The sequence below is a fragment of the Paracoccus nototheniae genome, from assembly GCF_004335005.1.
In the GTDB taxonomy this organism is placed as follows: domain Bacteria; phylum Pseudomonadota; class Alphaproteobacteria; order Rhodobacterales; family Rhodobacteraceae; genus Paracoccus; species Paracoccus nototheniae.
Genome location: NZ_RQRT01000027.1, coordinates 1 through 49,216, shown reverse-complemented (window position 1 = coordinate 49,216; position 49,216 = coordinate 1). Strand labels below are relative to the sequence as shown.

50 protein-coding genes are annotated in these 49,216 nt (G+C 66.8%); 17 read left to right on the top strand and 33 right to left on the bottom strand.

Annotated elements, in window-relative coordinates:
• From EG885_RS11585 to argH, 4 genes are all read right to left on the bottom strand, one after another.
• On the bottom strand, positions 1 to 574 hold a 574-nt coding region (locus EG885_RS11585), incomplete at its 3' end, for a DUF4175 family protein (RefSeq protein ID WP_165571116.1).
• 65 nt (positions 575 to 639) lie between these two features.
• Positions 640 to 1,905 carry a diaminopimelate decarboxylase gene (gene lysA, locus EG885_RS11580; RefSeq protein WP_131574636.1) on the bottom strand — a complete coding sequence of 422 codons (1,266 nt, stop codon included), beginning with the start codon at positions 1,903 to 1,905 and terminating at the stop codon, positions 640 to 642.
• 1 nt (position 1,906) lies between these two features.
• Complete coding sequence (locus EG885_RS22715) at positions 1,907 to 2,068, bottom strand: hypothetical protein (protein ID WP_165571115.1); 162 nt, start codon at positions 2,066 to 2,068, stop codon at positions 1,907 to 1,909.
• Complete coding sequence (gene argH, locus EG885_RS11575) at positions 2,065 to 3,465, bottom strand: argininosuccinate lyase (protein WP_131574635.1); 1,401 nt, start codon at positions 3,463 to 3,465, stop codon at positions 2,065 to 2,067. The genes EG885_RS22715 and argH overlap by 4 nt, the downstream gene beginning before the upstream one ends.
• A 22-nt stretch (positions 3,466 to 3,487) precedes the next feature.
• On the opposite strand from argH, the gene EG885_RS11570 reads away from it, so the two are divergent.
• Complete coding sequence (locus EG885_RS11570) at positions 3,488 to 4,036, top strand: TlpA disulfide reductase family protein (RefSeq protein ID WP_242679622.1); 549 nt, start codon at positions 3,488 to 3,490, stop codon at positions 4,034 to 4,036.
• Here EG885_RS11570 and EG885_RS11565 read toward each other — a convergent pair.
• Complete coding sequence (locus tag EG885_RS11565; protein ID WP_131574633.1) at positions 4,014 to 4,589, bottom strand: DNA-3-methyladenine glycosylase I; 576 nt, start codon at positions 4,587 to 4,589, stop codon at positions 4,014 to 4,016. The genes EG885_RS11570 and EG885_RS11565 overlap by 23 nt on opposite strands.
• A gap of 104 nt (positions 4,590 to 4,693) precedes the next feature.
• Between EG885_RS11565 and EG885_RS11560 the strand changes: the two genes are divergently transcribed.
• From EG885_RS11560 to phbB, 3 genes are all read left to right on the top strand, one after another.
• Positions 4,694 to 5,500, top strand: coding sequence for an EAL domain-containing protein (locus tag EG885_RS11560; protein WP_242679623.1), 807 nt, complete (start codon positions 4,694 to 4,696; stop codon positions 5,498 to 5,500).
• 132 nt (positions 5,501 to 5,632) lie between these two features.
• Entirely contained in the window at positions 5,633 to 6,805 is a 1,173-nt protein-coding gene (locus EG885_RS11555; protein WP_131574631.1) for an acetyl-CoA C-acetyltransferase, read from the top strand.
• An 81-nt stretch (positions 6,806 to 6,886) separates the two neighbouring features.
• Positions 6,887 to 7,609, top strand: a complete 723-nt coding sequence (gene phbB / locus EG885_RS11550; protein ID WP_131574630.1) for an acetoacetyl-CoA reductase — start codon at positions 6,887 to 6,889, stop codon at positions 7,607 to 7,609.
• A gap of 79 nt (positions 7,610 to 7,688) precedes the next feature.
• Here phbB and EG885_RS11545 read toward each other — a convergent pair whose 3' ends face one another.
• The 3 genes from EG885_RS11545 to EG885_RS11535 are packed head-to-tail and all read right to left on the bottom strand — an operon-like array spanning position 7,689 to position 8,873.
• Entirely contained in the window at positions 7,689 to 7,853 is a 165-nt protein-coding gene (locus tag EG885_RS11545; RefSeq protein WP_131574641.1) for a YdcH family protein, read from the bottom strand.
• A 59-nt stretch (positions 7,854 to 7,912) separates the two neighbouring features.
• The gene (locus EG885_RS11540; RefSeq protein ID WP_131574629.1) at positions 7,913 to 8,671 is read right to left on the bottom strand and encodes a tRNA1(Val) (adenine(37)-N6)-methyltransferase; all 759 of its coding nucleotides are present in this window, start codon (positions 8,669 to 8,671) and stop codon (positions 7,913 to 7,915) included.
• Positions 8,664 to 8,873, bottom strand: coding sequence for a putative signal transducing protein (locus tag EG885_RS11535; protein ID WP_131574627.1), 210 nt, complete (start codon positions 8,871 to 8,873; stop codon positions 8,664 to 8,666). Before EG885_RS11535 ends, EG885_RS11540 begins: the two co-directional genes overlap by 8 nt.
• 74 nt (positions 8,874 to 8,947) lie before the next feature.
• On the opposite strand from EG885_RS11535, the gene EG885_RS11530 reads away from it, so the two are divergent.
• The gene (locus EG885_RS11530) at positions 8,948 to 9,949 is read left to right on the top strand and encodes a polyprenyl synthetase family protein (RefSeq protein ID WP_131574626.1); all 1,002 of its coding nucleotides are present in this window, start codon (positions 8,948 to 8,950) and stop codon (positions 9,947 to 9,949) included.
• Positions 9,950 to 10,095: 146 nt separating this feature from the next.
• Here EG885_RS11530 and EG885_RS11525 read toward each other — a convergent pair whose 3' ends face one another.
• Positions 10,096 to 11,430 (bottom strand): ammonium transporter, encoded by a 1,335-nt coding sequence (locus tag EG885_RS11525; RefSeq protein ID WP_131574625.1) that lies wholly within the window; start codon positions 11,428 to 11,430, stop codon positions 10,096 to 10,098.
• Between the two features lie 379 nt (positions 11,431 to 11,809).
• On the opposite strand from EG885_RS11525, the gene EG885_RS11520 reads away from it, so the two are divergent.
• Positions 11,810 to 14,098: a transglycosylase domain-containing protein gene (locus EG885_RS11520; RefSeq protein WP_131574624.1), complete on the top strand. Its 2,289-nt coding sequence runs from the start codon at positions 11,810 to 11,812 to the stop codon at positions 14,096 to 14,098.
• 74 nt (positions 14,099 to 14,172) lie between these two features.
• Here EG885_RS11520 and EG885_RS11515 read toward each other — a convergent pair whose 3' ends face one another.
• Together EG885_RS11515 and EG885_RS11510 are read right to left on the bottom strand one after the other, a co-directional pair.
• Complete coding sequence (locus EG885_RS11515) at positions 14,173 to 14,796, bottom strand: MlaC/ttg2D family ABC transporter substrate-binding protein (protein ID WP_131574640.1); 624 nt, start codon at positions 14,794 to 14,796, stop codon at positions 14,173 to 14,175.
• Positions 14,765 to 15,583 carry an MlaA family lipoprotein gene (locus EG885_RS11510; protein ID WP_242679620.1) on the bottom strand — a complete coding sequence of 273 codons (819 nt, stop codon included), beginning with the start codon at positions 15,581 to 15,583 and terminating at the stop codon, positions 14,765 to 14,767. Before EG885_RS11510 ends, EG885_RS11515 begins: the two co-directional genes overlap by 32 nt.
• Before the next feature lie 120 nt (positions 15,584 to 15,703).
• On the opposite strand from EG885_RS11510, the gene EG885_RS11505 reads away from it, so the two are divergent.
• The 3 genes from EG885_RS11505 to EG885_RS11495 all read left to right on the top strand — a co-directional run bounded on the left by EG885_RS11505 (position 15,704) and on the right by EG885_RS11495 (position 20,214).
• The gene (locus EG885_RS11505) at positions 15,704 to 17,455 is read left to right on the top strand and encodes a type I secretion system permease/ATPase (protein WP_131574622.1); all 1,752 of its coding nucleotides are present in this window, start codon (positions 15,704 to 15,706) and stop codon (positions 17,453 to 17,455) included.
• Complete coding sequence (locus EG885_RS11500) at positions 17,452 to 18,783, top strand: HlyD family type I secretion periplasmic adaptor subunit (RefSeq protein ID WP_131574621.1); 1,332 nt, start codon at positions 17,452 to 17,454, stop codon at positions 18,781 to 18,783. The genes EG885_RS11505 and EG885_RS11500 overlap by 4 nt, the downstream gene beginning before the upstream one ends.
• 120 nt (positions 18,784 to 18,903) lie before the next feature.
• The gene (locus tag EG885_RS11495) at positions 18,904 to 20,214 is read left to right on the top strand and encodes a short-chain fatty acid transporter (protein WP_131574619.1); all 1,311 of its coding nucleotides are present in this window, start codon (positions 18,904 to 18,906) and stop codon (positions 20,212 to 20,214) included.
• A 60-nt stretch (positions 20,215 to 20,274) separates the two neighbouring features.
• Here the strand turns inward: EG885_RS11495 and rnr are convergent, their stop codons facing one another.
• The 4 genes from rnr to EG885_RS11475 are packed head-to-tail and all read right to left on the bottom strand — an operon-like array spanning position 20,275 to position 24,857.
• On the bottom strand, positions 20,275 to 22,530 hold the full coding sequence (gene rnr / locus EG885_RS11490; protein ID WP_131574618.1) for a ribonuclease R: 2,256 nt from the start codon (positions 22,528 to 22,530) through the stop codon (positions 20,275 to 20,277).
• Positions 22,527 to 22,952 carry a GNAT family N-acetyltransferase gene (locus EG885_RS11485; protein ID WP_131574617.1) on the bottom strand — a complete coding sequence of 142 codons (426 nt, stop codon included), beginning with the start codon at positions 22,950 to 22,952 and terminating at the stop codon, positions 22,527 to 22,529. Before EG885_RS11485 ends, rnr begins: the two co-directional genes overlap by 4 nt.
• A complete protein-coding gene (dapE, locus tag EG885_RS11480; RefSeq protein WP_131574616.1) occupies positions 22,949 to 24,088 on the bottom strand; it encodes a succinyl-diaminopimelate desuccinylase in 1,140 nt (379 codons plus the stop codon). Before dapE ends, EG885_RS11485 begins: the two co-directional genes overlap by 4 nt.
• Before the next feature lies 1 nt (position 24,089).
• Entirely contained in the window at positions 24,090 to 24,857 is a 768-nt protein-coding gene (locus tag EG885_RS11475; RefSeq protein ID WP_131574615.1) for a sulfite exporter TauE/SafE family protein, read from the bottom strand.
• A 183-nt stretch (positions 24,858 to 25,040) separates the two neighbouring features.
• On the opposite strand from EG885_RS11475, the gene EG885_RS11470 reads away from it, so the two are divergent.
• Positions 25,041 to 26,648 (top strand): acyl-CoA dehydrogenase family protein, encoded by a 1,608-nt coding sequence (locus tag EG885_RS11470; RefSeq protein ID WP_242679619.1) that lies wholly within the window; start codon positions 25,041 to 25,043, stop codon positions 26,646 to 26,648.
• A 105-nt stretch (positions 26,649 to 26,753) separates the two neighbouring features.
• Positions 26,754 to 27,209 carry an META domain-containing protein gene (locus tag EG885_RS11465; RefSeq protein WP_242679618.1) on the top strand — a complete coding sequence of 152 codons (456 nt, stop codon included), beginning with the start codon at positions 26,754 to 26,756 and terminating at the stop codon, positions 27,207 to 27,209.
• 155 nt (positions 27,210 to 27,364) lie between these two features.
• On the opposite strand, the gene recO is transcribed toward EG885_RS11465, so the two are convergent.
• The 12 genes from recO to EG885_RS11405 form a co-directional block, all read right to left on the bottom strand.
• Complete coding sequence (gene recO / locus EG885_RS11460; RefSeq protein WP_131574613.1) at positions 27,365 to 28,093, bottom strand: DNA repair protein RecO; 729 nt, start codon at positions 28,091 to 28,093, stop codon at positions 27,365 to 27,367.
• A gap of 13 nt (positions 28,094 to 28,106) precedes the next feature.
• Positions 28,107 to 28,547: a VOC family protein gene (locus EG885_RS11455; protein WP_131574612.1), complete on the bottom strand. Its 441-nt coding sequence runs from the start codon at positions 28,545 to 28,547 to the stop codon at positions 28,107 to 28,109.
• Between the two features lie 89 nt (positions 28,548 to 28,636).
• Positions 28,637 to 29,572 carry an EamA family transporter RarD gene (rarD, locus tag EG885_RS11450; protein WP_131574611.1) on the bottom strand — a complete coding sequence of 312 codons (936 nt, stop codon included), beginning with the start codon at positions 29,570 to 29,572 and terminating at the stop codon, positions 28,637 to 28,639.
• A 39-nt stretch (positions 29,573 to 29,611) separates the two neighbouring features.
• Positions 29,612 to 29,962, bottom strand: a complete 351-nt coding sequence (locus tag EG885_RS11445; RefSeq protein ID WP_131574610.1) for a DUF1491 family protein — start codon at positions 29,960 to 29,962, stop codon at positions 29,612 to 29,614.
• Positions 29,959 to 31,017 (bottom strand): GTPase Era, encoded by a 1,059-nt coding sequence (gene era / locus EG885_RS11440; RefSeq protein WP_131574609.1) that lies wholly within the window; start codon positions 31,015 to 31,017, stop codon positions 29,959 to 29,961. Before era ends, EG885_RS11445 begins: the two co-directional genes overlap by 4 nt.
• The gene (gene rnc, locus EG885_RS11435; protein ID WP_379106288.1) at positions 31,014 to 31,676 is read right to left on the bottom strand and encodes a ribonuclease III; all 663 of its coding nucleotides are present in this window, start codon (positions 31,674 to 31,676) and stop codon (positions 31,014 to 31,016) included. Before rnc ends, era begins: the two co-directional genes overlap by 4 nt.
• Positions 31,677 to 31,702: 26 nt before the next feature.
• Positions 31,703 to 32,494: a signal peptidase I gene (lepB, locus tag EG885_RS11430; RefSeq protein WP_131574607.1), complete on the bottom strand. Its 792-nt coding sequence runs from the start codon at positions 32,492 to 32,494 to the stop codon at positions 31,703 to 31,705.
• Positions 32,495 to 32,592: 98 nt separating this feature from the next.
• Positions 32,593 to 33,003: a holo-ACP synthase gene (gene acpS / locus EG885_RS11425; protein WP_131574606.1), complete on the bottom strand. Its 411-nt coding sequence runs from the start codon at positions 33,001 to 33,003 to the stop codon at positions 32,593 to 32,595.
• A gap of 49 nt (positions 33,004 to 33,052) precedes the next feature.
• Positions 33,053 to 33,787: a pyridoxine 5'-phosphate synthase gene (locus EG885_RS11420; RefSeq protein WP_131574605.1), complete on the bottom strand. Its 735-nt coding sequence runs from the start codon at positions 33,785 to 33,787 to the stop codon at positions 33,053 to 33,055.
• A 30-nt stretch (positions 33,788 to 33,817) separates the two neighbouring features.
• Positions 33,818 to 34,657, bottom strand: coding sequence for a 4-(cytidine 5'-diphospho)-2-C-methyl-D-erythritol kinase (locus tag EG885_RS11415; RefSeq protein ID WP_131574604.1), 840 nt, complete (start codon positions 34,655 to 34,657; stop codon positions 33,818 to 33,820).
• 11 nt (positions 34,658 to 34,668) lie between these two features.
• On the bottom strand, positions 34,669 to 36,576 hold the full coding sequence (locus EG885_RS11410) for a tetratricopeptide repeat protein (protein WP_131574603.1): 1,908 nt from the start codon (positions 36,574 to 36,576) through the stop codon (positions 34,669 to 34,671).
• 89 nt (positions 36,577 to 36,665) lie between these two features.
• The gene (locus EG885_RS11405; RefSeq protein ID WP_131574602.1) at positions 36,666 to 38,336 is read right to left on the bottom strand and encodes an electron transfer flavoprotein-ubiquinone oxidoreductase; all 1,671 of its coding nucleotides are present in this window, start codon (positions 38,334 to 38,336) and stop codon (positions 36,666 to 36,668) included.
• Between the two features lie 243 nt (positions 38,337 to 38,579).
• On the opposite strand from EG885_RS11405, the gene greA reads away from it, so the two are divergent.
• The gene (gene greA / locus EG885_RS11400; protein WP_131574601.1) at positions 38,580 to 39,050 is read left to right on the top strand and encodes a transcription elongation factor GreA; all 471 of its coding nucleotides are present in this window, start codon (positions 38,580 to 38,582) and stop codon (positions 39,048 to 39,050) included.
• Positions 39,051 to 39,073: 23 nt separating this feature from the next.
• Positions 39,074 to 40,090 carry a hypothetical protein gene (locus tag EG885_RS11395; RefSeq protein WP_131574600.1) on the top strand — a complete coding sequence of 339 codons (1,017 nt, stop codon included), beginning with the start codon at positions 39,074 to 39,076 and terminating at the stop codon, positions 40,088 to 40,090.
• Here the strand turns inward: EG885_RS11395 and EG885_RS11390 are convergent.
• The gene (locus EG885_RS11390) at positions 40,087 to 40,611 is read right to left on the bottom strand and encodes a GNAT family N-acetyltransferase (protein ID WP_165571114.1); all 525 of its coding nucleotides are present in this window, start codon (positions 40,609 to 40,611) and stop codon (positions 40,087 to 40,089) included. The two genes, EG885_RS11395 and EG885_RS11390, sit on opposite strands and share 4 nt — an antisense overlap.
• Positions 40,612 to 40,759: 148 nt before the next feature.
• Between EG885_RS11390 and EG885_RS11385 the strand changes: the two genes are divergently transcribed.
• Entirely contained in the window at positions 40,760 to 41,431 is a 672-nt protein-coding gene (locus EG885_RS11385) for an AzlC family ABC transporter permease (RefSeq protein ID WP_165571117.1), read from the top strand.
• 1 nt (position 41,432) lies between these two features.
• Entirely contained in the window at positions 41,433 to 41,762 is a 330-nt protein-coding gene (locus EG885_RS11380) for an AzlD domain-containing protein (RefSeq protein WP_131574597.1), read from the top strand.
• On the opposite strand, the gene EG885_RS11375 is transcribed toward EG885_RS11380, so the two are convergent.
• Genes EG885_RS11375 through EG885_RS11360 form a run of 4 tightly spaced genes read right to left on the bottom strand, consistent with a single transcriptional unit; the run spans position 41,747 to position 45,311 of the window.
• Positions 41,747 to 42,373 (bottom strand): hypothetical protein, encoded by a 627-nt coding sequence (locus EG885_RS11375; RefSeq protein WP_131574596.1) that lies wholly within the window; start codon positions 42,371 to 42,373, stop codon positions 41,747 to 41,749. The two genes, EG885_RS11380 and EG885_RS11375, sit on opposite strands and share 16 nt — an antisense overlap.
• Positions 42,374 to 42,389: 16 nt before the next feature.
• Positions 42,390 to 42,542, bottom strand: a complete 153-nt coding sequence (locus EG885_RS11370) for an aa3-type cytochrome c oxidase subunit IV (protein WP_131574595.1) — start codon at positions 42,540 to 42,542, stop codon at positions 42,390 to 42,392.
• 55 nt (positions 42,543 to 42,597) lie between these two features.
• Entirely contained in the window at positions 42,598 to 43,617 is a 1,020-nt protein-coding gene (locus tag EG885_RS11365; RefSeq protein WP_242679617.1) for an MBL fold metallo-hydrolase, read from the bottom strand.
• Positions 43,614 to 45,311 (bottom strand): acyl-CoA dehydrogenase family protein, encoded by a 1,698-nt coding sequence (locus EG885_RS11360; protein ID WP_131574594.1) that lies wholly within the window; start codon positions 45,309 to 45,311, stop codon positions 43,614 to 43,616. The genes EG885_RS11365 and EG885_RS11360 overlap by 4 nt, the downstream gene beginning before the upstream one ends.
• A gap of 112 nt (positions 45,312 to 45,423) precedes the next feature.
• Between EG885_RS11360 and EG885_RS11355 the strand changes: the two genes are divergently transcribed.
• Positions 45,424 to 46,368 carry an L-threonylcarbamoyladenylate synthase gene (locus tag EG885_RS11355; protein WP_131574593.1) on the top strand — a complete coding sequence of 315 codons (945 nt, stop codon included), beginning with the start codon at positions 45,424 to 45,426 and terminating at the stop codon, positions 46,366 to 46,368.
• Between the two features lie 104 nt (positions 46,369 to 46,472).
• Here the strand turns inward: EG885_RS11355 and EG885_RS11350 are convergent, their stop codons facing one another.
• Complete coding sequence (locus EG885_RS11350) at positions 46,473 to 47,900, bottom strand: Glu/Leu/Phe/Val family dehydrogenase (protein WP_131574592.1); 1,428 nt, start codon at positions 47,898 to 47,900, stop codon at positions 46,473 to 46,475.
• Between the two features lie 257 nt (positions 47,901 to 48,157).
• Here EG885_RS11350 and EG885_RS11345 point away from each other — a divergent pair, with 257 nt between their 5' ends.
• On the top strand, positions 48,158 to 48,766 hold the full coding sequence (locus tag EG885_RS11345) for a TetR/AcrR family transcriptional regulator (RefSeq protein ID WP_131574591.1): 609 nt from the start codon (positions 48,158 to 48,160) through the stop codon (positions 48,764 to 48,766).
• Positions 48,767 to 49,216: the final 450 nt, after the last annotated feature.

The following is a 49,216-nucleotide window of genomic DNA, read 5'->3' as shown; positions in this document are numbered from 1 at the left end:
CCTCCCACACAGGCCCCGAGGGCACGATCCCGCCCCCCTCAGGCGTGGACATGGTCGCGGCAATGGCGCGCAGTCCCTGCCCCGTCTGCCCGGCGCCGCCAAAGACCAGTGCCATAACCAGCGCGACCAGCCCGGCCAGCCGCAGCGCATAAGGGTCGCGCCGCGCCAGATCGGCATCGGGCCGCACCGCCCGGGCCGCCGCCGCCGCCGCCTCCATCTGCGCCAGATGCGCCTGCCACAGGGCACCCTCGCCGCCGATCGCCGCGCGGTCGGACAGCGCGCTCAGCGGCCTCCCCGGCAAGGTCCGGTCCAGCCGCGCCAGCGCCTCGGCCCGCCGGACCCGGCGAAAGCGCCAGCCGCCCACACCCGCGGCAACAACCACCGCCAGCAACCATGCCCCCGCCATCCAGGGCAGCACCGCATCGGGCAACCCGGCCACCACGCCCAGCGCCAGCGCCGCAAACCCCACCGCCAGCAAGGTGACCAACGGCCAGAAAGCCCGCGCACCACGCTCCCACGCCATACCCCACAGGGTCAGGCGCAAAGCGCGGCCCACCGGGCCTTTCTTCTTCATGAAAATATCCCCGGGGGTCCGGGGGCGGGCAGCCCCCGGCTTTTGATCCTCAAGCTGACGCCGGTTCAAAGCCATGCGGGGATGCTATCGCGCCCCAGCATATCCTCATATGTCGGGCGAGCCCTGATGACGGCGAAGTGATCGCCCTGCACCAGAACCTCGGGCACCAGGGGCCGCGAGTTGTATTCCGACGCCATCACCGCCCCATAGGCGCCGGCGGAGCGAAAGGCCACCAGCCCGCCTGCCGCCATTTCGGGCAGCTCGGCCCCCTTGCGGAAGGTGTCGCCCGATTCGCAGACCGGACCGACCACATCATAGGGGCGGACCGCCGCGCCGACGGCGGGCTGGATCACCGGGACGATGTCATGATGCGCGCCATACATCGCCGGGCGCAGCAGGTCGTTCATTGCCGCATCGACGATCAGGAAATCGCGGTCCTCGCCCGCCTTGACATAAATCACCTCGGTCAGCAGCACGCCCGCATTGCCGACGATGTTGCGGCCCGGCTCGATCTCGATCTCGCAGCCCAGATCGCCGACGGTCTCGCGGATGACCTGCCCGTAATCCAGCGGCAGAGGCGGGGCGGAATTGTCGCGCTGATAGGGAATGCCCAGGCCCCCGCCCAGATCCAGCCGGGTGATCGCATGACCCTCGGCGCGCAAGGCGCGGGTCAGCTGGGCGACCTTGGCATAGGCAGCGCGGAACGGTTCCAGATCGGTCAGCTGGCTGCCGATATGCACATCGATCCCCACCACCTGCAGCCCCGGCAGGCGGGCGGCCTCGGCATAGACCGCGATCGCACGAGAGATCGGGATGCCGAACTTGTTCTCGGATTTGCCGGTGGCGATTTTTTCATGCGTCTTCGCATCGACATCGGGGTTCACGCGGATCGCGACGGGCACCGTCACGCCCATGCTGACGCACAGCGCCGACAGGGCGCGCATCTCGGGCTCGCTTTCGATGTTGAACTGGCGGATGCCGCCTTCGATGGCCAGACGCATCTCGGGGACGGTCTTGCCGACGCCGGAAAAGACGATCCGGTTGCCCGGAACACCCGCCGCCTTGGCGCGCAGATATTCCCCGCCCGAGACGACATCCATCCCGGCGCCCAGATCGCCCAGCAGCTTCAGCACGGCCAGATTGCTGTTCGACTTGACCGCAAAGCAGACCAGATGATCGGTCCAGTCCAGCGCCTGACGGAACAGCCCGAAATGCCGCGTCAGGGTCGCCGCAGAATAGACATAGACGGGGGTGCCGACCTGCTGGGCGATGCAGGACAAGGACACGCCCTCGGCATGCAATTCGCCGTCCCGGTACAGGAAATGATCCATCCTACAGCTCTGCCGAGACGCCGATCCGTGCGTCGCCGCTGAACGTGACGCCCATCTGCTGCTGCAGGGGCTTTTCCACGGGCCGCGTCGGCGCGCCATCGACACCACAGGCCGACAGCATCACCACAGGGGCCAGCATGGCCAACAGGGACAGACGGATCATGCCAGTTTCTCCTTCCAGCGGGCGATCTGCGCGCGCACCTGATCCGGCGCCGTGCCGCCATAGCTTTGGCGCGAGGCGACCGAATTGTGCACGCCCAACACGTTGAACACATCCGGGCGGATCTGACCATGCACCGATTGCATGTCCTCCAGCGACAGATCGGGCAGATCGACGCCCCGCGCCTCGGCCATGGCGACCAGCGATCCGGTGACGTGATGGGCGTCGCGGAACGGCAGGCCCAGTTCGCGCACCAGCCAGTCGGCCAGATCGGTCGCGGTGGAAAACCCGGTCCCCGCCGCATCCTCCAGCCGGTCACGGTTGGCGGTCAGGTCCGACAGCATCCCGGCCATCGCCGCCAGCGCCAGCATCAGCGTGTCGGCAGCATCGAAAACCTGTTCCTTGTCTTCCTGCATGTCCTTGGAATAGGCCAGCGGCAGGCCCTTCATCACCGTGAACAGCGCCACCGTCGCGCCCAGAATGCGCCCGATCTTGGCGCGGATCAGCTCTGCCGCATCGGGGTTGCGCTTTTGCGGCATGATCGACGAGCCGGTGGACCATTTGTCCGACATCGACACGAACCGGAACTGGGCCGAGGACCAGATCACCAGCTCTTCGGCCAGCCGCGACAGATGCACCGCACAGATGGCCGAGGCCGACAGGAATTCCAGCGCAAAATCGCGGTCGCTGACAGCGTCCAGAGAATTGGCCATGGGCCGGTCGAACCCAAGCACCTGCGCGGTCATGTCCCGGTCGATGGGATAGCCCGTCCCCGCCAGCGCCGCCGCCCCCAGGGGCGATTCGTTCATCCGCGCGCGTGCGTCATGGAACCGCGACAGATCGCGCCCGAACATCTCGACATAGGCCATCATGTGATGGCCCCATGTCACCGGCTGCGCGGTCTGCAGATGGGTAAAGCCGGGCATGACCCAACCGGCCCCGGCCTCGGCCTGCGACAAAGCCGCGCGGATCAGGGCGCGCAGGCCCTCGATGGCGGCGTCGCATTGATCGCGCACCCACAGCCGGAAATCGGTCGCGACCTGATCGTTTCTCGACCGGCCCGTGTGCAGGCGGCCTGCGGGCTCGCCGATGATCTCTTTCAGGCGGGCCTCCACGTTCATGTGGATGTCTTCCAGATCCTTACGGAACACGAACTGCCCGGCCTCGATTTCTGACAAGACGGTGAGCAGCCCTTCCCCGATGGCCTTCGCATCGTTATCGCTGATGATGCCTGTCGCGGCCAGCATCGCCGCATGGGCCCGGCTGCCCCGGATATCCTGCGCGTAGAGCCGCTGGTCGAACCCGATCGAGGCGTTGATCGCCTCCATGATCGCATCTGGCCCGGCGGCAAAGCGCCCGCCCCACATGCTGTTGGCGGAGGTCTGGGGCCGGTCGGTCATATGTCAGTCCTTCGGAGGTCTCATGCTGCGTTCCGCCCTGCTTTATACGGCCCTTGTTTTCGGTGCAAACACCGCCTTCGCCGCGGACCCCGACTGGCAGGCCGCCCGCGACGGGGGCCTGGACAAGCTGGTCGTCGCTGAACAGCCCGCCCCGGTCGCCCAGACCGAGTTCACCGACCCCGATGGCGGCACCCACAGCCTTGCCGACTGGCAGGGCAAGGTCGTCCTGCTAAACTTCTGGGCGACATGGTGTGCGCCCTGCCGCGAAGAGATGCCCGCGCTGGACCGCCTGCAGGCCGAGATGGGCGGCGATGACTTTGAGGTCGTGACGGTGGCCACGGGCCGCAATGCGCCCGACCGCATCGACGATTTCTTTGCCGAGGTGGGGGTGGAAAACCTGCCCGTCCTTCTGGACCCCCGCCAGCAGCTGGCCCGCAGCATGGGCGTGGTCGGTCTGCCCGTCACCGTCCTGATCGACCGCGAGGGGCGCGAGGTCGCGCGCTATCTTGGCGATGCGGAATGGGATTCGGATGCCGCAAAGGCGCTGATCACCCAGCTGACAGCGCCCTGACCGGCCCGTGCCGGTGGCAGGTCACGATATGGTCGTTGACCATCCCCGTGGCCTGCATGAAGGCATAGACGATCACCGGCCCGCAGAACGTGAACCCCTCGGCCTTCAGCGCCTTGGCCATCGCGCGCGAGGCGTCCGTCTCGGTCGGGACCGAGGCCATGTCGGGCCGGTCGGTCTGGACCGGCTGGCCGCCCACAAAGGACCACAGCCACGGCGCGAATCCCCGATCTGCCTCGATCCGCAGATAGTGGCGCGCGCCCTGCACGGTCGCCTCGATCTTGCCGCGATGGCGGATGATGCCGGGGTTTTCCAGCGCGCGGGCGACGCGGTCATCGTCCCACAGGGCCACGCGGGCGGGATCGAAATCGTCGAATTCGGTGCGAAAGGCATCACGCTTGCGCAGGATGGTGATCCAGCTGAGGCCCGCCTGAAACCCGTCCAGCACCAGCTTTTCCCACAGTGCGCGCGGGTCATATTCGGGCATGCCCCATTCGCTGTCGTGATATTCGACATAAAGCGGATCGGTCCCGCACCATGTGCATCGGTCGGCCATCCGTTAACCCTGAACTGAGAAAGCGATCATCGTTCACACGATATTAGGACATTATGTCCACAGTTGAAAGCACACCGACGTGGAGGATGCCCCCCGTGAACGACATGACGTTGGATAACAGCTCGCCGCTTGATCAGGCGATGCAGCGGCAAAGCCGTCTGACGATGTCGGCGGTCACGGCAGCCGTGGAACGACGCAGCGCGACGCTGGCTTATCAGCCCATCGTGCAGGCCAGTCGCCCCCGCAACGCCGCCTTTTACGAAGGTCTGATCCGCATCATCGACGACACCGGCCGTCTGGTCCCGCTGCGCGATTTCATGCCTCAGGCCGAAAACACCGAACTGGGCCGCAAGATCGACTGCCTGTCGCTGACTCTGGGCCTGCAGACCCTGATCGAGGATCCGGGCCTGCGCCTGTCGATCAACATGTCCGCCCGCTCGATCCTGTATCCCGAATGGATGAACTGCCTGCGCCGGGGCATTTCGGACGACCCGACGGTGGGCGAACGGCTAATTCTGGAAATCACCGAAAGCTCGGCCATGGGCATGCCGGACGAGGTCAAAGGCTTCATGGCCGAGGTGCAGGGCCATGGCATCAGTCTGGCGCTGGACGATTTCGGGGCGGGCTATACCTCGTTCCGCTATCTGCGCGATTTCTGCTTCGACATGATCAAGATCGACGGTCAGTTCATCCGCGAAATCGCCGCCAAGCCCGACAATCAGGTGCTGACCCGGGCGTTGCAATCCATCGCCCACCATTTCGACATGTTCACCGTCGCCGAATCCGTCGAAACCGCGGATGAGGCGGCCTTTCTGATCGATATCGGAATCGATTGCCTGCAGGGCTATTACTTCGGGGCGCCGACCATCTCTCCCCCGTGGAAAAAGCCGCCCTCGCTGGCCAGCCGCTAGGGGGCGGGCCTATGGCGCGATCCGCAGGCCTGCGACGAAAGTCACGGTCTTTCGCTTGAACCTTGCGTCGTGAAACAGCATCCTGACCTTCGAGATGCCGGCTTGTCCGGCAGAGTAGGGAAGGAGCCCGCCATGACCAAAGCTGTTATCGTTTCCGCCGCCCGGACCCCGGTCGGAAGTTTTATGGGGTCGTTTGCCAATGTGCCCGCGCATGATCTGGGCGCGGCGGTTCTGGCCGAGGTCGTCCGGCGCTCTGGCATCGATCCGGTCGAGGTCGATGAAACCATTCTGGGTCAGGTTCTGACCGCCGCCCAAGGGCAGAACCCGGCCCGTCAGGCGCATATCAAGGCGGGCCTGCCGCAGGAATCCGCTGCATGGGGCATCAATCAGGTCTGCGGTTCGGGCCTGCGGGCCGTGGCGCTGGCTGCGCAACAGGTCATTCTGGGCGATGCGCGCGTGGTGCTGGCGGGCGGGCAGGAAAGCATGTCGCTGTCGGCCCATGCGGCCTATCTGCGCGCCGGTCAGAAGATGGGCGATCTGCAGTTCATCGACACGATGATCCGCGACGGCCTGTGGGATGCATTCAACGACTACCACATGGGCCAGACGGCGGAAAACGTCGCCAATCAGTGGCAGATCAGCCGCGATCAGCAGGACGAATTCGCCCTCGCCTCGCAAAACAAGGCCGAGGCCGCGCAGAAGGCGGGCCGGTTCGACGATGAGATCATCGGCTATACCGTCAAGTCGCGCAAAGGCGACACGATCGTCGACAAGGACGAATATATCCGCCACGGCGCCACGATCGAGGCGATGCAGAAACTGCGCCCGGCCTTTGCCAAGGACGGATCGGTCACGGCGGCGAATGCCTCGGGGCTGAATGACGGCGCGGCGGCGGTGATGGTCATGACCGAGGATGAGGCCGCGCGGCGCGGGCTGACGCCGCTGGCGCGCATCGCGTCCTATGCGACGGCGGGTCTGGACCCGGCGATCATGGGCACGGGGCCGATCCCTTCCAGCCGCAAGGCGCTGGAAAAGGCCGGATGGTCGGTCGGCGATCTGGATCTGGTCGAGGCGAACGAGGCTTTTGCCGCGCAGGCCTGCGCCGTGAACAAGGACATGGGCTGGGATCCGGCGCTGGTCAATGTGAACGGCGGCGCGATCGCCATTGGCCATCCGATCGGCGCCTCGGGCTGCCGGGTGCTGAACACGCTGCTGTTCGAGATGCAGCGCCGAGACGCGAAAAAGGGTCTGGTGACCCTGTGCATCGGCGGCGGCATGGGCGTCGCCATGTGCCTGGAGCGGTAAGATCTGATTTCGGCGCGCAACGATATTGCGCGCCGGACCTATTTTAGTTAACAAGATTTCATAAATTCCTGGGAGGGAAACATGTCCAAAGTTGCTCTGGTCACCGGAGGGTCGAGGGGGATCGGCGCCGCCATTTCAAAGGCGCTGCAGGCTGCAGGTTACACGGTCGCGGCCAATTACGCCGGAAATGACGAGGCGGCGCGCGCGTTCAGCGCGGAAACCGGCATCAAGACCTTCAAATGGTCGGTCGCCGATTACGATGCCTGCGTCGAAGGCGCGGCCCGGGTCGAGGCCGAGTTGGGCCCCATTGCGGTGCTGGTCAACAATGCCGGCATCACCCGCGACGCGCCGTTTCACAAGATGACCCCGCAGCAGTGGAAAGAGGTGATCGACACCAACCTCAGCGGCGTCTTCAACATGACCCACCCGATCTGGCCCGGCATGAGAGAGCGCAAATTCGGACGGGTGATCAACATCAGCTCGATCAACGGGCAAAAGGGTCAGTTCGGTCAGGCCAATTATTCGGCGGCCAAGGCGGGCGATCTGGGCTTTACCAAGGCTTTGGCGCAAGAGGGCGCGCGGGCCAATATCACCGTGAACGCCATCTGCCCCGGCTATATCGCCACCGAGATGGTCATGGCCGTCCCCGAAAAGGTGCGCGAGGCGATCATCGGCCAGATCCCTGTCGGACGCCTTGGCGAACCCGAGGAAATCGCCCGCGCGGTGGTCTTTCTGGCGGCCGACGATGCGGGCTTCATTACCGGATCGACGCTCAGCGCGAATGGCGGTCAGTTCTTCGCCTGACCACAGCGCCCCGGCAACCGGCAAGGCCCGCGCGATTTGCGCGGGCCTTTTTTCATATGATCTTCATGTTCAACGGGTATCAGTGGGCATATCTGGTGATCTGTTCCTTCAACCGAAGCTTTTCGCGCTTCATCGCGGCGATCTCGTGATCGCTGGTACCCGGACTTCTCTGGGCCCTTTCCACGGCAGCAGACAGGTTCTGGTGTTTCTTGCGAAGCTCCTCGACGTGGGAAGCAACAGTCATCGCATCCTCCTGTATGGTTGTGTCGAACATGTTCAGTCCACCACAGGTTTTTGATTCTGTCACGGGACTTTCGCAATTCCCATGTCGATCGGCGCGCCATTGCGCAGAACCGCCCGTGCAAGGGCAGTCAGATCCTCGGCATCGCGGGCATGGCTGGCGGCGGCATGGGTGATCAGCGGCGCCAGCAGCCGCAGCGGGCTGCGCGCACCCTTGCGCGCGGCGACCAGCACGCGGCCCGCCGGATGCCCCGCCCGCCCGGCCACCGGCAGGATGGTGATGCCGCCCGCGCGGCCCGACAGCCCGGCCATCACCCCCTCCAGCCGGTCGGCGCGCTGGATGACCACCAGCCAGCCGCCCTGCCGCAGCCTGCGCAGGCCCGCATCGATCCACAGGGACAGGGGCGTCTCCTCGCGCCGCGCCCCGGCCCGGCCCGGATCGGGGGCGGGCGTGCCGCCCAGGAAATAGGGTGGGTTCATGATCACATGGTCAAATACCCGCGCGCGCAGATCGGCCGGGGGCCGGGCCAGATCGCCGGTCAGAACGGTCAGCGCAATGCGATTGACCGTCGCATTCTGGCGGGCCAGATCGGCATAGAGAAGCTGGCGTTCCAGCCCCGTCAGGTCCAGCCCCGGCACGCGCAGGCCCAGACACAAGCTGGCCGTCCCGGCCCCGCAGCCCAGTTCCAGCACCGCCTGCCCCGCGATCGCCGGGCAGGCCGCCGCCAGCATCACCGCATCGGCGCCCGCACGATACCCATGGGCGGGTTGCGCGATGCGCAGCCGCCCGTCCAGAAATCCATCGATGCGGATGTCACTCATCCAGCCCGTTGTCGCGCAGGATGGCCCGGGCCATGAATTCGTCGCGATCCGCGACCATCAGCCGCGCAGGCAGAATCCCGATCGAGCCTTCCAGCACGCTCATGTGCTGGTCCATGGGAAAGGTCATGATCCCCTCGGCCTCCAGCAGGCTGGTGGCGGCGGACATGCGGACGGGATCGTTGCTGCGGAAAAGCTCTTTCATCCATGCGACGTTAAGCGGCGGTTGCGCATTTGTCGATGCCGTGGCAATGGGTTGGCGCAGACACGGGGTACGCTATGACTGTGCAGGACAATGTCCGCAAACCGCTGGACCGGCTGACCGAGGCCCTGACCGCCGAGATGGAGGCGGTCAACGCCCTGATCCGCACCCGTATGGCCAGCAAACACGCGCCGCGCATCCCCGAAGTGACCGCCCATCTGATCGAGGCGGGCGGCAAACGCCTGCGCCCGATGCTGACGCTGGCCGCGGCCAAGCTGCTGGGCTATCCAGGACCGTGGCATATCCACCTGGCCGCGACCGTTGAATTCATCCACACCGCGACCCTGCTGCATGATGATGTCGTGGACGAAAGCCGCCAGCGGCGCGGGCGTCCGACGGCCAATCTTTTGTGGGACAACAAGTCCAGTGTGCTGGTCGGCGATTATCTGTTCGCCCGCAGCTTTCAACTGATGGTCGAACCCGGCAATCTGCGCACGCTGGAAATTCTGGCCAATGCCAGCGCCACCATCGCCGAGGGCGAGGTGCTGCAGCTGACCGCCGCTCAGGATCTGGGCACCGACGAGGCCGTCTATCTGCAGGTTGTCCGCGGCAAGACGGCGGCGCTGTTTTCCGCCGCGACCGAGGTGGGTGGCGTCATCGCAGGCGCGCCCGACGACCAGGTACAGGCGCTGTTCGATTATGGCGATGCCCTTGGCATCAGCTTTCAGATCGTCGACGACCTGCTGGATTACGGCGGCTCGACCGAGACGATCGGCAAGAATGTCGGCGACGATTTCCGCGAACGCAAGCTGACCTTGCCGGTGATCAAGGCGATCGCCAAGGCCAACCCGGAGGAACGCGCCTTCTGGACCCGCACCATCGAGGTTGGCGACCAACGCGACGGCGATCTGGAACAGGCGCTGGCCTTGCTGGCACGACATGGAGCCATGGCTGCAGCCCGGCGCGATGCGCTGGACCATGCCGCGCGCGCCAAGGCGGCGCTTGACATCCTGCCCGCCCATCCGATCCGCGACATGCTGTCCGATCTGGCCGATTTCGTCGTCAGCCGCGTCGCCTGATCCCTTGCCCTGATCGATGGCCCGTCCCCGCCAACAGGCGGGGGCGGGCTTTTTCGTTTGCCTTGCGACCAGCACGGAAGGGGCGGACATGAAAAAGGGCGGGCCGCTTGCGCGACCCGCCCCCTCTCCGGGAAGAGACCTGGTGTTTACTTGGCCTGCACGAAGTCGGGATAGGCTTCCATCCCCATTTCCGAGATGTCGAGACCGCTGATCTCGGCTTCCTTGCTGACGCGGATGCCCATCGTCGCCTTGAGGATCAGCCAGACGACCAGGCTGACACCGAAGGTAAAGCCACCCACGCACAGCACTCCGATGGCCTGCGTGACAAAGTTGGTGCCATCATTGGTCAGCGGCACCACCATCGTGCCCCAGATGCCGGCCACAAGGTGGACCGGGATCGCACCGACCACATCGTCGATCTTGAACTTGTCCAGCAGCGGCACCACGAAGACCGCGATCGCCCCACCGACGCCACCGATCAGGATGGCTGCGAAGACGGACGGCATCAGCGGTTCTGCGGTGATAGACACCAGACCCGCCAGCGCACCGTTCAGCACCATCGTCAGGTCGATCTTGCCGTACAGCAGCTGCGTCACGATGATCGCCGCGACCGCACCACCCGAGGCCGCCATGTTGGTGTTCACAAAAATCCGGCTGACATCGGCGGCATCATTGACCGACCCGATGGCCAGCTGCGATGCGCCGTTGAACCCGAACCAGCCCAGCCACAGGATGAACGTGCCAAGCGTGGCCAGCGCCAGGTTCGAACCCGGCATCGGCTGCTGGCGTCCGTCGGGGCGATACTTGCCCGTCCGCGCACCCAGCACGATCGCACCGGCCAGTGCCGCGAAACCGCCTGCCGCGTGAACCAGCGTCGAGCCTGCGAAGTCCGAGAAGCCCATCTCCGACAGGAACCCGCCGCCCCACTGCCAGCTGGCCTCGATCGGGTAGATCAGGGCTGTCAGCACGACGGTGAAGATCAGAAAGGGCCACAGCTTGACGCGCTCGGCCAGCGTGCCCGAGACGATCGAGGCCGTGGTGGCGCAGAACATCAGCTGAAAGAAGAAATCCGAGCCTGCGGAATAGCCCGCCGACGCGTCGCCGGTACCGACGGCATCGATGGCCTTGGGGCTGAACAGCTGTCCGATGACGCCCGGAACGGTCCAGCCGTCGCCCGGATACATCAGGTTATAGCCGATCAGCCAGTACATGATGCCCGCGATGGCGAACAGCGAGATGTTCTTGAAAAGCTGGGTGGTGACGTTCTTGGACCGCACCAGACCGGCTTCCAGCATGGCAAAGCCTGCGGCCATCCACATGACCAGAAAGCCGCCCATCAGGAACAGCAACGTGTTGAAGATATAAGCGACATCCGCGCTGACTGCGGCAGCCGCCTCCACGGGCGCCGCGGCGTCCTGCGCCGCGGCAGGAAACGCTGCCAGCGTCGCAAGTATCGCGATGAGCGGGAGGGTCTTGTTCATGTGATGTAACCTCGCTTCGTGCCGCAGCCGCCGGTCCGGCTGCTATCGCCCCTTTCATCTGCAATTTGGTCCCTTGGGCAAAGATGCGCCGGGTTCTGTGCCTCACAGAATCCTGATATGATTAAAATGAGGGCTAAATTGGGGCGTTGAGCCTGTTGATTGCGCAGTTTTCGTCTGGCGAACCGCCGCGTGTGCCCGCCGCCTGTGCAGGATGCCCTTGCCCGCGCCAGTTCGGCGGCCCGGCGCCCGCCCGCCCACCGGACGGGGCCAGGCATCACGGATTGGTCACCCCAATTCCCTCGGCGCGCATCTTGCTGTAGTCTGGCGGCAATCCCTTGGCCGGATCAACCGGCATCGCAGTCACGCAGGCACCCGACGTATGAAAAGACCCACCGGCACCCCGACCCGCACGGGCAAAAGTCCTGTTGCTGACAAGCGCAGCCAGCCCGCCCCGGCGGCGGCAACGCCGCGCAAGGTCAGGCGGCACAAGAAACCCCGGCGCGGCGGCATTCTGGGCTGGATCGCGGGTCTGGTCAGCCTGATGTGGCGGATCGTGTGGGGCTCGGTCTGGCGGCTTGGCATGGTGGTCGCACTGATCCTTGGCGCGGCCAGCGCCTATTTCTATGTCAGCCTGCCCGAGGCGTCCGATTTGTTCGACGGTCGCGCGCGCGGCAGCGTCACCATGCTGGACCGCGACGGGCGGGTCTTTGCCTGGCGCGGGGAAACCTTCGGCGCGGTGGACAGCGACCAGATCGCCCCGGTCCTGCGACAGGCGGTGATCTCGGCCGAGGACCGGCGCTTTTTCCGCCATGTCGGCGTCAGCCCGCGCGGCATCGCCAGCGCCATCCGCATCAACCTGGCCGAGGGCCGGGGCCCGCTGGAGGGCAATGGCGGTTCGACCATCACCCAGCAGGTCGCCAAGCTGCTGTGTCTGGGCGACACCTTCGATCCCACCCGTTTCGCCAACGAAGCCGAGTTCGAGGCCGATTGCCGGGGCGGCGGCATCTGGCGCAAGATCAAGGAAATCCCCTTCGCCTTTGCGATGGAGGCGAAGTACAGCAAGGACGATATCCTCAGCATCTATATGAACCGGTCCTATCTGGGCGGCGGTGCGCGGGGCTTCGAAGCTGCAAGCCAGGTCTATTTCAACAAGCCCGCCAGCCAGGTGAACACCTCCGAGGCCGCGATGCTGGCCGGTCTTTTGCCTGCACCAAGCCGCTATGCCCCCACCGCCAATCTGGAACGCGCCCAGAATCGCGCCAGCGTGGTCATGGGCCTGATGCACGAAGAGGGCTATCTGGACGATCAGCAACTGGCCGCGGCCCGCGCCAACCCCGCCACCCTGTCGCAGGCGGCAACCGCGCGCGCGGGCGGCTATTTCGCCGATTGGCTGATGGAATCGGGTCCGGGTTTCCTGACCAGCGAGACGACCGAAGACGTCACCATCACCACCACCTTTGACCAGCGCATCCAGCGCGCCGCCGAACGGGCCCTGCAACGGGTCTTCGACGAAAAGGTCAAGGACGGCTCGACCGCCGAGGCCGCCGTCGTGGTCATGTCGGCTGACGGTGCGGTGCGCGCCGTCATCGGTGGGCGCAACACGCGGGTGAACGGCGTCTTCAACCGCGCGACGCAGGCCAAGCGGCAGACGGGGTCGTCCTTCAAGCCCTTCGTCTATGCGGCAGCGCTGGAGGCGGGCTATTCGCCATCCGACCGGATCGAGGACGGACCGCTGACGATCCGCATTCCGGGCGGGCGCAACTGGTCGCCGCAGAACTATACCCGCAACTATCGCGGGGCGGTGACGCTGACGACATCTCTGGCGCAGTCGCTGAACACCTCGACCATCCGTCTGCAAGAGGCCGTGGGCCGCGATCAGGTGATCCGGGTCGCGCAAGGGTTCGGCATCGTCAGCAATCTGACCACCAGCCCCTCGCTTGGTCTGGGTGCGTCCGAGGCGACGCTGCTGGAGCTGACCGGCGCCTATGCGGGCATCCGCAACGGCGGCACCTCGGTTGCGCCCTATGGTCTGGTCGAGCTGACCGTGCAGGGCGACGACCGCCCGCTGATGGGCCAGACCGGCGGTTTCGGCGAACGCGTCATCAGTCAGCGCGCGGCAGGCCAGCTGATCTATATGATGCAGCAGGTGATTTCCTCGGGGACGGGTTCGCGGGCGAAACTGGGCGACCGTCCGGTGGCGGGCAAGACCGGGACCACCAGCAGCTATCGCGATGCGTGGTTCGTGGGCTTTACCGAACAATATGTTACCGGCGTCTGGATGGGCCATGACGACAACACGCCGCTGACCGGCGTGACCGGCGGCGGCCTGCCCGCCGAGATCTGGCAGGCCGTCATGTCCGAGATCCACGAGGGGCTGCCGGAACTGGCGCTGTCCACCGTGTCGCCGGATGGCAGCGGGATCATCATGTCATCGGGCGGATCGACCCCGCAGGTCGTGACCAGCGGCTCGGCCGACGATCCGCTGGCGGCAGCCCTGGCCGGGGTGATGAATTCGGTCGAACAGCAGAACAGCGGCGGCGGACGGATGATCGGCGCACCCTCGACCGAGGTGACGGGCGGCGCGCCGCAGACATCGGGCGACAGCGTCGGCGCATCATCCGACGATGCGCTCAGCCGGGCCCTGAACGGGATTTTGGGCGGGAACTGACCCACCACCGCGCCATTGAAAAGGCCGCCCGGTTCGCGCCGGGCGGCCTTTTTCGTGGCTGAGGGTGGCGGGTGTCAGCCCGCCTGCCGCAGGTCGGCGGCCAGCGCGGTCACATCGCCCTGCCGCCGGGCCAGCATCGCGCCGATCTCGGCCCGCTCGCTGGCCAGCATGTTCACGCCCTCGATGATGATGTTGAAATACAGATCCTGCCCCGAGCGGTCCGAGACATGCCATTCCACCTCCATCGGCGCGCGCCCGTTCAGATAGGCGACCGAGGTGACGGCGAAAAAACTTTTCAGGGGCCGCGCATCGGTCACCTCGATCCGCGATCCGATGAATTCGCGGAACCGGGCACCGTATTTGCGGCCGACATAACCCTGAAACGCCTGCTTGTAATCGGCAAAGACGGCGGCGTCGGTCTGCCGCGCCGCAGGCCCGAGGGCGGAACGCGCGATCACGTCCACATCGGCATAACGGGCAAAGATCGCCTCGAAGTTCTGATACATCTGAGGGGCGGGCTGGCCTGAATTGATGACCTGATAGACCTCGCCCAAAGACCGGTCGATCAGCGCCCGCGCGCCGCCCGCGTCCAGCGCAAAGGCCGGACGCCATGGCAGGACCGCAGCCACCCCCGCACAGGCCAGCAGGCCCAGAAAGCCGCGCCGGTCAGTCCGCATAGGGGTCCATGACCTGGGCATCGTCATAGGGGTCATAATCGTCACTGGTCTCTCCCAAATCGTGGCGGCGGTTCATCAGCCAGATCAGCCGTGTCTGGGCATAGCTATCCGCACTTCCTTGCAGGATGCCATCCACCGTATCCCCGAACCGCGCCCGATCACCGGCTTTTGACGCGACGCGCAGACCAAAGACCGCCCCCGCCTGCCGCCCGTCCAGCAGATGGTACAGCGGATCGATCAGCAGATCGACGACCTGCCCCACCGCATCGCGCTGCGTGGACGGTCCCAGCACCGGCAGTTCCACATAAGCGCCCTCGGGGACGCCCCAGACCGCCAGCGTCTGTCCGAAATCGGTATCACGCTCAGTCACGCCAAAGCTGTCGGCGGCGGGATCGAACAGCCCGCCCAGCCCGAGGGTCGAATTGACCGCGAAGCGCGTCAGGTTCGCCCCCGCATCGCGCGGCTTGCCCTGCAGCAGCCCGTTGACCGATTTGACCGGCAGGGACAGGTTGCGCCCGGCATTGATGACCATCTGCAACGGTCCGATCGGCGCGTCGGGATCGCGGGGCGCGGCGGCCGCATCACCGTCGCCCTTCACCAGATTGGCGACGGGGCCGATGATCCGCGCATCCAGCCCCTTGTTGAAGGCATGGATGCGGCGGTTCTGCGCCTCATGAGGGTCGTTGATGACAATGCCGTCCTGTCCGGCACCCTCCGGCTGGACCGGGCGCGCGGCGCAGCCCGCAACGACCAGCGCCGTCAGAACCAAAGCCAGAACGGGCGGATAAGGGCGGCGGAACGGGCGCAAGGGTTTCCTAACCTTTCTGTGCAACGGTCGGGGGCAGGCTGGCATATGCCCTGCGCGGTGATATGGTCGCGGCGGTAACGAGGCAAGCCCCGGCGCAGGGGGCATCTGAAGGCGTGATGTATGGTCAAAGGCGTGATTTCCCCCGACGGCAACCGCGAGTTGCGCGCCGCCCGGGCCACCGGCTGGCGGCTGTTTCTGGCCGTGGGCGTCTTTTCGGCGGTGGTGAACCTGCTGATGCTGACCGGACCGCTGTTCATGCTGCAGGTCTATGACCGGGTTCTGGCCTCGCGCAGCGTCGAGACTTTGGCGGCCTTGTTCGTGCTGGTTGTGTTCCTGTTCGCGCTGATGGGTGTCATCGACCTGATTCGCAATCGCGTGATGGGCCGGATCGCCGCCCGCTTTCAGGACCGGATGGAGGGGCGGGTCTTCAACGCCGCCCTGCGCGAAGGGGCGCGGCATGGCGACGAATCAGGCGCCACGGCCAGCGGCATGCGTGATCTGGATGCGGTGCAGCGGCTGCTGGGATCCCCGGTGATGCTGGCCTTTTTCGATCTGCCCTGGGCGCCGCTGTTTCTGGCGGCGATCTTTGTGTTTCACCCGCTGCTGGGGATCGTGGCCACGGTCGGCGGCATCATTCTGGTCGTCACGACGATCCTGAACCGGGTGCTGACCAAAGCGCCGTTGCAAGGCTCTGTTCAGGCGGGCGCGCAGGCGCAGCGGATGGCCGATCTCTATCGGGACGAGGGCGAGGTGATCGGCGCCCTCGGCATGCGCGGCGCGACCTTTGCGCGCTGGCGGATCGCGCGATCCGTCGCTCAGGACAATACCGTTCGGGCGGGCGATCTGTCGGCAGGGTTCAGCGTGTTTTCCCGCACCTTCCGGCTGTTTCTGCAAAGCGCGATGCTGGCCGCCGGCGCCCTGCTGGTGCTGCGTCAGGAACTGACGCCGGGCGCGATGATCGCCAGTTCCATCGTCATGGGCCGGGCGCTGGCGCCGGTCGATCAGCTGGTCGGCGGCTGGCCCACAGTGCAGGCGGCGCAAGATGGCTGGGCACGTCTGGCGGGGCTGTTGTCGCGACAGCCCGCCGATACCGACCGCACCCCCCTGCCCCGCCCCGAGGCCCGGCTGGAGGTGCGCAACCTGTCCGTCGCCCCCCCGGGCGAGGGGCAGGCCACCCTGCGCGGCGTCAGCTTCGGCGTGGTGCCGGGCACCGCCCTTGGGGTGATCGGGCCCTCGGGTGCCGGGAAATCGACGCTGGCCCGCGCCCTGATCGGCGCTTGGGGCGTCGGCGGGGGCAGCATCCGCCTTGGCGGCGCGACGCTGGATCAGTATCACCCCGATGTTCTGGGCAGCCTGATCGGCTATCTGCCGCAACAGGTGACCCTGTTCGACGGAACGATCGCCGAAAACATTGCCCGTCTTTCCGACAGCCCCGATCCAGACCGTGTGGTGCGCGCCGCGCAGGCGGCAGCGGCGCATCAGATGATTCTGGACCTGCCGCAGGGCTATGACACCCGCATCAGCCAGACGGCGGGCCGTCTGTCGGGCGGGCAGATCCAGCGCATCGGACTGGCCCGCGCGCTCTATCCAGACCCGGTGCTGCTGGTGCTGGACGAGCCGAACTCGAATCTGGACAATCTGGGATCGGACGCGCTGAACGCCGCGATCCGGCGGCTGAAGGCGCAGGGCGGCACGGTCATCATCATGGCCCACCGCCCCGCCGCGATCCATGAATGCGAAAACCTGCTGGTGCTGGAGGCCGGGATCCGCCGCGCCTTCGGCCCGCGCGACAAGGTGCTGGAACAGATGGTTCAGAACTCGGCCCAGATCCGTCAGGCCCAAGCCGCGGGACAAGGCGGGGGCGTCGCATGAGCACTCGGGACAAACCCAAGAAACCTGCCTCGGGCGATCAGCGCTGGCCCGTGCGCGGGCCGATTCTGGCCGGGGTGATCGCCGTTCTGGTGCTGTTGGGGGGCTTTGCCGTTTGGGCGACGATGACCCGGATTTCCGGCGCCGTGGTCGCCACCGGGCAGGTCGAGGTCGAACAGCAGCGTCAGGTCGTCCAGCATCCCGATGGCGGCGTCGTCCAAAGCATCGCCGTGTCCGAAGGCACGCTGGTCGCGGCGGGCGACCTGCTGCTGTCGCTGGACGGCACCCTGCTGCGCACCGAGCACACCATCGTCGAGGGGCAGTATTTCGAAATTCTGGCCCGCCGCGGGCGGTTGGAGGCCGAACGTGCCGCGGCCACCGACATCACCTTCCCCGCCGAACTGCTGATGGCGGCCGAGGCCAAGCCCGCTTTGGCCGATCTGGTCGAAGGGCAGACCAGCCTGTTCCTGACGCGGCTGGACACGCTGCGCCAGTCGCTGGACCAATTGGCCAAGCAATCCGACCAGATCGATTCCGAGGTGGACGGCATCGACGCCCAGATTGCCGCGCTTGGCACCCAACGCGGACTGATCGGACGAGAGCTGACCGACCAGCAAAGCCTGCTGGACCGGGGTCTGGCCCAGGCCAGCCGCGTCTCGGCGCTGGAGAGAGAGGCCGCGCGCATCGACGGAGAGATGGGGTCGTTGCAGGCCGGGCGCGCCTCGGCCGCGATCCGCCAGACCGAGCTGGAAATCCAGCGCCTGCGTCTGGCCGCCGAACGCCGCGAACAGGCCGAGACAGAGCTGCGCGATCTGGGATATCGCGAGCTGGAGCTGGCCGAACGCCGCCGCAGCCTGTTCGAACAGCTGGACCGGCTGGAAATCCGGGCGCCGGTATCGGGGCTGGTCTACAACATGCAGGTGACCACGCCGCGTTCGGTGATCCGGCCCGCCGATCCGCTGCTGTATCTGATCCCGCAGGACCGGCCTCTGGTCATCGGCGCGCGGATCGCCACCATCAATATCGACGAGGTTCTGCTGGGCCAGCCGGTCGTGCTGCGCTTTTCGGCCTTTTCGTCGCGCACCACGCCCGAAATCGATGGCCGGCTGGACCGCATCTCGGCGGATGCGATGATGGACGAGGCGACTCGGACCCCTTATTACCGCGCCGAAGTGTCGATCCCGCCCGAAGAACTGGAAAAGCTGGGCAGTCTGGCGCTGGTTCCGGGCATGCCGGTCGAGGTCTATATCCAGACCGGCGACCGCAGCCCGATGGGCTATCTGGTGAAACCACTGGCCGATTACTTCAACCGCGCCTTCCGCGAAAGCTGACCGGTTTTCGCGGGGCGCGCCGGTCACCGTATCGGTGACGCAGGGTCGCCGCACCGTCATCCCGCGTTGCCATTCCCCTTCTCTTGTCGCAGCCTGTCGGGCCAAGAGGAGGAGGATCCCATGCTGAGATTTCTGGCCCGACCGGCCACAAGACTGATGGAGCGTTGGCTGCCCGACGCCTTCATCTTTGTCATCGTGCTGACCCTGCTGGCCGCCGCCGCCGCCATGCTGAGCGAGGGCACCAACCCCGTCGATCTGGTGCAGATGTGGGGCAACGGGTTCTGGGAACTGTTGTCATTCGCCATGCAGATGCTGCTGGTGCTGGTGACGGGCTATATTCTGGCCTCGTCGCCGCCGGTGCGGCGGGTGCTGGCGCGGCTGGCGGGCCTGGCGCGCAGCCGGGGCGGGGCGATCATTCTTGTCAGCGTCGTGTCGCTGGCCGCCAGCTGGATCAACTGGGGATTCGGGTTGGTCGTGGGCGCGATCTTTGCGCGAGAGATCGCCCGGCAGGTGCAGGTCGATTACCGCCTGCTGGTCGCCGCCGCCTATTCCGGCTTTGTCATCTGGCATGGCGGGCTGTCGGGTTCGATCCCGCTGACCATCGCCACGCCGGGCCATTTCACCGAAGCCCAGATCGGCGTCATCCCCACGTCAGAGACGATCTTTGCGGGCTGGAACCTGCTGATCGTCGCGGCGCTGTTCATCGTGGTGCCGCTGGTCAACCGGCTGATGCTGCCGCTGGAACATGAACAGGTGCTGATCGACCCGGACCGGCTGCGCGATGCCCCGCCTGCGCCCCGCGCCGCCACCCCCACCCCGGCCGAGTGGCTGGAGACCAGCCCGCTGCTGATGATTTTGATCGGGGTGCCCGGTCTGGCTTGGCTGCTGCTGCATTTTCTGGGCGGCGGTGCGCTGAACCTGAACGTGGTGAATTTCATGTTCCTGTTTCTGGGCATTCTGTGCCACGGCACGCCCCGCAGCCTGCTGGCCGCGCTGGACGATGCGGTGCGCGGTGGCGCAGGCATCGTGATCCAGTTCCCCTTTTATGCCGGGATCATGGCGATCATGGTCGAAAGCGGGCTGGCGGCCAGCCTGTCGGAATGGTTCGTGTCGATCTCGACCGCCCAGACCCTGCCGTTCTGGAGCTTTATCGCCGCCGGGATCGTCAATGTCTTCGTCCCCTCGGGCGGCGGGCAATGGGCGGTGCAGGCGCCGGTCATGCTGCCGGCTGCGGCGGCGCTTGGGGCGGATCTGCCGCGCGTGGCAATGGCCGTGGCCTGGGGGGATGCCTGGACCAACCTTCTGCAGCCCTTCTGGGCGCTGCCGATGCTGGGAATCGCCGGGCTGAAGGCGCGCGATATCATGGGGTTCTGCGTGATTCACCTGGTCGTGGTGGGCGCAGTGATCGGCGGGGTGTTGTATTACGCATGAGAGAGGCTGGGGGGCCAGCCCCCCAGACCCCCCGGGATATTTCTCTGAAGAAGAAGAGGTTCAGCGCTTGCGGCGGCGTTTGGTGGCGCGTTTGACCTTGGCCAAGCGGGCCTTGACGGCGGTCTGGCCGGGGCTGCGGACGCGTTTTCCCTTGGTAGGGCCGCGCGGCAGGGTGCGGCCTTCCAGTTCCAGCAGATCGAGAGTCAGGCCGCCGGTCATCGGGATCGCCTCGGCCAGTCGCACGGTGACGCGTTGGCCGATGCCCAGCTCCAGCCCGGTCTCGCTGCCGATCAGGGTGCGGGCATCGGGGTCGAAGTGGAAATATTCGTTGCCGATGGCGCGGATGGGCAGCAGGCCGTCTGCGCCAGTCTCGTCCAACTTGATGAAGGCGCCGAATTTCTGGATGCCGCTGATGCGCCCGGTCATTTCGGTGCCGACCCGTTCGGACAGGAAGGCCGCCAGATAGCGGTCGGTGGTGTCGCGTTCGGCGGCCATGGATCGGCGTTCGGTCTCGCTGATGTGGATCGCGGTTTCGGGCAGGCGGTCGGTCTCGTCATGGCCGAGCCCGTCCTTGCCCCAGCCATGCGCACTGATCAGCGCCCGGTGCACGATCAGGTCGGCATAGCGGCGGATGGGTGATGTGAAATGTGCATAGCTTTTCAGCGACAACCCGAAATGACCGAAGTTTTCCGGATGGTAATAGGCCTGCGTCATGGATCGCAGGGTCGAGATGTTGATCAGCTCGTCGAAATCGGTGCCCTGGGCCTGCGCCAGAAGGCGGTTCAGCTGGCTGGTATGCAAGACCTGCCCCCTGGCCAGCGTAAAGCCCGAGGCCTGGGCCACCTCGCGCAGGGCATCCATCTTGTCCAGACTGGGTTCCTCGTGGACGCGGAACAGCAGGGGGCGCTGGCGGCGGGCCAGTTCCTCGGCGGCGGCGACATTGGCCAGCACCATGAATTCCTCGATCAGGCGATGCGCGTCCAGGCGGTCGCGAAAGGCCACGGCCTTGACCCGGCCTTCGGGGGTCAGCTCGATCCGGCGTTCGGGCAGGTCCAGATCCAGCGGCTGGCGGCGTTCGCGCGCGCCTTTCAGCAACCCATAGGCATGCCAGAGGGGGCGGATCACATCATCCATCAGCGGTTCGGTCTGGGCGTCGGGCGTGCCATCCGCCCCGGCCTGCGCCTGTTCATAAGCCAAGCTGGCGCGGCTGTTCATCATGGCGCGGTGGAATTTATGGCCGGTCTTGTTGCCCTGCGCGTCCAGCCGCATCTCGACCGCGATGACGGGGCGGTCCACACCCTCGTGCAGCGAGCAGAGATCGGCCGACAAAGCCTCGGGCAGCATCGGGACCACGCGATCGGGGAAATAGGTCGAATTGCCGCGCGTCCAGGCCTCGCGGTCCAGCGCCGACCCGGTGCGGACGTAATGGGCGACATCGGCGATGGCCACCCAGATGGTCGCGCCGCCGTCATCCTCGACGAAGGCCGCCACCGCGTCATCATGATCGCGCGCATCCGAGGGGTCGATGGTGACCAGCGGCAGGGCGCGCAGGTCGTCGCGGCCCTTGCTGGGCGCGGGCTGGGCGGCCTCGGCCTCGGAGATGGCCTTGTCGGGGAAGCGGTCGGGGATGCCGTGCTGATGGATGGCGATCAGGCTGACCGCGCGGGGTGCGGACGGATCGCCCAGGCGTTCGATGATGCGCGCCATCGGCAGGCCCATGCGGGCGCGGGGACCGACCTGTTCGGCCTGTACCAGTTCGCCGTTTTCGGCCCCAAGGGTGGCATCGGCGCGGATGCGCCATTCCTTGTCCTGCCCCTTGTCGATGGGCAGGATGCGCCCGCCCTCGCTGTCGGCGCGGAAGATGCCGGTGATGCGGTTCGGATTGGCGGCGATGCGGCGGATCAGGCGGGCCTGGTACTGGTAATCCTCGCCCATGACCGGGATCAGGTTGGCCAGAAAGCGGTCACCGCGCCCCAAGGCGGGGTCGGCCTTGCGCGGGCTGAACAGGATGCGCGGCATCGGCCCGTCGCCCTGATATTCCAGCGGTCGCGCGAACAGATCGCCCGACCCGTCGGGGGCCAGCAGTTCCAGCACAGTCACCGGGGGCAGCTTTTCCGCATCCAGATAATGGCGGCGGCGGCGTTCCAGCAGGCCCTCGGCCTCCAGTTCTTTCAGCAGGCGTTTCAGCTCGATCCGCTCGGCACCCTTGATGCCAAAGGCCTTGGCGATGTCGCGCTTGGAATTGGCGTCGGGATGTTCGGCCACCCATTCAAGGATCTGGGCCTTGCTGGGGATCTGGCTGGGAGGCAGGGTCATGAGGTCACTTGCAGGTTCAGGGCCATATCACGATGCGGAATGCCCGCATCGTGATAGACCGGGCCTTCCGCGACAAAGCCCAGTTTTTCATAAAATCCGATGGCATGGGTCTGGGATCCAAGCCGCGCCTGCGCCACGCCGCGCGCGCGCAACACGTCCAGCGCGGCGCGGATCAGTGCCGCGCCAAGGCCGGTGCCGCGCTGATCGGCCAGGACACAGACGCGACCGATCTTGCCCAGATCGCCCTTGATCAGCAGCCGGGCGGAACCCACGGGCCGGCCGCCGTCGCGTGCCAGCAGATGGATCGCGGCGGCGTCCTGATCGTCCATCTCGTCGGCCTCGGGGACGCCCTGTTCGTCAATGAAGACGGTGCGGCGCAGGGCGTGGCAGGCGGCCAGGTCGCGTGTCTCTTGGATGATCATTCGAAATATCTTTCCAGAATACGCTGGTAAATGGTCTTCAACTGGCGGACCTGCTGGGCGGGCACGCGTTCGTTCACCTGATGCATGTGGGCACCGACCAGCCCGAATTCCACCACCGGGCAGTGATCCTTGACGAAACGCGCATCCGAGGTGCCGCCCGAGGTGGACAGGACCGGCTGGCGGTTGGTTTCCTGCGTGACCACGCCGCGCACCAGATCGACGAAGGCGCCCGGTTCGGTCAGAAACGCCTCGCCCGAGATGTCGGCGCTGACGCTCACGGTGACGCCGGTCTCGGCGGTGATGCGCCCGGCATGGTCGCGCAACAGATCGGTCAGCGAGGCGCCGGTATGCAGGTCGTTGAAGCGGATATTGACGATGGCGCGCGCGGTTTCGGGGATCACGTTGGACGCCGGATTTCCGCAATCGATCGAGGTGATCTGCAGACCCGTGGGGTCGAAATGGTCGGTCCCCTGATCCAGAGGGTCGGCGGTCAGTTCGGCCAGCATCCGCGTCAGCGCATGCAGCGGGTTTTTCGCGCGATGGGGATAGGCGGCATGACCCTGCACCCCTTTGGCGTCGATGCGGAAGGTGACCGCGCCGCGCCGGCCGATCTTCATCATCTCGCCCATGATCTCGGGGTTCGAGGGCTCTCCGACGATGCAGGCATCCATGCGTTCGCCGTTGGCCGCCATCCAGTCGAGGATGGCGATGGTGCCGTCGCGGGACGGTCCTTCCTCATCCCCGGTGATGGTCAGGATCACGGCGCCATCGGGCGGTGTGTCGCGGACGAAGTCGATGGCGGCCGTGACAAAGGCCGCGACGCCCGATTTCATGTCGGTGGCGCCGCGCCCCCAGATCACGTCATCGGCGTCCCAGTGGCCCGAAAAGGGCGGATGCGTCCACGACCCCAGATCGCCGGGCGGCACCACATCGGTATGGCCGTTGAACCCGATGGTCCGGGCGCCCTTGGCCCCCCATCTTGCAAACAGGTTCGACGTGCCGTTGCGGTCGATGCGGTGGCAGTCAAAGCCCGCCGCAGACAGCTCATCGGCCAGCAGGACCAGCGCGCCGCCCTCTTCCGGGGTGACCGAAGGGCATTGGATCAGGCGGGCGGTCAGTTCGGCGGCATCCAGCATCTTACAGGCTCCAGATTTCAAAGGCGCGGCGGACAAGGTTCAGCCCGGTCAGGATCAGCAGGACCAGCGTCCAGCGGCGAAACTGCCCCACATCCAGCCGGTCCTGCAAGGCAAAGCCCGCCATCATGCCGCCAAAGGCCGGGATGCACAGCACCAGCGACAAGGGCAGCGTCGCCGCGTTCAGCACGCCCGAAAACAGATGCGCCACGGTCAGCACCACCGCGCCGATCAGGAACACCACGCCCTGCACCCGCACCTGTTCGCGCTTTTCCGTGCCGACGGACAACAGATAGACGATCAGCGGCGGCCCCCAGATCCCCGAGATGCCGCCGTAAAGCCCGCCGATGACGCCCGACCACCCTTCGGCCCGCCGCCGGTGACGCAGGTTCAGGACCAGCGGTCGCCCCGACAATTGCCACAAAGCGAACAGCGTGATCGGTACGCCAAGGGCCCCGTACATCACCCATTGCGGGATCAGCGTCACGAACCCCGCCGAGACGCAGATAAAGATCGCCACCATCGCGATATGCAGCCGGAACTTGACGGCGGATGCCACCGCCTCGGCCCGTCCGTCGCGCACCGCCTGCTGGATATTGGTGAACAGCGTCGGCAGGATCATCGCCGCCAGCGCCACCGGCGCGGGCATGATCGACCCAAAGGCCGAGATCATGACCATCGGCATCGCAAAGCCCAAGGCGCCCTTCACGAAGCCCGCGAAGGCGGTCACCACAAAGGCCGCCACGAATTGCCACAGTTCCAATCCAAACATGGCGGCACGCTAGCCGCGCCACCCGGAAAGGAAAAGGCCGGTTCGGCAGGCATTTCCAGGCCTTCCAGCCCCACCACAACGCTTGCGACATATTGGATCGCAATAGCCGTCATTCACGCATAATTATTGCGCTGCGGATGCGAAGGCGCTACCCATGCTGCAATGCCGCAAAAGGACGAATCGATGAAAGACCTTCAGCCCCGGACCGACAGCGTCCTGTCCGAGATCGACGACCTGCTGAGCCGCGCCACCGACGCCCTGCGCGCTCTGACCGCCCCTGCGGGCCGGGTCGATCCCGCCTTGCTGGAACGCCATCAGCACGCCGCCCATGCCCTGTCCTGGCTGGCCACCTATGCCCTGGCGCTGCGCCAGCTGCAGGCCTGGTCCGCCCGCATCAGCGGCCCCATCGAGGATCTGATCGCGCAGATCGGCATGGGCGAATACCTGTCCCAGATCGCGGGCGGCATTCCGATGAGCCAGACGGAATTCGCCCGCCTGTCCGATCTGGGCATCGACTGGCAGCCCTCGGACGACGCCTGCGCGCTGATGGCGGGCAACAGCGCGCAGGCGCGGGCCGAACTGGCGGCGCTGCTGACGGCCAATCGCGGGGCCGCGACCTTCGGCGCCTCGGGGCTGGATGACGAGCTGGAGATGATCCGCGACCAGTTCCGCCGCTGGAGCGATGACAAGGTCGTCCCCCACGCCCATGGCTGGCATCTGCGCGACGAACTGATCCCGATGTCGATCATCGAAGAGCTGGCGGAACTGGGCGTCTTCGGCCTGACCATCCCCGAGGAATTCGGCGGCCTCGGCATGTCCAAGGCCGCGATGGTCGTCGTCTCGGAAGAACTGTCGCGCGGCTATATCGGCGTGGGCAGCCTGGGCACCCGCAGCGAGATCGCCGCCGAGCTGATCCTGTGCGGCGGAACCGATGCACAAAAGGCCCATTGGCTGCCGCGTCTTGCCAGTGGCGAGACCCTGCCCACGGCGGTCTTTACCGAACCCAATACCGGCAGCGATCTGGGCGCGCTGCGCACCCGTGCGGTGCCCGAAGGAGACGACTGGCGCATCACCGGCAACAAGACATGGATCACGCATGCCGCACGCACCCACGTCATGACCCTGCTGGCCCGCACCGATCCGGGCAGCGACGATTATCGCGGGCTGTCGATGTTTCTGGCCGAAAAGACCCCCGGCTCGGATGCCGACCCCTTCCCCACCCCCGGCATGACCGGAGGCGAGATCGCGGTGCTGGGCTATCGCGGGATGAAGGAATATGAACTGGCCTTCGACGGCTTTGCGGTGTTGGGGGCGAACCTTCTGGGCGAAACCACCGGTCAGGGCTTCAAGCAGCTGATGCAGACCTTCGAATCGGCGCGCATCCAGACGGCGGCCCGCGCCATCGGGGTGGCGCAGAACGCGCTGGATCTGGGGCTGGCCTATGCGATGGACCGCAAGCAGTTCGGCAAGCCCTTGGCCGAATTCCCCCGCGTGGCGGACAAACTGGCGCTGATGGCCGTCGAAATCATGATCGCGCGGCAATTGACTTATTTCAGTGCGTGGGAAAAAGATCACGGTCACCGCTGCGATCTGCAGGCCGGAATGGCCAAGCTGTTGGGCGCGCGCGTGGCCTGGTCGGCTGCCGACAATGCCCTGCAAATCCACGGGGGCAACGGTTTTGCGCTGGAATATCAGATCAGCCGGGTGCTGTGCGACGCCCGCATCCTGAACATTTTCGAAGGCGCGGCCGAGATTCAGGCCCAGGTGATCGCCCGCAGGCTTCTGGAATGATCAGGTCGCGGGCTGGATCGGGGCGACAAATGCGGCTAAACCACCTCAGTTCTGCCAGAACCCCTGATCCACGCCCATCCGCCGCGCCCCCAAGGAGCCTGCCCCATGTCCTTCATGACCCGTCCCGCCTTCGCCGCCGCTTTCGCTGTCCTGACCCTCGCCGCCTGCGAGACGACGCCCGCAGGCGACCCGATGGGCGGCATCCCGGCCAATGATTACGTGCTGGTGGGCATCGGCAACGGCACCGTGCCTTTGCGCAACATCACGCTGACCACCCGCCCCGAAGGCGTGTCGGGCCGCGGCCCCTGCAACGGCTATGCCGCCAAGAACACCGTCCCCCTGCCCGCCATCGCGTTCGAGCCGCTGCAGACCTCGGGCGTGACCGGCTGTGCCGATGCCGCCATCGAACAGCGCTATTTCGAAGCCCTGCAACAGGCGACCGAGATGGAATATTACGGCGGCGTCCTGCGCATCAAAGGCCCGACCTGGCTGATCTTCGAAAGCGGCCGCCCCGCCGATCAGACCACCGACGCGCTCTCGGCTGCACGCGGCAACGAATAAGCACGCCCCCCAGCCTGTCCAATCGGGCCTGACCACACCGGCCTCACCAATCGGGCCTGCCCCCGGCGCCCGCCTTTCATCTTGGCGCAAATATCCCGGGGGGGCCGCGGAACGCGGCGGGGGCAGCGCCCCCGCGCACCCCCGTCACACACGCCTCAAACGGCAGACGCGCGCCGCAGCCGCCCTATCAGCCGGTTCCGCGCGGCGGGAAGGGTCCGTCCGACCATCTCGACCGCCAGACGATGTTCCAGAAAATGCCCGGTGATGGCCAGCCCCTCGGCCAGCCCGTTGCCGCGATTGTCGCCCGCCCCGCCCATCAGCGCGGGCAAGGGCAGCAGCCGGTCGGCCCAGTCCCCGGCCCCCTCGCGGCTGACCGCGCGGCCCGATCGGGGGCTGACATAGGCCAGCCCCTGGGTCGCCCCGGTCACCGCGCAGGATGTCAGATCCAGCCCGAAACCCATCTCGTCCAGCAAGGCCATCTCCCATGCCAGATAATGCGGGGGCCAATCGCCGCCCGCCTCGACCAGATCCAGCAATGCCTCGGTGCGGATCACCAGCCGGGGATGGGGGTCACGTTCGGGCAGCACAAAGATCAGCAGCGCGCAGATGGCATTCAGCCCCGCCAGCGCGGTCGGATCGCCCATCAGCCCGGCCCGCATCCGCAAGGGCTCGGCCGTGAAACTGCCCAGCTGGTCGCTTTGCCGCGCCCGCCAGCGCAGCGACAGCCGCGCGCCGGGCTGCAGCATCGCCGCCCGTTTTTGCGACGCCCCGCCCGGCACCAGCCCCGCATGGCGCCCATGTTCCAGCGTCAGAACATCGATGATCACCGCCGTCTCGCCATGCGGACGCCGCGCGATCACCGTGCCCTCGGCCTGCCATTCCATGCCTCAGGCGCCCCTAGCCGCCATCGGGCAGGGTCAAGGCGCCCTCGGGCGACAGGGGCCAGAAGGGGTTGAGGGCGATTTCCCAGACATGCCCGTCCGGATCGGCCAAATATCCCGAATAGCCGCCCCAGAACACCTTTTCCGGATATTTCAGCAACCTCCCCCCCGCCGCCAGCCCGGCCGCGAACACGGCATCGACCTCGGCCTCGCTGTCGCAATTCTGGGCCAAAGTCATCGCCCCGGTGCCCAGCACCGCGTCGGCGCGGCCTTGATCGCGGGCCAGATCAGCCAGCGTAAACAGCCCCAACGCCGCCCCCTGCATCTGATAGAAGGTCACGCCGGGCTGGGATTGCCCATGCGCCTGCCAGCCCCATGCGGCATAGAACCGCCCCGCGCGGTCCAGATCGGCCACGCCGAGGGTGATCAGGGTCACACGCTGTCTGGGATGGGCCATGAACGCTCCTTTTCACGCCCAAGGCTGGCACGGACAGCGCCCCGTGGGCAAGAGCGTGGGTGAGCAACAGCGTGGGCGGGCAAGCGGGTCTATTGCATCCGGCGCGCGGCCAGTTCACGGCGGTCGCGGCGCCGCTGACCCGCCTGCCGCAGCAGGGTCACCGAATAGATCGCCAGCGCCGCCCAGATCATCGGAAAGGCGATCAGGCGCGCGCCCTCGAACGGTTCGCCGAACAACAGCACGGCACAAAGGAAAATCATCGTCGGCGCGATATATTGCAGGATGCCGATGGTCGACAGGCGGATCAGCTTGGCGCCATTGGCATAAAACAACAGCGGGATGGCGGTGATCGGCCCGCAGCCCAGCAGCAGCCACATCTCCCAGCCACCGCCGGTGAAATGCGACTGGCCCTGCGCGCCCTGCCAGATCAGATAGACGACGGCAAAGGGCGCCAGCAACAGCACCTCCAGCGTGAAGCCCTGATTGGGGCCAAGCGGCAGGCTTTTCTTGCAATAGGCATAGAACCCCCAGGACAGGGTCAGACCGATCGCCACCAGCGGCAGGCTGCCTGCCTGCATCGTCAGGATGATCACCGCCGCCGCCGCCAGCGCGATGGCCGCGAACTGGCCGCGCGTCAGCCGCTCGCCCAGCAGGGTCGCGCCCAGAAACACGCTGAACAGCGGGTTGATGTAATAGCCAAGCGCCGCATCCATCGCCTGATCATGGGCGATCGCCCAGACATAGATCAGCCAGTTGACCGAGATCAGCAGCGCCGTCAGCGCCGCCATCGCAACAAGGCGCGGCTGGCGCAGCGCCTGGCCCACCTCGGCCGCGCGGCCCTGCCACAGCAGGACGGCGGCGGCGATGGGAAGCGACCAGATCACGCGATGGGCGATGATCTCGGCCGCCGGGATATGCGCCAGCGCCTTCATATAGATCGGCAGAAAGCCCCACAGGCCATAGGCCGCGATGGCAAAGACCAGCCCTTTGGGCGAATCAGTCTGGGGAATGGGGGTGGCGCTCATGCAGCTTGCATAAAGTGCAAGGATGAGTGGCGCCAGAGGTCAGAACAGACCCGGCTGATCCAGCAGGGTGGTGCCGTCGCGGCTTTCGATCTCCAGCACCCACAGATCGGGGTCGCGGGACCGCTGTCGGGCGATGGCGGCGTCGATGTCGCCTTCGGGACCGGACTGGATCGCGACCCAGGGGCGGGTGTCGCTGTCCATGTCCCATTCCCGCATCCACAGCCTGGCCTGGCCGTCCAGATGCGCGCATTTGACCGCCACCGCCCCCGCCGTCGCGTCGCCCCGCGCCAGCACATAGGCGGGGATATGGGCCTGCGCCAGCCGCGCCAGATAGGCCGCGACCCACAGGTTCGCGGCCAGCCTTGCCTCCGAGTGGCGGGCCTCGGTCATTTGCTTCTGTCGTCGCCGTCGCGGTAGTTCAGGCCGATCTCGTCATAGCGTTCGGCCTCGTTTTCCCAGTTCTCGCGGACGCGGACCTGCAGGAACAGATGGACGCGGCGGCCCATGAATTCCTCCAGCTCGACGCGCGAGGCCTGACCGACCGCCTTGATCGTCTCGCCGCCCTTGCCCAGCACGATGCCCTTGTGGCCCTGCCGCGCGACATAGACGACCTGTTCGATCCGGGCGCTGCCGTCGGTCTTTTCCTCCCAGGCTTCGGTTTCCACCGTTAGCTGATAGGGGATTTCCTCGTGCAGGCGCAGGGTCAGCTTTTCACGGGTGATTTCCGCCGCGATCATGCGCATGGGCAGATCGGCGATCTGATCCTCGGGGTACAGCCACGGGCTTTCGGGCAGGGTCTTGGCCAGCCAGCCGCGCAGCTGCTGGCAGCCATGCCCGCGTTCGGCCGAGATCATGAAGGTCTCGGTAAAGGGAAACGCCTCGTTCAGTTGCTGGGACAAAGCCAGCAGGGTCTCGGCCTTGACGCGGTCGATCTTGTTGATGATCAGCGCGACGGGCGTCGCTTTCGGCAATTGCGCCAGCTGGCCCATGATGCCCTGCACCCCGTCGGTCACCCCGCGATGCGCCTCGATCAGCAGCAGCACGATATCGGCGTCGGACGCGCCCCCCCATGCCGCGGCCACCATCGACCGGTCCAGACGGCGGCGCGGGCGGAAGATGCCCGGCGTGTCGACAAAGACGATCTGCGCGGGGCCGTGCATCGCGATGCCCCGGATGCGGGCGCGGGTGGTCTGGACCTTATGGGTCACGATCGACACCTTGGCGCCGACCATCTGGTTCAGAAGCGTCGATTTCCCGGCATTGGGTTCGCCGATCAGCGCCACAAAACCCGCCCGCGTGGGCTGATCCGGGGCCGCGCCGGGTGCGGGCTCGGCGGGGGTGGTGCTTTCGGGGCCCGCATTTTCCGGTCCCGTGTTCTCAGGGCCAGTGTTCTCGGGGCCGGTCGCCTCAGGGCCGGTGTCGTCAGATGCGGTGTCGTCGGTCATGTCGTCTGTCCTTCCAGCCGGTCCAGCAGCGACTGCGCGGCGGCCTGTTCGATGCTGCGCTTGGTACCCGTGCCACGGGCCTGCGCGTGGCGGCCGTCTTCCAGCCGCACGGTGATCAGAAAGACCGGCGCATGGTCGGGGCCGCTGCGTTCGGTCTGTTCATAGACGGGGGGCGGCATGCCTTGCGCCTGCGCCCATTCCTGCAAAGCGGTCTTGGCGTCGCGGCTGTCGTGATCGACCTGCGCCAGACGCCCGCCCCAGTGGCGCAGCACGACGGCGCGCGCGGCCTCGAAACCCGCATCCAGATAGACGGCGGCCAGCACGGCCTCCATCGCATCGGCCAGCAGAGCCTCTTTGCGGCGCCCGCCCGACAGCATCTCGGACCGGCCCAGCTTCAGCACCTCGCCCAGGGACAGGTCGCGCGCGACGGCGGCGCAGGTTTCGCCCCGCACCAGCGCGTTATAGCGCGGCGCCAGCTGCCCTTCGGTGGCGGCGGTATCGGCGGAAAACAACGCCTCGGCCATGACCAGCCCCAGAACCCGGTCGCCCAGGAATTCCAGCCGCTGGTTGTCGGGCCGGGTGACCGATGCGATCGAGCCATGGGTCAGCGCCCGGATCAGCAGCTGGGGCTGGGCAAAATCATGCCCCAACCGGCCCATGAAGGCGCGAATGTCGGCCGAGGGCGTCAATGCACCGCCTTGAAGAAACGGTCGGCCCGCCAGGTCCAGAAATACAGCAGAGAGCTGCCCGCGGAGGAGAACATGATCCGGTCCGCGCGCCCGATCAGGAATTCGGCGGGAACAAAGCCCAAGCCCCCGATCTCGGCGGGAAAGCGGCTGTCCTCGGAATTGTCGCGGTTGTCGCCCATGAAGAAATAATTGCCCTCGGGCACGGTAAAGGTCGGGGTGTCGTCGGCCACCCAGCCATCGAGGATGTTCAGTACGTCATGGCTGGCACCGCCGGGCAGGGTTTCCGTCACGCGGTCCTTGACGCAATCGCCGCCCTGCGGGACCGGATCGTTCACGCAGCGCGGGATCAGGCCCTGCGGACCTTGCTGTTCCTTTGTCTCGATGAACTCGCCGGCGGGGGTCACGGGAACCTCTTCGCCGTTGATCCACAGCCTGCCGCCGCGCATCTGGATCGTGTCGCCCGGCAGACCGATCACGCGCTTGATGAAATCGACGTCGCGGGTGGGGTGGCGGAAGACCGCGACATCGCCGCGTTCCGGCGCGCTTTCCAGCAGCCGTCCCGAGATCCGGCACATCGAGAAGGGGCAGGAATGCGCCGAATAGCCATAGGCCATCTTGTTGACGAACAGGAAATCACCGATCAGCAGCGTGTCCTTCATGCTGCCCGAGGGGATCCAGAAGGGCTGGAAGAACAGCGTGCGGAAGATGCCCGCGATCACCAGCGCCCAGAAGATGGTCTTGACCGTCTCCCAGATGCCGTCCTTTTTCGTGGGCGCAGCCGTTGCCATTCCGCGTGGTCCTTTTGGTTCATGGGCCGGGATCCGGCATCGCGCAGCCGCCCTGCGCTGTCATTGGGGGCGTTCATGGTCCGGGCGACAGGCAAAAGTCAAGCAGGGGCAGGTCCGGGGCGGGCCTCGATCACCACGAAGGCCTGCGCCCAGGGGTGGTCGTCGGTCAGGGTCACATGCACGATGGCGTGATGGCCGGGGGGCGTCATCCCCGCCAGCCGGTCCGCCGCCCATCCGGTCAGGGCCATGACCGGCTGACCGCTGCCGAGGTTCGTCACCGCCATGTCGCGCCAGCTGATCCCCATGGCCAGCCCGGTGCCGAGCGCCTTGGAACAGGCTTCTTTCGCGGCCCACCGCTTGGCCAGCGTCCCGGCCTCGTCCGCGCGGCGCGCGGCGCGGGCCAGTTCCGTGGGCGTGAAGACGCGGGTGCGGAAGCGGTCGCCAAAGCGGTCCAGCGTGCCCTGAATGCGGTCGATATTGGCGAGATCGGTGCCGATGCCAAGGATCATGGCGCGGATGGCCGGGGTTGGATTTTGGATATTTGAGTGAAGAAGAACGTCATGCCCGCGCCAGATCCATCCGGCGGCGCATCTCGGATATGGCGGTGGGCAGGCCGATGAAGACGGATTCGGCGATCAGGAAATGGCCGATGTTCAGTTCCGCCAGTTCGGGGATCGCGGCGATGGGGCCGGCCGTGTCGAAGGTCAGGCCGTGGCCGGCATGAACCTCCAGCCCCAGACTGGCGGCCAGTTCGGCGCCCTGTTGCAAGGCGGCCAGTTCCGCTTCGCGTTCGGCGTGACGGCCTTCGGTGTCCAGATCGCAATAGGCGCCGGTATGCAGTTCGACCACCGCCGCCCCGATCCGGGCGCTGGCGCGGATCTGGGCCGGCTGATGGCCGATGAACAACGACACGCGGCAGCCCGCGCGGGCCAGCGGCGCGATGAAATCGGCCAGCGCGCGTTCCTGCCCGGCGACATCGAGGCCGCCCTCGGTCGTGCGTTCCTGACGCTTTTCGGGGACGATGCAGACGGCATGGGGCCGATGCCTGAGCGCGATGGCCTGCATTTCGGCGGTGGCGGCCATTTCGAAATTCAGGGGCAGCGTCAGATGGGCCATCAGCGCATCGATATCGGCATCGCTGATATGGCGGCGATCCTCGCGCAGATGGGCGGTGATGCCGTCGGCACCCGCCGCCTCGGCCAGACGGGCGGCGCGCAGCGGGTCGGGCCAGGGCGTGCCGCGCGCGTTCCTGATCGTGGCAACATGGTCGATATTGACGCCAAGGCGCAGCATGGGATCCTCCGGCTGAAGTCTGAACGCAGTCTAGCGGGGGGCGGCGCCGGGCGCCAGTTCGGTCGCTGTCGCCCACCAGCCATGGCGCGCAAGGGTCGCAGCCGCCCGGTCCGCGCAGGCGGCATCGGCAAAGATCCCGAAACAGGTGGCGCCCGATCCGGACATGCGCGCGAACCCCGCCCCCTGCGCCCGCAACGCCTGCAGCACCGTGGCGATGACCGGGGCAGAGGCGATGGCGGCGGGTTCCAGATCGTTGCGGGTCCGGGCCAGCCAACCGGTCAGGGCTGTGGCATCGGCAAAGCGGGGAATGGGCGGCAGGGCCGGGTTGTCGCGGCGGGCCAGCCCCGCAAAGACGGCGTGGGTGGACAGGGGCACGCGCGGATTGACCAGCACCAACGACAAGGGCGGCAAAGCGGGCAGCGGGATCACGACCTCTCCGGTTGCCTGCATGCGGGCCGCGCCCGAGGCGATGCAGACCGGCACATCGGCACCAAGGCGTTCGGGATGCGCGGGCAGCGGATGGCCCATCCGCGCCAAGGCCCGCAGCACCGCCGCCGCATCCGCCGAGCCGCCGCCGATCCCGGATGCGACCGGCAGGTTTTTGGTCAGCGCGATGGCCGCCTGCCCGCCCGCCAGCCGCGCGGCCCGCAGGCACAGATTGTCGTCATCCGCCGACAGGCCGTCCGCAAAGGGGCCGTCGAGGGTCAGGGACAGGGGGCCGGGCCTCAGGGTCACGACATCGCCGATGGCGGCAAAACAGACCAGCGAGTCCAGCAGGTGATAACCATCCGCCCGCCGCCCCGTCACATGCAGCGCAAGGTTCAGCTTGGCGGGCGCGGGTTCGGTGACCGCGCCCGCAGGGACCGTCATGGCAGAAGACGTCATTCGGTCGCGTCGGCCTCGGTCTTCGGGGCCTGATTGGGGTGGGTGGCGACGGGGGTGTCCTCGTCCTCCATGACGGCGTCCAGCCCCCGGTCCAGCTTGGCGCGGATGCGGTCGGGATCGACATCGCCGCTTTCGCCGGGCTCCAGCGACAGTGCGCGCTGCCACTGAATCTGCGCCTCGCGCTGGCGGCCCACCTTCCAATAGATGTCGCCCAGATGGTCGTTGACCAGCGGGTCCGACGCCATCGTCGCGATCGCCTGCTCCATCGGTGCCACCGCATCGTCAAAGCGGCCAAGCCGGAAATAGGCCCATGCCAGCGAATCAAGGATATAGCCGTCGCCCGGCGACAGTTCCGCCGCACGCTTGATCATGCCAAGCGCCCGTTCCAGGTTCTGATTCCGGTCGATCCATGAATAGCCCAGATAGTTCAGCAGGCTGGCGTGATCGGGGCGGATCTCCAGCGCGGCCAGCAGATCGGCCTCGGCCCGGTCGAACTGTCCGGCGCGTTCCAGCGCGATGCCGCGCGCGTAAAGCGGGAACCAGCGGATCTCGGGCGGGGCCTCGGCCAGCAGGTCCAGCGCGGTGTCATAGCTGGGCACCGCCTCGCTGTATTTCTCCTGGCTGCGCATCACGTCGCCAAGGGCGATCCAGGATTGCGGCAGGCCCGGATAGGCGGCGGTCAGGGCCAGCGCGGCCTTTTCCGCCTCGTCCGGGCGCTCGGCCCGCGACAGGGCGTCGATGCGTGACAATTCGGCCTGCGGGCGCATCTGACCCATGCGGCGCACGGCCTCGAATTCGGCCTCGGCCAGATCGAACTGTTGACGATCCTGCAGCAGCTGCGCCGCCATCAGCCGCGCTTCGGGGTTCCGGGGCGCGATCCAGGCCGCCAGACGGGCATGGATCAGCGCCAGCGGTTCCGGATCGGGACTGGAGGCCAGCGCCGAGGCAAAGGACAGCAGCAGATGCGCGATGCCGTCGCCCGGACCGGCCACCACATCGAAGGGCACCGGCTGATCCTGTTCCAGCCGCTGGCGCAGGGCGACCAGTTGGGGTTCGGCCTCCAGCCCCTCGACGCTGTCCAGAAGCGCCATCGCCTCGTCCCGGCGGTCCAGCTGCGACAGGATCTGCACGCGGGCGATCAGGCCCATCAGATGGCCCCCGGCCTCGGATTGCACGATCAGACGGTCGGCGGTCTCGTAATCGCCGGCCAGCGCACGGGCCAGCGCCAGATGATAGTTCACGATCGGGGTCAGATCTTCGGTCGCGGCCATCGCCTCGAACGCGGCCACCGCCTCGGTCGCGCGCCCGGCGCCCAGCAGGGCCCATGCGCGGATCGTGCCGTCCATCAGGTCTTCGTTCAGGGGCAGATCGGCATTGCGGGTGGTGTCGATCAGCGTGACGACCCCGTCCCAATCCTCGGCCCGGACCAGCCGGGCGCGTTCCAGAAGCCCCGCCAGTTCCGTCGGGCGGTCCTGCCGGAACAGGTCGGCGGCCAGCTCCGAGGCCTTGTCGACCTCGCCTGCCGACGCCAGGGCGACCAGCGCGCTGTCCTGCAGATAGATATCGTCCGGGTCATGGGCGGCCGCCTGCACGAAATACCGTGCGGCGGCGCGGAAATCGTTTTCCACCGTGGCCATGCGCGCGGCCAGATAGGGCCCGGCCAACCCCTGCATCGGCGGCGCGTCCTGCACCACGGCAGGGGTGTCGGCGGCCACGGCGGGTGCCGGGCCATCGGTGGTCGGGCCACCGGCGGGCACCTGCGATTGCGCTTCGGTCGGGCGGGGGGCGGGACGTTCGCCGTCCTGCGCCAGCGCCGGCAGCGCGGTGCTGCCGATCAGTGCAGCCAGCAGGGCCAGCGTCAGCGACGGGCGCCGCGAGGCAGGGCTTGGGCAGGTCTGGGTCACGGCGGCCCTTTCGGAAACATCACGATTGCGTTGCCCGCCAGCCTAGAGACGCGGCCGGTGCGGCGCAACGCCCCGGCCCGCAGGTTTCATCACATATTCGGGTAATTCGGCCCGTCGCCCCCCTGTGGCACGGTCCAGACGATGTTCTGGCTGGGATCCTTGATGTCGCAGGTCTTGCAATGTACGCAGTTCTGGAAATTGATCACGAAGCGCGGGCCTTCCGCATCCTCGACCACCTCATAGACCCCTGCCGGGCAGTATCGCTGCGCGGGTTCGGCATATTGGGGCAGGTTGACCGCGATGGGAACCGAGGCATCGCGCAGGCGCAGATGGCAGGGCTGGCTTTCCTCGTGATTGGTAAAGCTGAAGGCGACATTCGTCAGCCGGTCGAAGGACAGCTTGCCATCCGGGCGGGGATAGTCGATGGGCGCGAAATCAGCGGCCTTGCCGGTGGCGGTGGCGTCGGATTTGCCGTGTTTCCAGGTGCCAAGCGGGTTCCAGCCGGTCAGATTGGCCGTCCACATATCCACCGCGCCCAGCATCAGGCTGGCCGACAGACCAAGCCGCGACCAGATCGGCTTGACGTTGCGGACTTTTTTCAGATCGGCCCCGATCGCGCCATGGCGCACCGCATCGTCATAGGCGGTCAGCCGGTCGCCCATGCGTCCCGCGGCGATCGCCTCTGCCGCAGCCTCGGCCGCCTCGATCCCCGAGATCATCGCATTGTGGTTGCCCTTGATGCGCGGCACGTTGACCATCCCCGCCGAACAGCCCAGCAGAACGCCACCGTCGAAGGACAGCTGCGGCAGCGATTGCCAGCCGCCCTCGCTGATCGCGCGGGCGCCATAGCTGATGCGCTTGCCCCCCTCCAACAGCTCGGCCACCATCGGATGATGCTTGAAGCGCTGGAATTCCATATAGGGATACAGATGCGGGTTCTGATAATTCAGGTGAACCACGAAACCGACAAGCACCTGATTTTTCTCGAAATGATAGATGAAGCTGCCGCCGCCCGCATTCTTGCCCAAGGGCCAGCCCATCGTATGCACGACGCGGCCCTGCTTGAATTTCTCGGGCGAAACCTCCCAGATTTCCTTCATGCCAAGGCCGAATTTCTGCGCATCGGCGCCTTCGGTCAGCTTCAGCCGTTCGTTGATCTGCTTGGCCAGCGACCCGCGCACGCCCTCGGCGATAAAGACGTATTTGCCATGCAACTCCATCCCCGGCTCGTATCCGTCGCCGGGGGTGCCGTCGGGATTGCGCCCGAACTCGCCCGCGACGACGCCACGCACGCGATTGCCGTCCCACACGATCTCGCTGGCGGACATGCCGGGGAAGATTTCGACGCCAAGCGCTTCGGCCTGTTCGGCCAGCCAGCGGCAGACATTGCCCATGCTGACGATGTAATTGCCGTGGTTCGACATCAGCGGCGGCATCGGCCAGTTCGGCACCCGCACCTGACCAGCAGCACCCAGCACATAGAAATTGTCGTCGGTGACCTCGGTCGTGACCGGCGCGCCCTGCGCCTTCCAGTCGGGGATCAGCCGGTCCAGCCCGCAGGGGTCCAGCACCGCGCCCGACAGGATATGCGCGCCGACCTCGGAGCCTTTTTCCAGCACCACCACCGACAGATCGGGATCGATCTGCTTCAGCCGGATCGCGGCGGACAGGCCCGCCGGTCCCGCGCCCACGATGACGACATCGTATTCCATCGATTCACGCGGGGTCTGATCGGGGGCTGTCTGGGTCTGATCGGTCATGTGCTGGCATCTCCCTGGGCGATCTGGCTGGCTGAACAGATAGCGGCCCGGCGTCCGGGGGGCAATCGTGACGCGGCGGTGGGTCGCGCCGAAACCGGCCCATGATGCCATGCAGGCTTGCATTGGGCGTCAAATTGGTGACCATATCCCCTGATCACCGCTCCGCGCCCCTGCCATCTTGTCATGGCAGGGGCGTTGGTTTGGCACCCGACTGGCGACGCATCCCATAAGGACAGGGCAGCGATGGAAAAGATACCGATGACCCCCACCGGCGCCAACGCGCTGGAGCGCGAACTGGGAGAGCTGAAATCAAAGGAACGCCCCGCCATCATCCGCGCCATCGCCGAGGCGCGCGAGCATGGCGATCTGTCCGAGAATGCCGAATATCACGCCGCGCGTGAGAAACAGGGCTTTGTCGAGGGGCGGATCAAGGAACTGGAAAGCCTGTTGTCGCGCGCCGAGGTGATCGACCCGGCCAAGCTGTCGGGCAGCGTCAAGTTCGGCGCCCGCGTCAAGCTGATCGACGAGGACACCGAGGAAGAGCGCAATTACCAGATCGTGGGCGAGGCCGAGGCCGATATCGAACGCGGACTGCTGAACATCCGCTCGCCTCTGGCCCGCGCGCTGATCGGCAAGGACGAGGGCGACAGCGTCGATGTCACCACCCCCGGTGGCCAGCGCAGCTATGAGATCGTCGAGATCCGCTACGGATGACCCCTTCAGTTCCGGAAGACCCCATGTCCCTGATTGCCCGCATCACCAGCCTGTCGCGCCGCGACCGCATCACCTCGGTCGGGATGGCACTGACCGGGGGCTGGCTGTTTCTGGTGGCCCTGTTCTGGCTGCTGGCGCCCGGCGGGGATGGCGGCGCGGGCGGCATCGCGCGGCTGGTGGTGGTGGCGGGCGTCGTGCTGCCGTTGGCGTTGATCTGGCTGGGCGTGTCGCTGGCCCGGCAACTGGCGATCCTGCGCGCCGATGCCGAGGAATTGCGTCTCAGCCTGTCGGTGATGCGCGCCGCCCTGCCCAACGGGGACGAGATCGGCGCCGACGACCTGCGCCCCGGCTTGTCGCAGGCCACGCCCCCCCGGCCAGAGCCTGCCCGATCCGAACCGGCCCGATCCGAACCCGAACGCAGCCCGGCCGCGACCGATCGTGCGCCCGCCTCGGCCATCCGCCCGGCCCGTGCGGCGACGACTCCGCCGCCGGCGCAGGCTGCGGCCAAGCCCCGCGCGACGCCCGACCAGCGTCAGGCGGCGCTGCGTTTCGATCCGCAGGGCGGCACGCCGGTCGATCCCGGGACGCTGATCCGGGCGCTGAATTTTCCCGATGGCCCCGACGATCACGATGCGATCGAGGCGCTGCGCGATGCGCTGAAGGATCCCGCCCATTCCCGTGTCCTGCGCGCCGCGCAGGATGTCGTCACGCTGCTGGCGGGGCAGGATGTCTATATGGACGACCTGCCGCCCGACCCGGCCCGTCCCGATGTCTGGCGCCGCTTTGCCGAAGGCGATCGCGGCAGCGCAGTCGCGGCCCTTGGCGGCATCCACCAGCCGCAGGCGCTGGAGATCGCCGCCGCCATGCTGCGCGGGGACGAGGTGTTCCGGGATGCGGCGCATCACTTCCTGCGCCATTTCGACACGATGATCGCCGGAATCGTGCCGCAGCTGGACGACATGCAGATCGCCGTGCTGGCCGACAGTCGCTCGGCCCGGGCGTTCATGCTGCTGGGCCGCGTCTCGGGCGTGTTCGGCTAGCGATCATCACCCGCAGGCGGAACCGCCAGCCGCAACAGATGGACCTGCCCCCACCAAGGCAGGCCATAGCGCCCGCACCCCTCGGGCACGAATCCAAGCGCCTTATAAAACGCCAGCGCGCCCCGGTTCCGGGCCCGCACCTCGGCCCGCAATCCGGGGCGGCCTGTTCGCGCGGCGGCCTGCCGGGCAGCGGCGACCAGCGCCCGCCCGGTGCCCTGACGCGGCGCGATGACCGCCAGCCCGTCGATGACCAGATCTGCCGTGGGCGGCGCCGGACGGTACAGCCAACCCGGCCATAGCGGGCGTCCCACGCCAAATCCGCCCACCCCGTCGCGCAGCCCCATCACGCCCGTGACCCTGCCACCGGCATCCACCGCCACCAGCCCATGCGCGGCATCGACCCGGCGCGGCCAGAACCACCCGCCGAAATGGGCACGCCACAGCGCCGCCGCCTGCCCCAGCAGCAGGTCGGGGACCGGATGCAGGATCCGGTCCGGCTGGCCTTGTCTTGAGTTGCGCATCATGCAAGCAAGGTGCCGCGAAACGCAGGAAGACGAAAGCACCATGTCCCCCGCCCCCCAATCCCGGCCGTCTCCGCGGCAGGCCGCCGCCGACGAGGCATCAGTCCGCGCGCTGGCCCGCAGCCCGCGCGCCGCGTTCCGGCACGGGATGGTGCAATGCCTGCCCTTTCTGGTCGTGATCGTCCCCTTTGCGGTCCTGTTCGGGGTCGTGGCGACCGAGGCGGGGTTGAATCTGGCGCAGGTCATGGGGTTTTCGGTGCTGGTGCTGGCGGGCGCGTCGCAATTCACCGCCGTGCAGCTTTTGACCGACAACGCCCCCGCGTTCATCATCATCCTGTCGGGGCTGGCGGTGAATTTGCGGATGGCGATGTATTCGGCCTCTTTGCTGCCATGGCTGCGCGATGCCTCGGGTCGGCAAAAGGCATGGGTCGCCTATGCGCTGATCGATCAAAGCTATGCGCTGTCGATCCAGCATTACGAACGCCACCCGGCGCTGTCGCTGTCCCAAAGGCTGGCCTATTTCGCGGGCACGGCGCTGATGCTGTGCCTGCCCTGGATCGGCGCGACATGGGCGGGCGCGACCCTGGGTCAGGCGATCCCCGATGATATCGCGCTGGATTTCGCCATGCCGATCACCTTTCTGGCGATGATCGCGCCGATGCTGCGCACCCCCGCCCATCTGGCTGCCTGCTTCGTCGCGATCGTGGCGGCGCTGGTGCTGGCCGGGCTGCCCTCGGGGCTGGGACTGCTGATCGCGGCGCCCCTGGGCATGGCCACGGGCGCGCTGATCGAGGCCCGGACCGAACGAAAGGCCCTTTGACATGCAGGCATCCGCACTGACCATCTGGACGATCATTCTTGTGCTGGGGGTCGGCACCTATCTGATCCGCTGGTCGTTTCTGGGCGTTCTGGGCCAGCGCGAGCTGCCGGGCTGGGTGCTGCGGATGCTGCGCTATACGCCGGTGGCGGTGCTGCCAGCGCTGGTGGCGCCGCTGGTCGTCTGGCCTGCGGCGACCGGCGGGGCGACCGATCCCGCCCGCATGGCCGCCGCCGCCGCGACGGTCGCGGTCGGCGTGGTCACGCGCAATGTGATGCTGGCCATTCTGGCCGGGGCGATCACCCTGTTCGGGCTGCTTTACCTTCTGGGATAGCCCACGACCTGCCCGTCCTTCTGGCGCAGCAGGACGTCATGGTTGTTGGCCGGATCACCGTCATAGTGACGCTTGCTTTGCACGCCCGGCAGGGTCAGGAACCAGTTGCGCAGCCGCAACGGCGAAAACCCGCGCGGCACGGTCTCGAACCCCGGCACGCCCGACAGAACCTTGCCCGACTCGACCGCGCAGAAACTTTTTCCGCCCGCGCCGTTCTGTTCAGCCCGGCGGATCGCCAGATCGGCGACCTCACGCGTGACGAACACCGTGTCCTCGGCCACCCAATAGGTCGAGCGGGCGTGGTAATCGATATAGAAATTCTTGAAATTGTCGTCGATCCCGTACAGCACGTCGTTGCGCTCGGGGATCTCGGGGTGCTGCCAGCTGCCCGCCGGGTCATAGATGACGCGTTGGCTGCCGTTGAACATCAGTCCCGAATGTCCGCCTTCGCCGCGCGGAATGCCGATCACCGTCAACAGCGTGACCGAGGGCGGCTCGGGCGAGACATAGCGCGCCGCCCGCAACCGCTCGTCGCTGGCCCAGATCTTTTCGCCACCGCAGGCCGCCAGCGTGGCGGGCAGTGCTGCTGCCAGAAAGACGCGTCTTTTCATTGGGTTTCTTGTCCGTTCAGCTGTTTGTCAGCGCCATGAAGATCAGAATTGCAGCCGACAGCCCCAGAACCCAGGTCGAGGCGCGGATGAAGCCCGCAAAGGTCTTCTTGTGGTCGGTCAGATCCATCGACCCTTGGGTCGCTTCGGGTTTGTTGTCGTAATCGGCCATGGATGCCCCCTTTTGCCTGCGTTTGTCCCTGCGATAGCCGAAAGCCCGCGACCTGTCACGCCCCCCACAGCACCGCACCCCCGGTTTCGCCCACCGGGCCGATCACGCCCGCGCGATGCAGGTGGTTCAGATGGGCCACCGCCTCGACCAGCGCCAGCCCGAATTCGCCGTCCCCGATGCGGCGGCGATAAAGGATGTCGAAGCAGCCCACCGCCGTGCGCGGGCCCTGCGTCAGGGCCTGCGCCAGCCGGTCCAGCGCCATGCGGTGATTGGCGATCAGCTGATCCAGCCGGAAGGGCAGCCCGGTAAAGGGCAGCTTGTGGCCCGGCAGCACCAGCTGATCCGGGCGTGCCAGTTCGCGCAGCCGGGTGCAGCTGTCCAGCCATTCGCCCACCGGATCGGCTTCGGGCTCGGTCGGATAGACCCCCAGATTGGGCGAGATCGAGGGCAACAGCTGATCCCCCCCGATCACCAGATCATCATCCAGCGACCAGAAGGTCGCGTGGCAGGGCGCATGGCCATGCCCCATCGCGACCCGCCATCGCCTGCGGCCAAAGGTGACGACATCGCCTTGCGCCAGACGGGTGAAGCCAAGCGGCAACGGATGGACCACATCGGCAAAGTTGAAGGGCCGTTCCGCCGCCCGCAGGTCCAGCATCTCGGGCGGCATTCCGGCCCGCCGCCAGAAGGCCAGCGCCTGCGGGCTGGCCCGGTCCTGCACATCCAGCACCAGCATCCGCGCCATCAGCCATGCGGTGCGGCTGATCCACAGATCCGCACCGCGTTCCATGAACCAGCCCGCCAGCCCGATATGGTCGGGATGGTGATGCGTGCCGATCACCCGCACCACCGGCTGTCCTGCCAAAGGGCCGTCCAGCAGCCCCTGCCAGATCGCGCGGGCCTGCGGGCTGTCAAAGCCGGTATCGACGATGGTCCAGCCCTCGTCATCCTGCAGCGCATAGACGTTTACGTGATCCAGTTTCATCGGCAGCGGCAGCCGCATCCACAACACGCCCGGCGCCACGGTGATCGCGGTGCCTTCGGCCGGGGGCTGGTCAAAGGGCGTGCGGATCACGCCGCGAAATCGCCGGCCAGCGCCGCATCGTCGATCCCGGTCAGATCGTTCGCGCCCGCCAGGGCCTCGGCCAGATCGCCCGCATGATGGGGCAGCACCCGCGCCATGAAGACCCGCGCCAGCGCCTGATGCGACGCCCCGCCCGCCAAGGCGGCGCGCAGGTGATAATGCCCGCCCAGCACCCGCGCAAAGGCGGTCAGATAGGGCACGGCCCCGGCAAAGCGGTCGGCCATGTCGCGGTCCAGCAGGGTCTGGGTCGCCTCGCGCAGCGTCTCGGCAGCCTGCCACAGCTGGTGGGCCAGCTCGGGATGGGCACCCTGCGCGGCCTTGGCGCCGTCCAGAACCTCGTCCAGCAGGCGCATCGCGGCCTCGCCCCCGTCCGACAGCTTGCGGCCCACCAGATCCATCGCCTGAATCCCGTTCGTCCCCTCATAGATCGAGGTGATGCGCACATCGCGCAGATACTGCGCGGCCCCGGTTTCCTCGACATAGCCCATGCCGCCATGAACCTGCACGCCCATATCGGCCACCCGGATGCCCAAATCCGTGCCATAGGCCTTGGCGATGGGCGTCAGGAACGCCGCCCGCGCCGCCTGATCGGGATCATCCGTCGCGCGGGACAGATCGATGGCGGTGGCGCAGGCCAGCCCGATGGCCCGCGCCGCAAACACCTCGGCCCGCGCGGTGCCCAGCATCCGGCGCACATCGGGATGACCGATGATCGGCCCCATCTGGTCGCGGTCCACCGCATAGCGGACCGCCGCCTGCAGCGCCGCCTCGGCCACGCCCACACCCTGCATGCCGACGCCAAGCCGGGCCACGTTCATCATCGTGAACATCGCGGCCATGCCCTTGTTTTCCTCGCCCACGAGCCAGCCGACAGCGCCGTCATAGGACATCACGCAGGTCGGGCTGCCATGAATGCCCAGCTTTTCCTCAAGGCTGACGACCTTCAGATCGTTGGCGATCCCGGGATTGCCCTGATCATCGGGCAGAAACTTGGGCACCATGAACAGGCTGATCCCCCGCGTGCCCCTGGGCGCACCCGGCAGCCGCGCCAGCACCAGATGACAGACGTTCGAGGTCACGTCGCTGTCGCCCCAGGTGATATAGATCTTTTGCCCCGTCAGCCGATAGCTGCCGTCATCCGCAGGCTCGGCCCGCGTCACCAGCGCCCCCACATCGCTGCCCGCGCCCGGCTCGGTCAGGTTCATCGTGCCCGACCACTCGCCCGAAATCAGCTTGGGCAGATATAACGCCTTCAGCGCGTCGCTGGCGTGATGCTCCAGCGCCTCGATCTGGCCCTGCGTCAGCAAGGGGTTCAGCTGCAAGGCCAGACAGGCGCCCGACATCATCTCGGACACGGCCATGTTCAGCGCCTGCGGCAGGCCCATCCCGCCGTGATCGGGATCGGCCGAGACACCGACCCAGCCCCCCTCAGCAATCGCCCGGAACCCCTCGATAAACCCCGGAGAGGACCGCAGCACGCCGTTTTCCAGCCGCGCCGGATGAGTGTCGCCCGCCCGGTTCAACGGCGCCAGCACGTTTTGCGCCAGCTTGCCCGCCTCGGCCAGAATGGCGCGGGCGGTTTCGGGCGTGGCATCCGCAAAGCGATCGGTGCGGGCCAGTTCCGCAAAGGGCACGATATGGGTCAGGATAAAGTCGATCTGCTCGACGGGGGCCTTGAAGCTCATCTCGGGTTCCTCCTGGCGCCTTGGCATTGGGACCCGGCGCGTCTATCAACAGCGGTCAGGCGGCATCTTGGGCCGCGATCCCCTCAGGCTCAACCGAAACCCCGCGTCACGAATGCAGACCCTGCGACTGATCCCCGATGGCCCCGGACTGGCCCAGGCCGCCCGCCTGCTGGCGACGGGCGCCTGCGTGGCCATCCCGACCGAGACGGTCTATGGCCTGGCCGCCGATGCCACGAATGCCCATGCCGTGGCGGCGATCTATGCGGCCAAGGGGCGGCCGGTCTTCAATCCGCTGATCGTGCATGTGCCGGATCTGGCGGCGGCGCAGGCGCTGGCGCAGTTCTCTGAACAGGCGCTGCACCTGGCGCACCGCTTCTGGCCCGGCGCGCTGACACTGGTCCTGCCCCTGCGCCCGGACAGCCCGATCGCCGGGCTGGTAACGGCAGGGCTGGACACGATCGGGCTGCGCGTCCCCGCCCATCCGGTGGCACAGGCGCTGCTGCGCGCCGCTGGCCTGCCGCTGGCCGCACCGTCGGCCAATGCCTCGGGCCGGATCAGCCCGACCAGCGCCGCCCATGTCCTCGATCCGGAAGGCGGGCTGGACGGACGCATCGCGGCGGTGCTGGATGGCGGACCCTGCCCGGTCGGCCTCGAATCGACGATCATCGGCTGGCAGGACGGCCAGCCTACCCTGCTGCGCCCCGGCGGCATCCCGGCGGACAGCATCGAGGCCGCGCTGAACCAGCCCCTGGCCCACCATCAGGCCGACCCTGCGGCCCCGAATGCGCCGGGCCAGCTGACCAGCCATTACGCCCCCACAGCCCCGCTGCGCCTGAATGCGCAGCCCCGACCGGACGAGACTCATCTCAGCTTCGGCCAGCCCGGCCCTTTCAGCCTGTCGGACGACGGCGACCTCACTCAGGCCGCCGCCCGCCTGTTCGACCTGCTGCGCCGCGCCGATGCGCAGGGGCGCCCGATCTCGGTCGCGCCGATCCCTGAACACGGCCTCGGCGCCGCGATCAACGACCGCCTGCGCCGCGCCGCCGCCCCGCGCTAGACCCCGCCCCTTCTTCTTCACGGAAATATCCCGGGGGGAGTCCGCAGGACGGGGGGCAGCGCCCCCCTCTTTCTACTGTCCCACCCGGTGCTACAGCCCCCGGTCTACAGCCCCAGAGAGTTGTACACGTTCGAGATCCGCCGGATCGCCACCACATAGGCCGCAGTGCGCAGATCCCCGACCTTGGGATTGCTCATCCAGACCTCCTTCATCTTCTTGAAGCTCTCGCGCATCGTGTCGTCCAGCCCCGACCGCACCAGTTCCAGCTCGTCCGCGCCGGTCAGGAAGGCCTCCTTGAAGCCCTTGGACAGGGTCCAGTTCAGCCCCGAATCCGCCGACAGCCGCTCCAGCTCCTCGACGATCATGCGGGCGCGGGCCTCTTCGTGGCGACGCTCCAGCCGGCCCAGACTGATCTGCGACAGGTTCTTGACCCATTCGAAATAGGACACGGTCACGCCGCCCGCATTGGCATACATGTCGGGAATGATGACGATACCCTTCGCCCGCAGCATCGCATCGGCATCGGCGGTGACGGGACCGTTCGCGGCCTCGATCACCAGCTTGCAGGTGATGCGATCGGCATTCCCGGCATGGATCACGCTTTCCACGGCGGCGGGGATCAGGATGTCACACTCCTCTTCCAGCATCGCCAGCCCGTTCTCGCGGTAATCGCCGCCGATGAACCCCTTGACACCGCCGGTCGCGCGGATATGGCCCCGCAGCGCGTCGATATTGATGCCCTGAGGGTTCGCGATCGCGCCGTCCCGTTCGATCACGCCGGTCACCAGACAGCCATCCTCGGCCGACAGGAACTGCGCCGCGTGATAGCCCACATTGCCCAGACCCTGCACGATCACCCGCTTGCCGCCAAGCGTCCCCGTCAGACCCGCCATCTTCATCACATCGTCATGGCGGAAGAACTCGCGCAGCGCATATTGCACACCGCGCCCGGTCGCCTCGACCCGCCCGTCGATGCCGCCTGCGGTGCGCGGCTTGCCGGTCACGCAGGCCTTGGCGTTGATGTCATCGGGATGCAGCCGCTTATAGGCATCCGCCATCCACGCCATCTCGCGCTCGCCCGTGCCCATATCGGGCGCCGGCACGTTCTGCGACGGAGAGATCAGGTTCCGCCGCGACAGCTCATAGGTAAAGCGCCGGGTGATCCGTTCCAGCTCGTCCTCGTTCCAGGCGCGCGGATCGATGCACAGCCCCCCCTTGGAGCCGCCGAACGGCACCTCGACCAGCGCGCATTTATACGTCATCAGCGCCGCCAGGGCCTCGACCTCGTCCTGATTGACATCCAAGGAATAGCGGATGCCGCCCTTGACCGGCTCCATATGTTCGGAATGCACCGACCGGTATCCGGTAAAGGTGTGAATCTGCCCGCGCAGCCGTACCCCGAACCGAACCGTATAGGTCGAATTGCAGACCCGGATCTTCTCCTCCAGCCCCGGCGGCAGGTCCATCAGGCCAGCGGCATGGGTGAACATGCGATCGACCGAATCCCGGAACGAGGTGGTATTGACGGACATGGCTCAGTCTCCTCCTGATGACGTCGCAGGCGGCCTGCGACCTTCAGGCTAGGCGAAACATTGCAACCCCGCCACCGCCGAATACGTCAAAAGCCGCAATTTCTGCCTTATTAATCAGCAAAAAGACGCGGGCTAATTAGCGTTATCAACCTCTGCACGATTAGTTGCCACGCAATTAGTGTTAGCGCATGTCAACTCTTTCGTTCATACGGAAAACGTGCCATCCAGTTTTGTGTAGCCAGGCGAGATGTTTACAAATGACCCACCAATCACGGATTACCCAGGGACGTAAATTCGATCAGGTGAGGAACGGCGCGGCAGAGATCTTTCTGCGCGACGGCTTCTCGGGGGCCAGCGTGGATGACATCGCCCGATCGGCGCGCGTATCCAAGGCGACGCTTTACAGCTATTTCCCCGACAAGCGCCTGATGTTCCGCGAAGTCCTGCGCTCGACGCTGGACGATGCGTTCAAGCAGCTGCCCTTCGACCCGGACCAGTCCGGACCCGCATCCGAGGCTTTGCCGATCATCATGACCGGTCTGGCGCAATGGCTGATGACCGAACCGCGCCTGCATCTGCACCGCGTCGTCATCGCCGAGGCGGCACGCTTTCCCGAAGACGCGCAGACCTATGACCGCACCATGAACGACCGGATCGTGGCACCGCTGGCCCGGCTGATCGAGGGCTGGATCGCGCTGGACGAGGTGCGGCTGCACGACGCCATGACCTCGGCCCGGCAAATGGTCGCCATGCTGATCGGACAGTTGCAGCATCGCGCCCTGCTGGACGGCGCGGACCTGGCCCCGGACCGGGCCGATGACACGGCCGCCGCGACCGCGTCCCTGTTCCTCGCCGCCTATAGCTGACCTGACGCGTGCCCCCATTGTGGGGCGCGCGCCATGCCACAGGCGCAGGATGTCCCACGGGTGCAGGATCTCTGGGCGCAGGATCTCTGGGCGCAGGATCTTGGGGCTCATCATTTCAGGCCAAGCGTGAATTGGCGCGCGCTCTGCGGCACCCGGCGCCGGCCCTGTGGCAGGGATGCCCTGATCTGAACGTGATCCCGGCGACGGCTTCTCAAGCCCCCGGCACGGGCCTATGATGGCAGCGAAAAGGCCCGGAACAGGGTCGGCAGGGGTGACAGGCGATGATCCGCAAGGCATGGGTGACACAGGCGGCGATGCTGGTCCTGACCGCAGGAGCGCTGGCCGGTTGCGCCTCGTCCGTGCAACGGATGCCGCCCGCCGGTCCTGCGGGCATGGCGCCGATGGCCGCACCCGCTGCGGCCCCCGTCTATGCCCCCCCCACCGCGACCC

Bases quoted from the DNA above. Each gene is read 5' to 3' on its own strand.
- EG885_RS11415 (WP_131574604.1), bottom strand. From the start codon at position 34,657: ATGACGGTCCCTGCGGGCGCGGTCACCGAACCCGCGCCCGCCAAGCTG.
- EG885_RS11345 (WP_131574591.1), top strand. From the start codon at position 48,158: ATGACCCACCAATCACGGATTACCCAGGGACGTAAATTCGATCAGGTG.
- lepB (WP_131574607.1), bottom strand. From the start codon at position 32,494: ATGGCAACGGCTGCGCCCACGAAAAAGGACGGCATCTGGGAGACGGTC.
- EG885_RS11565 (WP_131574633.1), bottom strand. From the start codon at position 4,589: ATGGCCGACCGATGCACATGGTGCGGGACCGATCCGCTTTATGTCGAA.
- EG885_RS11355 (WP_131574593.1), top strand. From the start codon at position 45,424: ATGCAGACCCTGCGACTGATCCCCGATGGCCCCGGACTGGCCCAGGCC.
- EG885_RS11555 (WP_131574631.1), top strand. From the start codon at position 5,633: ATGACCAAAGCTGTTATCGTTTCCGCCGCCCGGACCCCGGTCGGAAGT.
- era (WP_131574609.1), bottom strand. From the start codon at position 31,017: ATGACCGACGACACCGCATCTGACGACACCGGCCCTGAGGCGACCGGC.
- lysA (WP_131574636.1), bottom strand. From the start codon at position 1,905: ATGGATCATTTCCTGTACCGGGACGGCGAATTGCATGCCGAGGGCGTG.
- EG885_RS11350 (WP_131574592.1), bottom strand. From the start codon at position 47,900: ATGTCCGTCAATACCACCTCGTTCCGGGATTCGGTCGATCGCATGTTC.
- phbB (WP_131574630.1), top strand. From the start codon at position 6,887: ATGTCCAAAGTTGCTCTGGTCACCGGAGGGTCGAGGGGGATCGGCGCC.
- EG885_RS11385 (WP_165571117.1), top strand. From the start codon at position 40,760: ATGGTGCAATGCCTGCCCTTTCTGGTCGTGATCGTCCCCTTTGCGGTC.
- EG885_RS11465 (WP_242679618.1), top strand. From the start codon at position 26,754: ATGTCCTTCATGACCCGTCCCGCCTTCGCCGCCGCTTTCGCTGTCCTG.
- EG885_RS11475 (WP_131574615.1), bottom strand. From the start codon at position 24,857: ATGTTTGGATTGGAACTGTGGCAATTCGTGGCGGCCTTTGTGGTGACC.
- EG885_RS22715 (WP_165571115.1), bottom strand. From the start codon at position 2,068: ATGATCCGTCTGTCCCTGTTGGCCATGCTGGCCCCTGTGGTGATGCTG.
- EG885_RS11470 (WP_242679619.1), top strand. From the start codon at position 25,041: ATGAAAGACCTTCAGCCCCGGACCGACAGCGTCCTGTCCGAGATCGAC.
- EG885_RS11395 (WP_131574600.1), top strand. From the start codon at position 39,074: ATGTCCCTGATTGCCCGCATCACCAGCCTGTCGCGCCGCGACCGCATC.
- EG885_RS11500 (WP_131574621.1), top strand. From the start codon at position 17,452: ATGAGCACTCGGGACAAACCCAAGAAACCTGCCTCGGGCGATCAGCGC.
- EG885_RS11485 (WP_131574617.1), bottom strand. From the start codon at position 22,952: ATGATCATCCAAGAGACACGCGACCTGGCCGCCTGCCACGCCCTGCGC.
- EG885_RS11445 (WP_131574610.1), bottom strand. From the start codon at position 29,962: ATGACCGAGGCCCGCCACTCGGAGGCAAGGCTGGCCGCGAACCTGTGG.
- EG885_RS11545 (WP_131574641.1), bottom strand. From the start codon at position 7,853: ATGACTGTTGCTTCCCACGTCGAGGAGCTTCGCAAGAAACACCAGAAC.
- argH (WP_131574635.1), bottom strand. From the start codon at position 3,465: ATGACCGACCGGCCCCAGACCTCCGCCAACAGCATGTGGGGCGGGCGC.
- rarD (WP_131574611.1), bottom strand. From the start codon at position 29,572: ATGAGCGCCACCCCCATTCCCCAGACTGATTCGCCCAAAGGGCTGGTC.
- EG885_RS11495 (WP_131574619.1), top strand. From the start codon at position 18,904: ATGCTGAGATTTCTGGCCCGACCGGCCACAAGACTGATGGAGCGTTGG.
- EG885_RS11375 (WP_131574596.1), bottom strand. From the start codon at position 42,373: ATGAAAAGACGCGTCTTTCTGGCAGCAGCACTGCCCGCCACGCTGGCG.
- EG885_RS11540 (WP_131574629.1), bottom strand. From the start codon at position 8,671: ATGAGTGACATCCGCATCGATGGATTTCTGGACGGGCGGCTGCGCATC.
- greA (WP_131574601.1), top strand. From the start codon at position 38,580: ATGGAAAAGATACCGATGACCCCCACCGGCGCCAACGCGCTGGAGCGC.
- EG885_RS11530 (WP_131574626.1), top strand. From the start codon at position 8,948: ATGACTGTGCAGGACAATGTCCGCAAACCGCTGGACCGGCTGACCGAG.
- rnr (WP_131574618.1), bottom strand. From the start codon at position 22,530: ATGACCCTGCCTCCCAGCCAGATCCCCAGCAAGGCCCAGATCCTTGAA.
- EG885_RS11570 (WP_242679622.1), top strand. From the start codon at position 3,488: ATGCTGCGTTCCGCCCTGCTTTATACGGCCCTTGTTTTCGGTGCAAAC.
- EG885_RS11505 (WP_131574622.1), top strand. From the start codon at position 15,704: ATGGTCAAAGGCGTGATTTCCCCCGACGGCAACCGCGAGTTGCGCGCC.
- EG885_RS11560 (WP_242679623.1), top strand. From the start codon at position 4,694: ATGACGTTGGATAACAGCTCGCCGCTTGATCAGGCGATGCAGCGGCAA.
- EG885_RS11405 (WP_131574602.1), bottom strand. From the start codon at position 38,336: ATGACCGATCAGACCCAGACAGCCCCCGATCAGACCCCGCGTGAATCG.
- EG885_RS11360 (WP_131574594.1), bottom strand. From the start codon at position 45,311: ATGAGCTTCAAGGCCCCCGTCGAGCAGATCGACTTTATCCTGACCCAT.
- EG885_RS11380 (WP_131574597.1), top strand. From the start codon at position 41,433: ATGCAGGCATCCGCACTGACCATCTGGACGATCATTCTTGTGCTGGGG.
- recO (WP_131574613.1), bottom strand. From the start codon at position 28,093: ATGGAATGGCAGGCCGAGGGCACGGTGATCGCGCGGCGTCCGCATGGC.
- EG885_RS11520 (WP_131574624.1), top strand. From the start codon at position 11,810: ATGAAAAGACCCACCGGCACCCCGACCCGCACGGGCAAAAGTCCTGTT.
- rnc (WP_379106288.1), bottom strand. From the start codon at position 31,676: ATGGGCCGGTTGGGGCATGATTTTGCCCAGCCCCAGCTGCTGATCCGG.
- EG885_RS11390 (WP_165571114.1), bottom strand. From the start codon at position 40,611: ATGCGCAACTCAAGACAAGGCCAGCCGGACCGGATCCTGCATCCGGTC.
- acpS (WP_131574606.1), bottom strand. From the start codon at position 33,003: ATGATCCTTGGCATCGGCACCGATCTCGCCAATATCGACCGCATTCAG.
- dapE (WP_131574616.1), bottom strand. From the start codon at position 24,088: ATGCTGGATGCCGCCGAACTGACCGCCCGCCTGATCCAATGCCCTTCG.
- EG885_RS11515 (WP_131574640.1), bottom strand. From the start codon at position 14,796: ATGCCCAGGTCATGGACCCCTATGCGGACTGACCGGCGCGGCTTTCTG.
- EG885_RS11535 (WP_131574627.1), bottom strand. From the start codon at position 8,873: ATGAAAGAGCTTTTCCGCAGCAACGATCCCGTCCGCATGTCCGCCGCC.
- EG885_RS11420 (WP_131574605.1), bottom strand. From the start codon at position 33,787: ATGCTGCGCCTTGGCGTCAATATCGACCATGTTGCCACGATCAGGAAC.
- EG885_RS11525 (WP_131574625.1), bottom strand. From the start codon at position 11,430: ATGAACAAGACCCTCCCGCTCATCGCGATACTTGCGACGCTGGCAGCG.
- EG885_RS11370 (WP_131574595.1), bottom strand. From the start codon at position 42,542: ATGGCCGATTACGACAACAAACCCGAAGCGACCCAAGGGTCGATGGAT.
- EG885_RS11455 (WP_131574612.1), bottom strand. From the start codon at position 28,547: ATGGCCCATCCCAGACAGCGTGTGACCCTGATCACCCTCGGCGTGGCC.